This is a genomic window from Saccharopolyspora oryzae (assembly GCF_027853915.1).
In the GTDB taxonomy this organism is placed as follows: Bacteria; Actinomycetota; Actinomycetes; order Mycobacteriales; family Pseudonocardiaceae; genus Saccharopolyspora; species Saccharopolyspora oryzae.
Genome location: NZ_JAQGLA010000047.1, coordinates 1 through 52613, shown reverse-complemented (window position 1 = coordinate 52613; position 52613 = coordinate 1). Strand labels below are relative to the sequence as shown.

General features: G+C 70.0%; 45 protein-coding genes, 1 tRNA gene and 1 riboswitch. Of the genes, 29 read left to right on the top strand and 17 right to left on the bottom strand.

Annotation, left to right across the window (positions count from 1 at the left end):
• Positions 1 to 24: 24 nt before the first annotated feature.
• The 5 genes from thpD to OU415_RS24175 all read right to left on the bottom strand — a co-directional run bounded on the left by thpD (position 25) and on the right by OU415_RS24175 (position 4845).
• On the bottom strand, positions 25 to 927 hold the full coding sequence (gene thpD, locus OU415_RS24195) for an ectoine hydroxylase (protein WP_270951460.1): 903 nt from the start codon (positions 925 to 927) through the stop codon (positions 25 to 27).
• A 414-nt stretch (positions 928 to 1341) separates the two neighbouring features.
• A complete protein-coding gene (locus OU415_RS24190) occupies positions 1342 to 1752 on the bottom strand; it encodes an ectoine synthase (RefSeq protein ID WP_270951458.1) in 411 nt (136 codons plus the stop codon).
• A 145-nt stretch (positions 1753 to 1897) separates the two neighbouring features.
• Positions 1898 to 3145 carry a diaminobutyrate--2-oxoglutarate transaminase gene (gene ectB, locus OU415_RS24185; RefSeq protein WP_270951456.1) on the bottom strand — a complete coding sequence of 416 codons (1248 nt, stop codon included), beginning with the start codon at positions 3143 to 3145 and terminating at the stop codon, positions 1898 to 1900.
• A gap of 66 nt (positions 3146 to 3211) precedes the next feature.
• On the bottom strand, positions 3212 to 3784 hold the full coding sequence (gene ectA, locus OU415_RS24180; protein ID WP_408641902.1) for a diaminobutyrate acetyltransferase: 573 nt from the start codon (positions 3782 to 3784) through the stop codon (positions 3212 to 3214).
• Between the two features lie 338 nt (positions 3785 to 4122).
• Complete coding sequence (locus tag OU415_RS24175; protein WP_270951455.1) at positions 4123 to 4845, bottom strand: S1 family peptidase; 723 nt, start codon at positions 4843 to 4845, stop codon at positions 4123 to 4125.
• A gap of 266 nt (positions 4846 to 5111) precedes the next feature.
• Here OU415_RS24175 and OU415_RS24170 point away from each other — a divergent pair, with 266 nt between their 5' ends.
• Positions 5112 to 6392, top strand: a complete 1281-nt coding sequence (locus OU415_RS24170) for a hypothetical protein (RefSeq protein WP_270951454.1) — start codon at positions 5112 to 5114, stop codon at positions 6390 to 6392.
• 63 nt (positions 6393 to 6455) lie between these two features.
• Here the strand turns inward: OU415_RS24170 and OU415_RS24165 are convergent, their stop codons facing one another.
• The gene (locus tag OU415_RS24165; RefSeq protein ID WP_270951453.1) at positions 6456 to 6938 is read right to left on the bottom strand and encodes a DUF2127 domain-containing protein; all 483 of its coding nucleotides are present in this window, start codon (positions 6936 to 6938) and stop codon (positions 6456 to 6458) included.
• 144 nt (positions 6939 to 7082) lie between these two features.
• Between OU415_RS24165 and OU415_RS24160 the strand changes: the two genes are divergently transcribed.
• A complete protein-coding gene (locus OU415_RS24160; protein ID WP_270951452.1) occupies positions 7083 to 7472 on the top strand; it encodes a hypothetical protein in 390 nt (129 codons plus the stop codon).
• Between the two features lie 165 nt (positions 7473 to 7637).
• Here OU415_RS24160 and OU415_RS24155 read toward each other — a convergent pair whose 3' ends face one another.
• Entirely contained in the window at positions 7638 to 8093 is a 456-nt protein-coding gene (locus OU415_RS24155) for a GNAT family N-acetyltransferase (protein WP_270951451.1), read from the bottom strand.
• A gap of 242 nt (positions 8094 to 8335) precedes the next feature.
• On the opposite strand from OU415_RS24155, the gene OU415_RS24150 reads away from it, so the two are divergent.
• Positions 8336 to 9394: a chitinase gene (locus OU415_RS24150; protein WP_408641901.1), complete on the top strand. Its 1059-nt coding sequence runs from the start codon at positions 8336 to 8338 to the stop codon at positions 9392 to 9394.
• Between the two features lie 134 nt (positions 9395 to 9528).
• On the opposite strand, the gene OU415_RS24145 is transcribed toward OU415_RS24150, so the two are convergent.
• A tRNA-Thr gene (locus OU415_RS24145) sits at positions 9529 to 9604 on the bottom strand.
• Between the two features lie 231 nt (positions 9605 to 9835).
• Here OU415_RS24145 and OU415_RS24140 point away from each other — a divergent pair.
• The 8 genes from OU415_RS24140 to OU415_RS24105 all read left to right on the top strand — a co-directional run bounded on the left by OU415_RS24140 (position 9836) and on the right by OU415_RS24105 (position 19911).
• On the top strand, positions 9836 to 11278 hold the full coding sequence (locus tag OU415_RS24140; RefSeq protein ID WP_270951448.1) for a threonine/serine exporter family protein: 1443 nt from the start codon (positions 9836 to 9838) through the stop codon (positions 11276 to 11278).
• A 135-nt stretch (positions 11279 to 11413) separates the two neighbouring features.
• The gene (locus OU415_RS24135; RefSeq protein WP_270951447.1) at positions 11414 to 12853 is read left to right on the top strand and encodes an alpha,alpha-trehalose-phosphate synthase (UDP-forming); all 1440 of its coding nucleotides are present in this window, start codon (positions 11414 to 11416) and stop codon (positions 12851 to 12853) included.
• Positions 12854 to 12982: 129 nt separating this feature from the next.
• The gene (otsB, locus tag OU415_RS24130; RefSeq protein ID WP_270951444.1) at positions 12983 to 15532 is read left to right on the top strand and encodes a trehalose-phosphatase; all 2550 of its coding nucleotides are present in this window, start codon (positions 12983 to 12985) and stop codon (positions 15530 to 15532) included.
• 170 nt (positions 15533 to 15702) lie between these two features.
• Positions 15703 to 16323 carry a DUF4178 domain-containing protein gene (locus OU415_RS24125; protein ID WP_270951443.1) on the top strand — a complete coding sequence of 207 codons (621 nt, stop codon included), beginning with the start codon at positions 15703 to 15705 and terminating at the stop codon, positions 16321 to 16323.
• 2 nt (positions 16324 to 16325) lie between these two features.
• Positions 16326 to 16763 carry a DUF4247 domain-containing protein gene (locus OU415_RS24120; RefSeq protein ID WP_270951441.1) on the top strand — a complete coding sequence of 146 codons (438 nt, stop codon included), beginning with the start codon at positions 16326 to 16328 and terminating at the stop codon, positions 16761 to 16763.
• The gene (locus OU415_RS24115; RefSeq protein WP_270951440.1) at positions 16760 to 17788 is read left to right on the top strand and encodes a hypothetical protein; all 1029 of its coding nucleotides are present in this window, start codon (positions 16760 to 16762) and stop codon (positions 17786 to 17788) included. The genes OU415_RS24120 and OU415_RS24115 overlap by 4 nt, the downstream gene beginning before the upstream one ends.
• Positions 17789 to 17818: 30 nt before the next feature.
• On the top strand, positions 17819 to 18244 hold the full coding sequence (locus tag OU415_RS24110) for a DUF350 domain-containing protein (RefSeq protein ID WP_270951439.1): 426 nt from the start codon (positions 17819 to 17821) through the stop codon (positions 18242 to 18244).
• Positions 18241 to 19911 (top strand): polyamine aminopropyltransferase, encoded by a 1671-nt coding sequence (locus tag OU415_RS24105; RefSeq protein ID WP_270951438.1) that lies wholly within the window; start codon positions 18241 to 18243, stop codon positions 19909 to 19911. Before OU415_RS24110 ends, OU415_RS24105 begins: the two co-directional genes overlap by 4 nt.
• Before the next feature lie 351 nt (positions 19912 to 20262).
• Here the strand turns inward: OU415_RS24105 and OU415_RS24100 are convergent, their stop codons facing one another.
• Positions 20263 to 21363 (bottom strand): LacI family DNA-binding transcriptional regulator, encoded by a 1101-nt coding sequence (locus OU415_RS24100; protein WP_270951436.1) that lies wholly within the window; start codon positions 21361 to 21363, stop codon positions 20263 to 20265.
• A gap of 186 nt (positions 21364 to 21549) precedes the next feature.
• On the opposite strand from OU415_RS24100, the gene OU415_RS24095 reads away from it, so the two are divergent.
• The 6 genes from OU415_RS24095 (at position 21550) to OU415_RS24070 (ending at position 28814) form a co-directional block, all read left to right on the top strand.
• On the top strand, positions 21550 to 22644 hold the full coding sequence (locus tag OU415_RS24095; protein WP_270951434.1) for an ABC transporter ATP-binding protein: 1095 nt from the start codon (positions 21550 to 21552) through the stop codon (positions 22642 to 22644).
• Positions 22645 to 22854: 210 nt separating this feature from the next.
• Entirely contained in the window at positions 22855 to 23811 is a 957-nt protein-coding gene (locus OU415_RS24090) for a metal ABC transporter solute-binding protein, Zn/Mn family (protein WP_270951432.1), read from the top strand.
• Between the two features lie 3 nt (positions 23812 to 23814).
• The gene (locus OU415_RS24085) at positions 23815 to 24660 is read left to right on the top strand and encodes a metal ABC transporter ATP-binding protein (RefSeq protein WP_270951430.1); all 846 of its coding nucleotides are present in this window, start codon (positions 23815 to 23817) and stop codon (positions 24658 to 24660) included.
• Positions 24661 to 24677: 17 nt separating this feature from the next.
• Positions 24678 to 25535, top strand: a complete 858-nt coding sequence (locus OU415_RS24080; protein WP_408641904.1) for a metal ABC transporter permease — start codon at positions 24678 to 24680, stop codon at positions 25533 to 25535.
• Between the two features lie 653 nt (positions 25536 to 26188).
• On the top strand, positions 26189 to 27865 hold the full coding sequence (locus OU415_RS24075; RefSeq protein WP_270951461.1) for a multicopper oxidase family protein: 1677 nt from the start codon (positions 26189 to 26191) through the stop codon (positions 27863 to 27865).
• 451 nt (positions 27866 to 28316) lie between these two features.
• Positions 28317 to 28814 carry a potassium channel family protein gene (locus OU415_RS24070; protein WP_270951429.1) on the top strand — a complete coding sequence of 166 codons (498 nt, stop codon included), beginning with the start codon at positions 28317 to 28319 and terminating at the stop codon, positions 28812 to 28814.
• 8 nt (positions 28815 to 28822) lie between these two features.
• Here the strand turns inward: OU415_RS24070 and OU415_RS24065 are convergent, their stop codons facing one another.
• Complete coding sequence (locus tag OU415_RS24065) at positions 28823 to 29857, bottom strand: ADP-ribosylglycohydrolase family protein (protein WP_270951428.1); 1035 nt, start codon at positions 29855 to 29857, stop codon at positions 28823 to 28825.
• A 308-nt stretch (positions 29858 to 30165) separates the two neighbouring features.
• Between OU415_RS24065 and OU415_RS24060 the strand changes: the two genes are divergently transcribed.
• Positions 30166 to 32988: an AfsR/SARP family transcriptional regulator gene (locus OU415_RS24060; RefSeq protein WP_270951427.1), complete on the top strand. Its 2823-nt coding sequence runs from the start codon at positions 30166 to 30168 to the stop codon at positions 32986 to 32988.
• 370 nt (positions 32989 to 33358) lie between these two features.
• Here OU415_RS24060 and OU415_RS24055 read toward each other — a convergent pair whose 3' ends face one another.
• On the bottom strand, positions 33359 to 34153 hold the full coding sequence (locus OU415_RS24055; protein ID WP_270951426.1) for an SGNH/GDSL hydrolase family protein: 795 nt from the start codon (positions 34151 to 34153) through the stop codon (positions 33359 to 33361).
• A gap of 553 nt (positions 34154 to 34706) precedes the next feature.
• Here OU415_RS24055 and OU415_RS24050 point away from each other — a divergent pair.
• The 4 genes from OU415_RS24050 (at position 34707) to dapA (ending at position 39232) form a co-directional block, all read left to right on the top strand.
• A complete protein-coding gene (locus OU415_RS24050; RefSeq protein WP_270951424.1) occupies positions 34707 to 36509 on the top strand; it encodes a hypothetical protein in 1803 nt (600 codons plus the stop codon).
• 65 nt (positions 36510 to 36574) lie between these two features.
• On the top strand, positions 36575 to 37309 hold the full coding sequence (locus OU415_RS24045; RefSeq protein ID WP_270951422.1) for an ESX secretion-associated protein EspG: 735 nt from the start codon (positions 36575 to 36577) through the stop codon (positions 37307 to 37309).
• 380 nt (positions 37310 to 37689) lie between these two features.
• A complete protein-coding gene (locus OU415_RS24040; RefSeq protein ID WP_270951421.1) occupies positions 37690 to 38358 on the top strand; it encodes a DUF3159 domain-containing protein in 669 nt (222 codons plus the stop codon).
• Between the two features lie 31 nt (positions 38359 to 38389).
• Entirely contained in the window at positions 38390 to 39232 is an 843-nt protein-coding gene (gene dapA / locus OU415_RS24035; RefSeq protein WP_270951420.1) for a 4-hydroxy-tetrahydrodipicolinate synthase, read from the top strand.
• 3 nt (positions 39233 to 39235) lie between these two features.
• Here dapA and OU415_RS24030 read toward each other — a convergent pair whose 3' ends face one another.
• Positions 39236 to 40189, bottom strand: a complete 954-nt coding sequence (locus tag OU415_RS24030; RefSeq protein WP_270951419.1) for an N-acetylglucosamine kinase — start codon at positions 40187 to 40189, stop codon at positions 39236 to 39238.
• A gap of 196 nt (positions 40190 to 40385) precedes the next feature.
• Here OU415_RS24030 and OU415_RS24025 point away from each other — a divergent pair, with 196 nt between their 5' ends.
• Positions 40386 to 41228 carry an amidohydrolase family protein gene (locus OU415_RS24025; protein ID WP_270951418.1) on the top strand — a complete coding sequence of 281 codons (843 nt, stop codon included), beginning with the start codon at positions 40386 to 40388 and terminating at the stop codon, positions 41226 to 41228.
• 260 nt (positions 41229 to 41488) lie between these two features.
• On the opposite strand, the gene OU415_RS24020 is transcribed toward OU415_RS24025, so the two are convergent.
• The 4 genes from OU415_RS24020 to OU415_RS24005 all read right to left on the bottom strand — a co-directional run bounded on the left by OU415_RS24020 (position 41489) and on the right by OU415_RS24005 (position 45675).
• Positions 41489 to 42538 carry an SIS domain-containing protein gene (locus OU415_RS24020; RefSeq protein ID WP_408641900.1) on the bottom strand — a complete coding sequence of 350 codons (1050 nt, stop codon included), beginning with the start codon at positions 42536 to 42538 and terminating at the stop codon, positions 41489 to 41491.
• Between the two features lie 88 nt (positions 42539 to 42626).
• Positions 42627 to 43448, bottom strand: coding sequence for a carbohydrate ABC transporter permease (locus tag OU415_RS24015; protein ID WP_270951416.1), 822 nt, complete (start codon positions 43446 to 43448; stop codon positions 42627 to 42629).
• Positions 43445 to 44410 carry a carbohydrate ABC transporter permease gene (locus OU415_RS24010; protein ID WP_408641903.1) on the bottom strand — a complete coding sequence of 322 codons (966 nt, stop codon included), beginning with the start codon at positions 44408 to 44410 and terminating at the stop codon, positions 43445 to 43447. Before OU415_RS24010 ends, OU415_RS24015 begins: the two co-directional genes overlap by 4 nt.
• Positions 44407 to 45675 (bottom strand): extracellular solute-binding protein, encoded by a 1269-nt coding sequence (locus OU415_RS24005; protein WP_270951412.1) that lies wholly within the window; start codon positions 45673 to 45675, stop codon positions 44407 to 44409. Before OU415_RS24005 ends, OU415_RS24010 begins: the two co-directional genes overlap by 4 nt.
• 288 nt (positions 45676 to 45963) lie before the next feature.
• On the opposite strand from OU415_RS24005, the gene OU415_RS24000 reads away from it, so the two are divergent.
• From OU415_RS24000 to OU415_RS23990, 3 genes are all read left to right on the top strand, one after another.
• Positions 45964 to 46719 (top strand): GntR family transcriptional regulator, encoded by a 756-nt coding sequence (locus OU415_RS24000; RefSeq protein ID WP_270951410.1) that lies wholly within the window; start codon positions 45964 to 45966, stop codon positions 46717 to 46719.
• 164 nt (positions 46720 to 46883) lie between these two features.
• Positions 46884 to 47900, top strand: a complete 1017-nt coding sequence (locus tag OU415_RS23995; protein WP_270951408.1) for a hypothetical protein — start codon at positions 46884 to 46886, stop codon at positions 47898 to 47900.
• Positions 47901 to 48124: 224 nt separating this feature from the next.
• Complete coding sequence (locus OU415_RS23990) at positions 48125 to 49246, top strand: S1 family peptidase (protein ID WP_270951406.1); 1122 nt, start codon at positions 48125 to 48127, stop codon at positions 49244 to 49246.
• Positions 49247 to 49303: 57 nt separating this feature from the next.
• On the opposite strand, the gene thiE is transcribed toward OU415_RS23990, so the two are convergent.
• A complete protein-coding gene (gene thiE / locus OU415_RS23985; protein ID WP_270951405.1) occupies positions 49304 to 49975 on the bottom strand; it encodes a thiamine phosphate synthase in 672 nt (223 codons plus the stop codon).
• Positions 49976 to 50047: 72 nt separating this feature from the next.
• Positions 50048 to 50152, top strand: a riboswitch (TPP riboswitch).
• Between thiE and thiO the strand changes: the two genes are divergently transcribed.
• From thiO to thiG, 3 genes are all read left to right on the top strand, one after another.
• Positions 50144 to 51271: a glycine oxidase ThiO gene (gene thiO, locus OU415_RS23980; protein WP_270951404.1), complete on the top strand. Its 1128-nt coding sequence runs from the start codon at positions 50144 to 50146 to the stop codon at positions 51269 to 51271. It overlaps the preceding riboswitch by 9 nt.
• Positions 51259 to 51459: a sulfur carrier protein ThiS gene (thiS, locus tag OU415_RS23975; RefSeq protein WP_270951403.1), complete on the top strand. Its 201-nt coding sequence runs from the start codon at positions 51259 to 51261 to the stop codon at positions 51457 to 51459. The genes thiO and thiS overlap by 13 nt, the downstream gene beginning before the upstream one ends.
• A gap of 1 nt (position 51460) precedes the next feature.
• Positions 51461 to 52225 (top strand): thiazole synthase, encoded by a 765-nt coding sequence (thiG, locus tag OU415_RS23970; RefSeq protein ID WP_270951402.1) that lies wholly within the window; start codon positions 51461 to 51463, stop codon positions 52223 to 52225.
• Positions 52226 to 52613 lie beyond the last annotated feature (388 nt).

Here is a 52613-nt window from a genome sequence, read left to right as displayed (position 1 = left end):
GGTAGCCGCACCCACGACCGGGTTTTAGCGGGTCAGCGGAGCGTGGTCGCGGGACGCGATGAAGGACGGGCGCGGTTCCGGTGCCGCGAACGGGTCGGCCGGCGCGTTCTCCACGCTGTTGAACACCAGGAAGATGTTCGAGCGGGGGTACGGCGTGATGTTGTTGCTGGACGCGTGCATGCAGTTCGAGTCGAACCACAGCGCCGAGCCCGCCGGCCCGGTGAACTGCTCGACCCCGTGCTCGTAGGCCAGCTGCGTGATGTCGTCCTCGGCCGGGACCCCGACCCGCTGCTCCTTGAGGGACGACTTGTAGTTGTCCTCCGGTGTTTCGCCCGCGCAGGGGACGAAGGTCCGGTGCGACCCCGGCATGATCATCAGGCCGCCGTTGAACGGGTAGTTGTCCGTCAGGGCGATCGAGATGCTCACCGCGCGCATCGCGGGCAGGCCGTCCTCGGCGTGCCAGGTCTCGAAATCGGAGTGCCAGTAGAAACCGGTGCCGCGGTAACCCGGCATGTAGTTGATCCGGCTCTGGTGCACGTACACGTCCGAGCCGAGGATCTGCCGCGCCCGGTCGAGCACCCGCGGATCGCGGGCCAGCTCGGCGATCAGCTCGCTCATCCGGTGCACTTCGAAGATCGAGCGGACCTCGTCGGACGACCGCTCGACGATGGTGCGCTCGTCGGCCCGCACCCGAGGGTCGCTGGTGAGCCGTTCCAGCTCCTGCCAGTAGGTCTGCACCTCGGCCGGGGACAGCATCCCCTCCACGACGTGGAAGCCCTTGATCTCGTGCGCCCGGAGTTCCTCCGGGCTGGCCGGGCCCGCGTCCACCCCTGGCCACACGGTGGGGTCGACCCGATCGATCGGTGCGGGCGAAGTGCCCACCCGCGTCGGGTAGCGGTCCTGGATGCTGAGATCAGCGACGGTCATGGTTTGCGCCTCCTTCGCGAATTCCCGCCGGAGCGGCTGATGCCGTCGGCACCGCCGCCATTTCTCGGTTCCTCGGTTAGAAGCGGCACACGCGCGGTGCGCCCGCAACCCCCCACGTCGTCCGCGCGGGGGAGACCTTGTTGTTCTTCGATCTTTTGTTTTGATGCGCCGCAGGCGCATAGCCCACCCTCGCAGCTTGCGCCGCCGCGGGTTCTCAGGGTTCGCCTGGCGAGGACGGCCCGGCTGCCGTGTATTGGCATACATCAAGTCGGGCACCCGGAGTCCAAGCGGGCGCTGAGGTTCCGCCACCCGCACCGATACGCAGGGCGAGTTCGATACAGGCCCTTGCGCGCGTGGCGGGTAACCGACACCTCGGTTACCCGCCACGGGCGAAGAAGAAAAGCCGTCAGGCCGTCAGTTGGCCGCAGCGGCCTCGTCGTCCTCGACGATCAGCGGGTACACGCCGTTCTCGTCGTGGATTTCGCGGCCGGTCACCGGCGGGTTGAAGACGCAGACGGTCTTCATCTCGGTGCGCGGCCGGACCTGGTGCTTGTCGGCGTTGTTGAGCACGTAGATCGAACCCGGCTTGAGCTGGTGGACCTCGCCGGTCGCCTTGTTCTCGACCTCGCCCTCACCCTGGGTGATGAACACGGCCTCGATGTGGTTGGCGTACCAGAAGTCGTTGACCGTGCCCGCGTAGAGCGTGGTCTCGTGCACCGAGAAGCCCAGCTTGTCCTTGGCCAGGATGATCCGCTTGCTGCGCCAGTTCTCCGACTTGATGTCGGCGTCGGTGTCCTCGATTTCCGACAGGTGCCGGACGATCACGTTTCCTCCAAGTTGTTTCAGTTCGGTTCGCGCGCCGCGCGGGCGCCTCGCGACTGGCGCACGCAGGTTCTCAGAACTGTCCTCGATGGACAGCCAGGCGCGCGGAGCACCGGTGAGAACCTGCGGGCGCCGTCAGCGGATTCGATCAGGCGAGCACGGAGCGGACCGAGTCGCGGATGATCTGCAGGCCCTTCTCGAGCTCGTCGTCCGAGATGGTCAGCGGCGGCATGAGCTTGAGGACCTCGCTGGACGGACCGGAGGTCTCCACCAGCAGTTTGCGGTCGAACGCGGCCTTGGAGACCTTGCCCGCCACGTTGAGGTCGTCGAAGCCGATGCCGCGCGCCAGGCCGCGGCCCTTGGCGATCGCACCACCGTGCTCGGCGACGATCTCGTCGAGCACCGCACCGATCCGCTCGCCCTTGGCGATCGTCGACTTCTCCAGCGCGTCGTCGGACCAGTACTGCTCCAGCGCCTCGGTGGCGGTGACGAACGCCGGGTTGTTGCCGCGGAAGGTGCCGTTGTGCTCGCCCGGCTCCCACACGTCGTGCTCCGGCTTGATCAGCGTCAGCGCCAGCGGCAGGCCGTAGCCGCCGATGGACTTCGACAGGCAGACGATGTCGGGCTGGATGCCGGCCTCTTCGAAGCTGAAGAACGGGCCGGTGCGGCCGCAGCCCATCTGCACGTCGTCGACGATCATCAGCATGCCGTGCTTCTGGCACAGGTCGTAGAGCCCGCGCAGCCACTCCGGCCGGGACGAGTTGATGCCGCCCTCGCCCTGCAGCGTCTCGACGATCACCGCGGCCGGCTCGTTCAGACCGCTGCCGCTGTCCTCGAGCATCTTCTCGAAGTACAGGAAGTCGGGGACCTGGCCGTCGAAGTAGTCGTCGTAGGGCATCGGCGTGGCGTGCACCAGCGGGATGCCCGCGCCGCCGCGCTTCATCGAGTTGCCGGTGACCGACAGCGAACCCAGCGTCATGCCGTGGAAGGCGTTGGTGAAGCTGATGATCGACTCGCGGCCGGTGATCTTGCGGACCAGCTTCAGCGCCGACTCGACCGAGTTGGTGCCGGTCGGGCCGGGGAACTGGACCTTGTAGTTCAGCCCGCGGCGCTCGAGGACGTTCTTCTGGAAGGACTTCAGGAACTCGCCCTTGGCCACGGTGGACTGGTCCAGGCCGTGGGTGACGCCGTCCCGCTCGATGTACTCGAGGAGTTTGCGTTTCAGCACCGGGTTGTTGTGCCCGTAGTTGAGAGCACCGGCGCCGGCGAAGAAGTCCAGGTAGGCGGTGCCGTCCTGGTCGTAGAGGTAGCTGCCGGACGCGCGGTCGAACACGGTCGGCCACGTTCGGCAGTAGCTGCGTACTTCGGATTCCAGGGTTGCGAAGATGTCGTTCACGATCCTCCGTTCGTGCCGGGCTGCGCACTCCTGGCGCGCCTCGGCAACAGGCAAGATTTCGTGCGTTCAGCGGTCGGTTGCGGCCGTTGTGGCGGGGGCCGCCGCGAACGGCCCGATGCGGTACAGGTCCTCCCCCAGGTGCGCATCCGGGAACAGGTCGGCGGTGAACAACTCGCTGCGCTCGATCTCCGTCGCGCGGTTGCGCGCCAGCGCGGTGAACAGCTTGATCGAGGCTTCGTTGTCCGCGGTGATCGTCGTCTCCAGGTAGCGGATGCCGCGCGGCTGCACTCGGTCCACCAGGTGGCCGAGGAGCCGTCCTGCCACGCCACCACCGCGCTGGGAGGCATCGACGGCGATCTGCCACACCACGAGGGTGTCCGGGGCGTCGGGCCGGATGTACCCGGTCACGAATCCCACGACCGCACCGTCGATGCGCGCCACCGCTGAGGTCTGCGCGAAGTCCCGGCACCACAACAGATATGCGTAGGACGAGTTCACGTCGAGCACCGCCGAATCACGGGTGATCCGGTAGAGCTCAGGGCCGTCCGCGACGACCGGAGCGTCGATCTCCAACCGTCCGGCTGAACCGCTTCCGCCATTTCGTTCGTCGTTGTTATGGCTCGGTTTGTCGCCGGTCATGCTTCGCCAACTTAACAGAACATCCGTAACGCGTCAGGCTCACGACGCGATAACCAGTCGTCTACCAGGCGAGACGCAATTTTACACGTGATGAGCACTACAGAAACGTTGATTTGCGCTCCGGCGTGGTGTTAGTCGCGCGCTGATGAGTATTGTCGATCATTCTTTCCTTGACGGGCTGACCTGCGAAAACGTTGAATTCGCCGACTGTTCCGCGCGTCTCGCGAAGATGATTTTCGATAGCCGAAAAAACTGCTCGGATCGGGTGAAATCCAAACGCGAGCGGTCCGCTCGGGTGCTGGTGCGCACCCGAGCGGACCGCCGAGGGGTGAGTCGGACTACACGCCCGCCACGGACTTGATCCAGTCCCGGTACTCGGTGATGTTGGTGTAGGCCGTGGTGGTCTGCCGGTCGCTGGTGGAGGCCACGCCGACCTGCACGTTCCCGGCGAACATCGGGCCGCCGGAGTCGCCGCCGGCCGGGATCCCGTCGCCGCGGCTCGCGCACACCGCGGTGCCGCCGCGGTAGTCGCTGCAGGCGATGTCGGTCACGTTGACGTCGGCCACCTTGAGGATCTGCGACTGGCACTCGATCTCGGGCTTGTCGGTGCAGGTGGCGCCCCAGCCGTAGGTCTGCACCGTCTGGCCGTTCTGGACGTCGCCGGTCGAGCCCAGCGGCGAGTACTCGGTCTGCACGGCGTGGTCGATGTTGACCAGGGCGAGGTCGGCGGTCTCGTGGATGACCACGCCGCCCGGCTTGGCCTCGGCGTGCTCGCCCTTGGTCTGGTCGACGTCGCCGATGTTGAAGCTCAGCTGGCCGCCGCCGGCGACGCAGTGCTGCGCGGTGAGGACCCACTCCGGCGCGATGATGGTGGCGGTGCAGTTCTCCTGGCCGTCGGCGAACAGCCGGGCGGCCCACGGCGCGCTGTCGACCTCCCGGCCGTCGATGATGTTGGGCTGGACGTCCGAGGGGGTGGACTCGGCGGCCTGGGCCGGGGCGGTGAACGCCGCGGCGGCCAGCACGGCCCCGGCGACGCCTGCGAGGTTTCGGGCGAGCGACACGCTGATCTCCTTCGGTTCGCGAGGAACGCAGCTGGTTTTCGAACCGAAATGCACTCTTCACTCGTTCGAGTGATTGTGTCCATTTGTTGGAGACAACTCGCCAAATTAACGGCGAACCGATCAAAAATGATCATGGTGCGGTTCCGGGAAAGCGCCGAGAATTCCCGGATTTCCCGCTCTCCGTAATCGGAGTCGGTGGCGAGTCATCCAGGCGTGCCGAGATCGCTGCCTGGCGGAGTCCTAAGAGGACACCTACGCTCCCGCGTGTGATCAGAGCCGCACATTCGATCTTGGCGGCGGTCGCCGCGGTGGCCGTGGCAGCGGCACCGGCCGCGACCGCTCAGCAGGCGGTGGCCGAGAGCTCGTTGCTGCAGCTGAACGTCACCGCGGTTCCGGAGGCGGGCGTCGGTGGGTTCAGCGGCGAGCTCGGTTCGGCGGCCACCGGCCCCGGCGACCGACTCGTCTCCTGGGACCAGAGCGACCCCGAGGGCGTGCGCAGCCACGTCAACGGCTGGTACGGCGGCCCCCCGCCGCCCGGTACTTCGACTGCGCGGGCCTCGGACAGCACCGGATCGCGCGAGGCCAGCGCCGCGTGGAGCAGTTTCGGCATCTCCGCGACCAGCGGTGGCCCGAACCTGCTCAGCTTCGGTGCGCTGCACACCTGGGCCCGCTGCACGCAGCCGCCGCTGGCCAACCAGGAGGAGGCGTACGCGGCGACCGACTCGAACACGATCTACCTGTTCGACGACGTGACCCGGCCGCTGCCCGCCGGAACCTCCACGGTGCAGACCACCGGCGCGCGGATGGGGCTGTCCGGCATCGGTGCCGTGACGCTGGCGGTTGACGTGACCCGGATCGAGGAGACCTACGCCCACGGCGCGCACGCGGCCATCCGGGTGCAGGTGCACGCGGTCATGCACGACGCCTCGGGCGCGACAGTCTTCGACGGTGAGCTGATGGACGTGACGGCCGGTGACGTCCGCGTGGAGTGCGAAGCCGAGACCCCGCCGACGTCGACGACGGAGCCGACGACGACTGAGCCATCGGAACCGACGACCACGACGGAACTTCCGACTCCGGAGCCGCCCACGACGGAAACCCCGGAGCCTCCGGACGTGCACACCACGACCACCGAGCCGCCGACCACGTCGGAACCGACGACTTCGACGACGGAGCCGACCACGTCGGAGTCGCCGACCTCGACGACCGAGCCCACTACGACTGAACCGACGACCGGCCCGCCGGAACCGACCGCGACTGGAACGTCGACGTGCCCGGAACCGCCGCCGACGTGCGAGCACCGGCCGTGCCCGGAACCGCCCGAGCCGACCTGCCACAAGCCGCCCGGGGGAGGCGGGGGCTGGTCCCACGAGCCGACTGCGGGTGGTGGTTGGCCCGGTGGTGATCCGTCCGGTGGTAGGCCATCAGGCGGCGTCGAGCACCTGGCCAAGACGGGTGGCGTGCCGACCGGCCCGCTGAGCTTGGCCGGAGGCGCCTTGGCGGCCGCCGGCGCCCTGCTCCTCCTGGTGCTGCGCAAGCGCGCCTGACTCCGAGCTCCGTCGCCCGACATGCTCCGGCGTGTCGGGCGACGGTTGGTTCTGGGGAAACGATCACTGGTCGCGCTGCTGGCGGCGCAGTTCCAGGTACTCCTTGATGACCAGGACGATGATCGCCACGTCCAGCGCGGCGAGCAGCGGGAGCACGATCGAACGGGTCTGCACCGCTCGGAGGATCTCGAAGAGGACGAACAGGCCCAGCGCCGCCGCGGCCACCGGGTACATCGGCAGGACCTTGCGGATCAGGGCGATCACCAGGCCCAGCTTGATCACGCCGTGCAGCACCAGGTAGGCGATCACGAACGTGCGGTTGCCGTTGGCGAAGTGCTGGATCGCCTCCTCGAAGTGCCCGGCCAGCGGCCCCGCGGGCGGTCCGACCAGGTCGCGCGTGACGACCGCGTGCGCCAGGCGGGTGAGCGTCTCCGGCTGCACGAAGATCAGCACGATCCCGCCGATCAGCTGAACCGCGCCATCCAGCCCCTTGATCAGGATGGCGACCAGGAAGAGCTTGTCGGTCAACGTCTTCTGCTCGGGCACAGCCCCATCATGCGCGCCCTGATCCAGATCAGCCGAACGCCAGCAGGTCCAGACCGTTCCGTGTCCATGCCAACCGTCCGCGCTGAGGCAGCGGGGCGATCCAATTGCGATTGCCCACGCGGCCTTTCGGGGTAGTTTCAAAGTATGTGGAGCAGTGCGGCGGAGACTCCGTTCTCGGCGCTCATCAATCACCCGAAGGCCACAGTTGCGCGACTCGCGTCAGCCCGCGAGCTGCGGCTGCGCCGTCGCGACTCCGATGACCTCGTGCTCACCAAGGCCACGAGGGCCGAGCAGGAAGTCGAGGTCGTCTCGGCGGCCACGCGAATCTTCGCCGCCATGGTGCACCGCGACGGTGCCGCTTTGTCGCTGCTGGTCAACGTCGTCCCGGAAGCCTTCCCATGGGTTAGGTTCCTGCCAGCAGAAGATGTGCGGGCCTTCGTTGTCGAGCTGGTGAGAACGCTCCGCGCGGCTGATTCGGTCGGCAACCCAGCTCCAGGTGGTCGGCGTGATCGCCGCGTGGCGGCACACTGCTGAGATTTATGCAGATCCGGAGCTGCATGCCCGCTTGACCGCGGACGCCACCGACCACGGCTTGGCGAACGTGACGCCAGCCGTATGACCACGCACCGTGTGGATCGTGCTGGCGGGCAATGCGCATCCCAAGGCCACCGAGTGAACGGATTCGCCTGAGCCTGGTGATCACAGCGCCTTCGTCAGGAAGGTGCTGTTGGGGTCCGGTTGGTAGTTCGCGAAGGGTTCGCAGGGGGTGAACCCGTGCTTGGCGTAGAGGCGGCGGGCTGGTTCGAAGAAGTCGGAGGAGCCGGTTTCCAGGCTCAGCCGGGAGAATCCGCGCTGCTGCGCCGATGCCGTGATGTGGGCGAGCAGTCGGGACGCCAGGCCGCGGTTCTGGTGGGTCGGCGCGATGCGCATCGACTTCAGCTCCGCGTGGTCGGCGTCCAGTTCCTTGAGCGCTGCGCAGCCGATCACGTCGCCGGTCTCGCGCATTGACCAGATGGTGACCTCGGGTCGGCGCAGCTCGTCGAGGTCGAGCACGTGCGTGCTCTCGGGTGGGGAGATCGCCCGCAGCTGGTCGACGTGGGCGGTGAGGAACTCGGCGATCTCCGGTCCGGACAGGTCGTCGACGACGATCTTCACTGCACCGCTCCTCTCGTCGCCCGCATCGTCCGGGAGCCGGGTTTCGCCGGTGGAACTTCGGCGTGACGGTCCTGTTTCGAGGCCCGGAGAAATAATTGGTAAATACCAATCCGGCGGCGATCTTGTTTTCCCTTCCGTGCCTTGACATAAAGGTTGTTCATTGGAATTCGCCGATTGAATTCGATTCAGGACCAATTTCGGAACTGGTCCGGTCGGAGGGGAGTCCACGCATGCTCGGTCGGATGAAACGACTGGTCGGAGCTGGTGCGGCGGTGGCTTTCACCGCTGTGCTTCCGGTGCTTCCGGCCTCGGCGGAAGTGCCGGATTCCGCGCCGCAAGCGCCCGCCAGCTGTCCGGTGAAGCCGAAACCGGAAGGAAAAGTCCTGCAGGGTTATTGGGAAAACTGGGACGGCGCGGTGAACGGCGTGCACCCGCCGTTCGGCTGGACGCCGATCACTGATCCGGCGATCCGCGAGCACGGCTACAACGTGCTCAACGCGGCGTTCCCGGTCATCCAGTCCGACGGCACCGTGCTGTGGGAGGACGGCATGGACAGCACCGTCAAGGTGGCCACGCCGGAGGAGATGTGCCAGGCGAAAGCGGACGGGATGACCATCCTGATGTCGATCGGCGGCGCGACGGCGGGCATCGACCTGTCCTCCAGCGCGGTCGCCGACCGGTTCGTCGAAACCGTGGTGCCGATCCTCAAGGAGTACAACTTCGACGGCATCGACATCGACATCGAGACCGGCCTGAGTAGCAGCGGGAACATCAACGAGCTGTCGCCGTCGCAGGCCAACCTGATCCGCATCATCGACGGCGTGCTGGCCCAGATGCCCGACGGCTTCGGCCTGACGATGGCCCCGGAAACGGCCTACGTGACCGGCGGCAGCGTGCAGTACGGCTCGATCTGGGGCGCCTACCTGCCGATCGTGAAGAAGTACGCGGACAACGGCCGCCTCTGGTGGCTGAACATGCAGTACTACAACGGAAGCATGTACGGCTGCGCCGGCGACTCCTACGAAGCGGGCACGGTCGAAGGCTTCACGACCCAAACCGACTGCCTGAACAACGGTCTCGTCGTCCAGGGCACGGAAATCAAGGTCCCGTACGACAAGCAGGCCCCAGGCCTCCCGGCCCAACCGGGCGCGGGCGGCGGCTACATGTCCCCGGACCTGGTCGCCCAGGCGTGGAACCACCACGGCGGAAACCTGAAGGGCCTGATGACCTGGTCCCTCAACTGGGACGGCTCGAAGAACTGGACCTTCGGGGACAACGCCAAATCCCTCCAAGGCCGCTGACGGACCACCGCACCGCGAAAACGCCCCGCCCGGAACCTCCCGGGCGGGGCGTCTCGCCGTGCTCGTCGGTCGCGGAAAGTGAGACGGATCGCGCCTGGTCGGGGGACGGGCAGACCCGTTTCCGCTGGTAGTTTTGGAGCCGCTGAGGGGACTCGAACCCCTGACCGTCCGCTTACAAGGCGGGCGCTCTACCAGCTGAGCTACAGCGGCGCGCACTTCGTTCGTGCGGGGACATCGTAAGCATCGGTGGCCGTCGCTTGGGAAGCGGCTGGGGCACTGCGGGCGGAGGATGTTCTCCGCCGCTGGCAGGCGAGCGGCGCGATAGTGATGGACGCCACGGAATCTAGGTGCAACGGTCGGCTCATGACAGGCGATGCCCGAGGGGAAGATCCGGCACGGCGATCCGCCCGCAAAGCCGGGCGGCAGGAGGGAAGAGCAGCATTGGGAATCACGCAGCGCGCCCGGGGTGTGCTGCGGCGGCGCGACCCGGAGGCCACCATCCCGCCGGGGGCTCGCAACGTCGTCTACGGGCCTGCCCTGCCCGACGAATCAACCGTCCACCTCGTGCTGGACCTCGGCCTGCGCATCGGTGAGGTCCAGATGGCCAGCGGCGCCGGCGCCTCCGACGTCACCGCCACGATCATCGCCGTCGTCAACGCCTACGGTCTGCCGCACTGCGAGGTCGACGTGATCTACACGTCGATCACCGTCTCCTGCTACCGCGGTACCGAACACGCGCCGATCACCTCGCTGCGCGTGGTCCGCAACCGCTCGATCGACTACACCCGCCTCTCCGACGTCGAAGCGCTGTTGCGGCGGATCATCGCCAACGAGCTCTCCGCCGCCGACGCCTACGCCGAGCTCGACCGGATCACCACCGCCTCGCACCCGTTCCCCCGATGGGTCGCGACCGTGGCTTGGGCGGGCATGGCGGCCTCGCTGGCCGTGCTGCTCGGCGGCGGTGGCGGCGGCGTCATGCTGCCGATCACCGCAGCCGCCGCGACCGCGCTGGTCGACCGCATCGGGCGGTTGCTGAACAAGCGCGCCCTGCCGTTCTTCTTCCAGCAAGCCGTCGGCGGGGCCGTCGCCACCAGCATCGCGATCACCTTCTACGCGATCGGCTGGCTCGACAACCCGCAGCTGGCGGTGGCCGCGAGCATCATCGTGCTGCTGTCCGGGATGACCGTGGTCGGCTCGATGCAGGACGCCATCACCGGCTACAACGTCACCGCCGCGGGCCGGATGGCCGAACTCGCGCTGATGTCGGCGGGACTGATCGCCGGTGTGGTGCTGTCGCTCTACATCGGCGTGCGCATCGGCGGCGACACCGTCGCCGGGATCAACGCCACCGACGTCGGGCGCGCTCAAGTGCTCGCTCCCGCGCTGTCGCTGTCCCTGCAGGTCCTCGCCGGTGCCTCCACCTCGGCGTGCTTCGCGCTGGCCAGCTACGCGCCGCCGCGGCCGCTGCTGGTGGCCGGGATCGGCGGTGCGGTCGCGGCCGGGATGCACGCGGTGCTGACGTTGGCCGCGGTGCACACCGTGCTGGCCGGGGCGGTGGCGACCACCCTCGTCGGTTTCGTCGGCGGGATCATCGCGCGCCGCCTGCGGATCCCGTCCCTGGTGATCGCGGTTTCCGGCGTCGCACCGCTGCTGCCCGGTCTGGCGACCTACCGCGGCCTGTACGAGCTGTCCGTGCTCGGCAGCACCAGCGGCGCGACGACGCTGATGCTGGCCGTCGCGACCGGTCTCGCGCTCGGTGCGGGCGTGGTGCTCGGCGAATACCTCGCCCAGCCCGTGCGCACCCGGCTCGGTAGGTTGGAACGCCGCTTCTCCGGACCTCGGCTGTCCGGGCCGCTGCGCCCCGCCAAGAGGCGGTTGGATTGACCCCCTCCGGCGCGATCTTCGCCGTTCGGAAGGGTTGTGGCGGGTGCTGCGCCGGTTGACCCGCGCGCAGCACGCCGCAGCGGGCTGGATTGGCTAGCCTCGCGACAGGTCGTTGACACGGCGGGAGGAACACCGGTGGACAAGGGCAGCAAGCCCAACCGAGCGGATTTCGTCGTGGTCGCCAACCGGCTGCCGGTCGATCTGGAGCGCCTCGACGACGGCACCGAGCGCTGGAAGCACAGCCCCGGCGGCCTCGTCACCGCACTGGAGCCGTTCCTGCGCGCCCGGCGCGGCGCGTGGGTCGGCTGGCCCGGGGTGGCCGACATCGACGTCGAACCGTTCGCCGACGACGGTCTGCAGCTGCACCCGGTGCGGCTGTCGGCCGCCGAGTTCGCCGAGTACTACGAGGGGTTCTCGAACGCCACGCTGTGGCCGCTCTACCACGACGTGGTGGTGCCGCCGGTGTTCGACCGCTCCTGGTGGCACGCCTACCAGCGGGTCAACCGGCGCTTCGCCGAAGCCGCCGCGGAGGTCAGCGCCGAGGGCGCGACGGTGTGGGTGCAGGACTACCAGCTGCAGCTGGTGCCCGCGATGCTGCGGGAACTGCGCCCCGACCTGCGCATCGGGTTCTTCCTGCACATCCCGTTCCCACCGGTCGAGCTGTTCATGCAGCTGCCGTGGCGCACCGAAATAGTGCGCGGACTGCTGGGCGCCGACCTGGTCGGCTTCCACCGCCCGGGCGGGGCGCAGAACTTCCTGTGGCTGGCCCGCCGGCTGGCCGGGTTCGAACCCAGCCGCGGCCAGGTCGGCGTGCGCTCGCGGCCGGGCGTGGTGCAGGTCGGCGACCGGACGGTGCGGGTCGGCGCGTTCCCGATCTCCATCGCCTCCGCCGAACTGGACCGGTTGGCGCGCACCAAGGAGATCCAGCAGCGGGTCAAGTCGCTGCGCGCCGAGCTCGGCAACCCGCGCAAGATCCTGCTCGGCGTCGACCGGCTCGACTACACCAAGGGCATCGACGTCCGGCTGCACGCCTTCCACGAGCTGCTGGCCGAGGGGAAGGTCAAGGCCGAGGACGTGACGATGATCCAGATCGCCACGCCCAGCCGGGAACGCGTCGAGCACTACAAGCAGATGCGCGAGGACATCGAGCGCGAGGTCGGCCGGATCAACGGCGAGTTCGGCCGCGTCGGCCACCCCGCGGTGCACTACCTGCACACCTCGGTGGACCGCAAGGACCTGGTCTCCTTCTACTGCGCCGCCGACGTCATGGTGGTGACGCCGGTCCGCGACGGCATGAACCTGGTCTGCAAGGAGTACGTCGCCTGCCGCCACGACCTGGGCGGGGCGCTGGTGCTCAGCGAGTTCGCCGGGGCCGCCGCCGAGCTGACGAGTTCCTTCCTGGTCAACCCGCACAACCTCGACGGTGTGAAGGACGCGCTGCTGGCCGCCCTCGACATCGACGAGGCCGAGGGACGCCGTAGGATGCGCGCACTGCGTAGGCAAGTGCTCACGCACGATGTCGACCGCTGGGCGCGGTCGTTCCTCGAAGCTCTGGGCACGCCCCTCGCGGAATAGCTGCGAGCAACTGGTCCGCAACACGGACAGCCAAGCGTCAGCAATACTGGTTGGAACCGGCCGGTCACCAACGATGACCGGATCCGGATCGATCAACACGGACTTGACCACGCCCCCTTGATGAGGAGTATGGCGTTGACCGCCGAAGCCCTGCCTGCGGAGCTGCGCCGCGAGATCGTGCAGCTCGCGCGGACACCCCGACTTCTGGTCGCCAGCGACTACGACGGCACCTTGGCGCCCATCGTGGCGGACCCCAGCCAGGCCAAACCGCTGCCGGAGTCGGTGCACGCCCTTCGCTCGTTGGCCGCGCTGCCCGCCACCACCACCGCCGTGATCTCCGGGCGCGCGCTGCGCGACCTGGCGACCCTGTCCCGCCTGCCCGCCGAGGTCTACCTGGTCGGCAGCCACGGATCCGAGTTCGACGTCGGGTTCGTGCACGAGCTCCAACCCGAAGCCACCCAGCTGCGCACCGAGCTGCAGATCGGTCTGCAGGACATCGTGCGCGGCAAGGAAGGCGTGACGCTGGAGGCCAAGCCGGCCAGCGTCGCGGTGCACGTCCGCCGCGCCGAGCCCGACGTCGCCAGCGAGGTGCTGGAGACCGTGCGCACCGGCCCCGCCCAGTGGGACGGCGTGGAGGTGACCGAGGGCAAGGAGGTCATCGAGCTCGCGGTGGTGCAGACCGACAAGGGCAATGCCCTGGATACCCTGCGCCACCAGGTCGGTGCGACCGCCGCGATCTTCCTCGGCGACGACGTCACCGACGAGAAGGCCTTCGCCCGCCTGCACGGCCCCGACCTGGGGATCAAGGTCGGGGCCGGGGACACCCTGGGCCGCTACCGGGTCGGCGACGCCGCCGACGTCGCGACGGTGCTGGCGTTCCTGATGGAGGAGCGCCGGACCTGGCTCTACGGCGAGCAGGCCCCGCCGATCGAGCGGCTGACGATGCTGTCCAACGAGCGCACCGTCGCCCTGCTCACCCCGGAAGCGCGGCTGACCTGGATGTGCCACCCCGGTCCGGACTCGGCGGCGGTGTTCGCCGACCTGCTGGGCGGCTCCGGCGCGGGCCACTTCAGCGTCCGCCCGCACGGCGGCAACGGCACCCAGCGCAGCCCGCTGCCGCTGGGCCAGCGCTACGTGCCGAACACGATGACCGTGGAAACGCGCTGGTCGCGGCTGCTGGTCACGGACTACCTGGCGCACGGCACCGACAGCCACCGCACCGACCTGATCCGCGTGATCAGCGGCAGCACCACGGCCGACGTCGAGTTCGCGCCGCGCCCCGAGTTCGGGCAGGTGCCGGTGCGGCTGACCGCTGAAGCCGGTGGCCTGCGGGTGCAGGGCACGGCGGAGCCGATGGTGCTGTACTCGCCGGGCGTGCAGTGGGAGATCACCTCCGACGGCATGCACGAGTCGGCGCACGCGGTGCTGGAGCTGACCGACGGCGACCCGGTCGTGCTGGAGCTGCGCTGCGGTGCGGACGACCTGTCCCCGGCGCAGGCGGAGGTGGAGCGCCGCGACGAGGCCGACCGGTACTGGTCGGAGTGGATGAAGACGCTGTCGCTGCCCGAGGTGGAGCGCGACCTGGTCGCCCGCTCGGCGCTGACCCTGCGCGGCCTGTGCAACACCGACACCGGCGGGATCATGGCCGCCGCCACCACCTCGCTGCCCGAGGAGATCGGCGGCGTGCGCAACTGGGACTACCGGTACTGCTGGCTGCGCGACGGCGCGATGACCGCGCAGGCGCTGGTGACGCTCGGCTCCACCGACGAGGCCGAGGCGTTCCTGGACTGGCTGCACCGCGTGCTCGAGACGCTGCCCGGCCCGGAGCGGCTGCACCCGCTGTACACGCTGCAGGGCACCGGGCTCGGCCCGGAGGCAGTGATCGACAGCCTGCCCGGCTACGCCGGATCCCGGCCGGTCCGCGTCGGCAACCTCGCCGACCAGCAGGTCCAGCTCGACGTGTTCGGCCCGGTGGTGGAGCTGATCGCGCACCTGGCGCAGGCCACCGGCCGGATCCGCGACGTCGACTGGGAACTGGTCACCGCGATGGCGACGGCGGTCTCGCAGCGCTGGTTCGAACCGGACCACGGCATCTGGGAGGAGCGCGACGTGCCGCGGCACCACGTGTACTCCAAGGTCATGTGCTGGGTGACGCTGGACCGCGCGGTCAAGCTGGCCGAGGCCTACGGCCGCGAGGCCGACCCGTCGTGGGGGCCGCTGCGCGACCAGATCGGGCAGGACGTGGTGAAGAACGGCTGGCACCCGGACGTGCAGGCGTTCACCACCGCCTACGAGGGCTCGGACCTGGACGCGGCGTCGCTGCACGTCGGCCTGTCCGGGCTGATCGACCCGGCCGACGAGCGGTTCCAGGCCACCGTCACCGCGATCGAGGCGGAGCTGCGCAGCGGGTCCACCGTGTACCGGTACCGGCGCGACGACGGTCTGCCCGGTGACGAGGGCGGGTTCCACCTCTGCGCGGCGTGGCTGATCGAGGCGTACCTGCTGATCGGCCGCCGCACCGAGGCGGAGGAGCTGTTCCAGCAGATCGTGGACACGGCGGGTCCGACGGGCCTGCTGTCCGAGGAGTACGACCCGATCGCGGAGCGCTCCCTGGGCAACCACCCGCAGGCCTACTCGCACCTGGGCCTGATCCGCTGCGCCCAGCTGCTGTCCGCCTGACGTTTCCGCAGTTCACCACCCGTGAGCACTTTGGGTTGCCATGGCAGCCCAAAGTGCTCACGGGTTTCTCGTCGGGACCCGGATCACGATTTGGGTGAATCGGGTCATCCGGTTGGCGGTGTACGAATACCCTCTGTGCCGGAGCTCGCGCACAGGTGAGGGGTGGACGGGTGAACAACGGGCTGGTCACAGCGTTGATCATTCTCGTGGTCGTGCTGATCGTCGTCGCGGTGATCGCCGTGATCATGGGGATCCGCGCCAAGCGCGCGGCAGCGCAGCCGCCGGAACCGGAACGCCCCACCGATCCCTTCAACACCGGCGACCAGGACTCGCTGCGCGGCGACCCGCGCGCGCTGAAGGCCGGCGACATCGTCGAAGTGCGCGGCCAGTCGTTCACCGTGCGCGGCAGCCTGCGGCTGTCCGAAGGCGGTTGGACCTGGTCGGAGCACCTGCTCGACGACTCCAAGGGCACCCAGGTGTGGCTGGCCGTCGAGGAGGACCCGGACCTGATCCTCTCGCTGTGGACGCCGGTGGCCGACGCCGGCGAGCCGGGCCCGAAGACCGTCTCCTTCGGCGGGCGCACCTACCACTCCGAGGAGTCCGGCAGCGCCGAGTTCCGCAGCGAGGCCACCACCGGGCTCGCCGAGCGCGGAACCGTCCGCTACCACGACTACGAATCGTCCGACGGCGCGCTGCTGGGCTTCGAGGCCTACGGCGACGCCGACTGGGAAGCCAGCACGGGCGAGGCGCTCAGCCGCTACGACGTGCTCATCTACCCCACTGCGAGCTGACCGTGAAGCCGAAGTTCTGGTTCGCGCTGGCCGGCGTCGCGGCGGTGCTCGCGCTGATCATCGGCCTGGTGACGGTGTTCTCCACCGGCACCGGCCCGCGCGGCTACGTCGCGAACACCTACACCCGCGCGGCGAACCTCGACCTGAGCGGTGACTCCGACAACCGCGCCTACACCAGCCCGAAGGCGCCGAGCGTCGTCGCGTTCGAGATCAGCCAGAAGTGGCGCCCGCAGTCGCAGTACACCGACTCCTCCGGCATCTACCTGCGGTATTCCAGCGACGCCGTGGTGATCAAGCCGTACCAGCGGGGATCGGTCATCCACGTGATGGACGCCCGCCACGCGTACAACCGCTACCACTCGCACGTCGGCGGCGTCTGGGGCTGGAGCAGCCCGCGCGGTGAGAGCTTCCGCGGTCGCGGCCCAGGAGCGGGCAAATGAGCGCCCTCGCCAAACCCAAGCGCCACCTGGGCGTCGTCGCGGGCGGGATCGGCTTCTTCGCGCTGGTGGGCATCATCAGCGCGGCGACCAGTTCCGGCGGGTCGCCGCAGACCACCTTCACCTCCGAGGACACCGAGGTCTACTCCAGCTCCGGCAGCTACTCCGGGCCGCCGATCGCGCGGTTCTCGCCCGCCGACGCGGAGCAGCTCTCGAAGGGCTTGGCGGAGGCCGAGAAGCTGCACGGGGTCTGCTTCGGCTGGAAGCTCGTGGACGGATCGACCGAGCAGTTCGACCAGGGCTCCAGCCGGGGCCCGAACGTCCCGGCCGACAGCTGCCCGCGCTGGGCCGAGGTCCAGGTCGTCGTCGCGCTCGGGTCCACAGAGGACGACCCGGACGCCGCGGCCGTCGAGGTGGTCACCTCGGACGACCTGCGGCAGGCGCCGACCACGACGGAATTCGTGAACATGGGCGTGACCGCGGACTCGCTGGCCGAGGAGCCGGTGTCGGTCACCGGGCAGGCGGCGCTGGGACTTCCGCTGCTGCTGGTGGAGAGCGGTGCGCTGCAGGCGCCGCAGGTGCCGGACGAGGAACCGGCGGGTGACGCTTCGACCGCGCCGCTGCCGCCGGGCGACGGCTCGGGTTCGAGCGTGATGGTCTGGGTGGCGCTCGGCGCGCTCGGGTTCGTCGCCGTGCTGGGGCTGGTGCTCGGCCTCATCGGTCGTGCGAAGCAGAAGTCCACATCGGACGGAACCTCGTCGGGTTCGGGGCCGTCGGGGCCGCCGGTGAGTCCTCCGCCGGTCGTCCAGCACGTGGCCGCGCCGCCCGGACCGCCGCCGTGGCCGCAGCAGGGCCCGCCGCAGCAGGGGCCACCGCCGCAGGGCCCACCGCCACAGCAGCATGGTCCGTTCCCCGGGCAGCCGCCCGGCCCGAATCCGCCGCCCGGTCAGGGCTTCCCGCCGCTGCAGGGCGGGCCGCAACCGCCGTGGCCGCCGCGACCTCCGGGCCCGCCCGGTCCCGGCCGCTGACCCCGCTCACGACACGAGAAGGACCCCACCTTGCTCCAGCAATTGCTCCACGGCATGCTCGCCGCCGTCGCCTACGGCGTGATCGGCGTGGCGATGATGGCGCTCGGCTACGTGCTCGTCGACCTGGCCACGCCGGGCAAGCTGCGCGACCTGATCTGGGTGCGGCGCAACCCCAACGCGGCGCTGCTGCTGGTCTCCGGACTGCTCGGCGTCGGGGTCATCCTGACCACGGCGATCGCGGCCAGCTCCGACGACCTGGTCGCCGGGCTCGTCGGCACCCTCGCCTACGGCCTGCTCGGGCTGGTCCTGATGAGCCTGTCGTTCCTGCTGATCGACGCCATCACCCCGGGCAAGCTCGGCGACGAGCTGTCCACCCCGGACCTGCACCCGGCCACCTGGGTGTCGGCGGGCGCGCACCTGGTGATCGCGGTGATCATCGCCGCGGCGATCTGGTGACCGAGACCGCCGTCGAACCGGACGTCGCCCCCAGCAGGCCGCGCGGTCGGCTCGCCCGGACCGCTGTGCTGGTGGCGGTGTTCGTCTGCGCCGCCTGCGGTCTGGTCTACGAGCTCGCGCTGGTCGCGCTGGGCAGCTACCTGATCGGCGACACCGTCGGGCAGGCGTCGATCGTGCTGTCGCTGATGGTCTTCGCGATGGGCGTCGGCGCGCTGGCGGCGAAACCGTTGCAACGCTGGGCGGCTGAGGCGTTTGCAGCCATCGAGCTGCTTCTAGCGCTGCTGGGCGGGCTCAGCGTGCTGCTGCTCTACGCGGCCTTCGCGTGGCTGAGCCTCTACACACCCGCGCTGATCACGACCGCGCTGGTGCTGGGCGTGCTCATCGGGGCGGAGATCCCGCTGCTGATGGTGCTGCTGCAGCGGATTCGGCGCCAGGACGCCGGTTCCGCGGTCGCGGACCTGTTCGCCGCCGACTACGTCGGTGGTCTGGTCGGCGGGCTGGCGTTCCCGTTCCTGCTGCTGCCGCTGTTCGGCCAGGTCCAGGGCGCGCTGGTGGTCGGCATGGTCAACGCCGCGGCCGGTATCGCGCTGGTGCTCACGGTGTTCCGCAGCGAGCTGTCCAAGCGGGCGGTGCTGCTGCTGACCGGGACGTCTGTGCTGGTCGGCGGGGTTCTGGTGGGCGCGTACGTGTTCGCCGACGACTTCGAGGTGACCGCGCGGCAGGCGCTGTACGCGGATCCGGTGGTGCACGCCGAGCGCACGCCGTACCAGGAGGTCGTGCTCACCGAATCGGTGTCGTTCAACGGAACCCACGACACCCGGATGTACCTCAACGGCGATCTGCAGTTCAGCTCGATGGACGAGTACCGGTACCACGAGGCGATGGTGCACCCGGCGATGGCGGGACCTCGGGGTCGCGTCCTGGTGCTGGGCGGCGGGGACGGCTTGGTGCTGCGGGAGGTCCTGCGCTACCCGGACGTCCGCGAGGCCACGCTGGTGGAGCTCGACCCGGCCGTCCTGGAGCTGGCCCGCACCGATCCGCAAGTGTCCACTTTGAACGGACACGCCTTCGACGACCCGCGGGTCCGCACGGTCTCGGAGGACGCCTTCACCTGGCTGCGCGAGAACCGCGACCGCTTCGACGTGGTGCTGGTCGACATGCCCGACGCGGACTCCACGGCCACCGCGAAGCTGTACTCGACGGAGTTCTACGGCCTGGTCCGCCACGCGATGGCCGACGACGCGCGCGTCGTGGTCCAAGCGGGCTCGCCGTTCTTCGCGCCCAACGCCTTCTGGTGCATCGAGTCGTCCATGCGCGCGGCCGACCTCCGCACCGTCCCGTACTCGGTGACGGTCCCGAGCTTCGGCGAATGGGGCTTCCACCTCGCCTCAGCGGCACCGGGGGACGCAAATTCAATGGAAATCGAACCTCGAAGTTCAATGGAATTTGCGGATCCCCAGGCGGTGCGGAGCCCCTTGGCCTCGCCGGGGGCGCCGGAACTCCGCCTGCCGCAGGACGCCCCGCCCCTGCGTTCCCTGGACGAGCCGACCCTGCGCGCGGCGGCGACGTTCCCGCCGGACCGGACCCGGATCCCCGGCATGGAGCCGTCGACCCTGATGCACCCGACGATCCTCCAGCACGCCCAAGGCGAGTGGGAGAACTACTGACCCGGACCGCCCGCAGGTTTCAGCCGCGACTGAACACAGTTTCAATTGAAACTGCAAAACCCGGGCACGGGATCCGCAGTTTCAATCGAGCCTTTTTCATCCTGTCCGGGCTGCGACCGCGAGGCACGTCCGGCACCGCGCGGCAAGAGTCGCATGCGCCGCAGGCGCATAGCCCACCCTCGGCGCTTGCGCCGCCGCGGGTTCTCAGCGTTCGCCTGGCGAGGACGGCCCGACTGCCGTGTATTGGCATACATAAAGTCGGGCACCCGGAGTCCAGGCGGGCGCTGAGGTTCCGCCACTTGCACCGCTACGCAGGACGAGGATGGAAAAGCCTCATTGAAACTGCGGGTGTTACGGGCCGAACCAGCGCTCTTCTGCGGAGCGGGGTGGGGCCGAGGTGCTGCCGGTGATCAGCTGGGTCTCCAGCTGGATGTGGCGGGGACGGCCCGGCTCGCTGGTCTCCAGCAGCAGGCGACCCGCTGCGCGGCCCTTCTCCAGCCACGGCTGGCGCACCGTCGTCAGGCCCGCCCGCTCGGCGTCCGGGATGCCGTCGAAACCGGTGATCGTCAGGTCCTCCGGAACCCGCAGGCCGCGGTTGCGGGCCTCGCTGAGCGCGCCGAGGGCCAGTATGTCCGAGGTGCACACGATCGCGGTGATGTCCGGGTCGATCTCCAGCAGCTGGGCCGCCGCCGACGCGCCGGACGCCGTGGTGTGGTCGAAGCGCTCCACGACCGGGACCGTCGTCCAGTCGACGCCTGCTTCGCTGAAGGCTTCCGCCAGCGCGGTCAGCCGGGCCTTCTGCACGTGGAAGCTGGCGTTGGCCTGCCGCTGCACGGACGCGGGGCCGTCGTTGCGGCCGCGCGCCAGGCGCATGCAGAGCACGCCGATGCGGCGGTGGCCGAGCCCGATCAGGTGGTCGGCGACGCTCTTGATGGCCTTGCGGTCGTCCGGGCCGACCCAGTCGACGTTGTCCAGCCGGGGCTGGTCGCAGACCACCACCGGCACCGGGCGCTCGAGAACGGCCGCCAGGTGCGGGTCGTCCTCGGGAACGGAGTAGACGACGAAGCCGTCCACGCCGGCGCGGTGCACCGCTGCGACGTCCTCGCGCTCGGGGCTTGCCGGGATGAGGGTCAGGCCCTGTCCGGCGTCCTCGCAGGCCAGCGCCAGCCCTTCGAGGAAGCCGACGGCGCCCGGATCGCGGAACGCGTAGGAGAGGTTCTCGGTGAGCAGCAAGCCGACCGCACCCGCCTTCCGGGTGCGCAGGGAACGCGCAACCGGGTCCGGACCGGGGTAGCCGAGGCGGCGAGCCGTCTCGAGCACCCGCTTGCGCAGCTCGGGTGAGAGCTGGTCAGGACGGTTGTACGCATTCGAAACCGTGGTCCTGGAGACCCCGAGTTCTGCAGCGAGCGAGGCGAGCGTCGCAGGCCGCCGGGCATTCGTTGACCGCGCCATGGAGGAACCGTAACGGTTCAGTACCCCTCGGTGAAGTGAGCATGATGCAGATCCCACTCATGTTCGAGCCGCGAACACGGAGCGACGCAGAGTGATCACGCAGAGAGTTGGTTCATTCGAGGGGATGACCTTTCGTGTGGGACCGGTTACGGTTTCGGGACCGGTTCAGTGAAAGGTGCGTCACATATGGCTGAGGTTGCATACGTCAACGCGTCTCGCGTGTACCAGGGGAATCCGCCGGTCAGGGCCGTCGACCAGCTGGAGCTGGACATCGCCGACGGCGAGTTCCTGGTGCTGGTCGGACCGTCCGGTTCGGGCAAGTCGACGGCGTTGCGGATGCTCGCCGGCCTGGAGGACGTCGACGAGGGCGGCATCACCATCGGCGGCAGCGACGTCACGCACACCCCGCCGAAGAACCGGGACATCGCGATGGTGTTCCAGTCCTACGCGCTGTACCCGCACATGACCGTGGCCGAGAACATGGGCTTCGCGCTCAAGCTCCGCAAGACGCCCAAGGACGTCATCAAGGACAAGGTCACCGAAGCGGCGCGGATGCTGGACCTGGAGAAGTACCTGGACCGCAAGCCCAAGGCGCTCTCCGGTGGTCAGCGGCAGCGGGTCGCGATGGGGCGCGCGATCGTCCGCGAGCCCAGCGTGTTCCTGATGGACGAGCCGCTGTCGAACCTCGACGCCAAGCTGCGGGTGGAGACCCGCGCGAACATCGCCGCGCTGCAGAAGCGGCTGGGCACCACCACCATCTACGTCACCCACGACCAGGTCGAGGCGATGACGATGGGGCACCGGGTCGCGGTGCTCAAGGACGGCGTGCTGCAGCAGTGCGCCAGCCCGCGGGAGCTGTACGAGAACCCGGCGAACGCGTTCGTGGCCGGGTTCATCGGATCGCCCGCGATGAACCTCAAGACGGTGCCGCTGACCGGCGAGGGGGCGGTGCTGGACGGCACCACCATTCCGCTTTCGCGCCAGGCGCTGGCCGCCGCGGATGGTCTGGAGAAGGTGACCTTCGGTGTGCGGCCGGAGGCGTTGTCGCTGGTCTCCAGCGAGGACGACGGGCTGGCCATGACCGTCGAGCTCGTTGAGGAGCTGGGTGCGGACGCGCTGATCCACGGCGCCATGGACATCGGCGGCTCGCAGGAGCGTTTCGTGGTCCGGGCCGACGGCCGGACGCCGCCGGCGTTGGGGCAGCAGGTCAAGGTGTCCCTGCGCGACCACAGCGAGGTGCACCTGTTCCACCCGGAGACCGGAGCCCGCCTGGCCGCCTGACACGCCGAGCGCGCACCCCGACGGCTGACGCCCCCGCCTCCTGGTGGGGGCGTCTTCGCGTCTCGGGGCGGCTCTTGAGGTGGGGAATAACCCACTCGGTGGAGTGTTGCAAGTCGACGTGCTTAGACTGTAGTTGACAACGGTTTCCGTTACCGTTCGCAGTAAGTCGTCAGCCTGCTGCGCAAAACTGATCACCTAGGAGTGCGGTCGATGACCTCTCGCAGTCGCTCTGCGTCCACCGCCGTGGCCGGACTGGCCGCTGCCGCCCTCGCACTGACAGCCTGCGGAACCGGGGGACCGACCGCACCCGGACCGGACGACAAGATCAAGGTCGTCGCCTCCACCAGCGTCTGGGGCAGCGTCGCGCAGGCCGTCGGCGGCGACGCCGTCGAGGTCGAGTCGATCGTCAGCGACCCCAACGCCGACCCGCACTCGTACGAGAGCACCCCGCAGGACGCCGCGAAGGTCACCGACGCGCACCTGGTGGTGTTCAACGGCGGCGGCTACGACTCGTTCATCGAGGAGATCCTCCGCAGCAACGGCCAGAAGCCCACCGTGCAAGCCGTCGCGGACGAGGGTGAGCACCCCGAGGGCGAGCACGCCGGTCACGACCACGGACACGCTGGTCACGACCACTCGGTGAACGAGCACGTCTGGTACGACCTGCACGTCGTGCACCAGGTCGCCGACCAGGTCGCCGACGAGCTCGGCAAGCTCCAGCCCGGCAAGGCCGAGCAGTTCCACCAGGCGGCCGGGCAGTTCGAGGCCGAGGTCGAAGCGCTGGAGGGCAAGGTCGGCGAGATCGCCAAGTCCGCCAACGGCAAGCCGGTGATCGTCACCGAGCCGGTCGCGCACTACCTGATCGAGTCCGCCCAGCTGCGCGACGTCACCCCGCAGTCGTTCGTCAACGCCATCGAGGCCGAGTCCGACCCGTCGGCCGCGGCGGTCGCCGAGATCCAGAACGCGATCAACGGCAAGCAGGCGGCGGCGGTCGTCTACAACCCGCAGACTGAATCGCCGGTCACCCGCAACGTGCGCAGCGCCGCCGAGCAGAACCAGATCCCGGTCGTGGAGATGACCGAAACCCTGCCCGAGGGCAAGACCTACGTGCAGTGGATGGACGCCCAGATCACAGCGCTCCAGAGCGCCCTCAACCAGAATCGCTGAGGCATGACCGCCAAACCCGAGACCGCGCAGGCCATCGCGCCGCCCACCGCTCCGGCGGTGCGGCTGCAGGACGCTGCGCTCGCCTACGGCAGCCGGACCCTGTGGTCCGGGCTCGACCTGGAAGTCGCTCCCGGCGAGTTCCTGGCCGTGCTCGGGCCGAACGGTTCCGGCAAGACCAGCCTGCTCAAGGTGCTGCTCGGACTGCAGTCGCTGAGCGCGGGCAGCGTGGAGATCGCCGGCGAACCGGCGCGCCGCGGCAGCAACCGGATCGGCTACATCCCGCAGCAGCGGGCGCTGGAAGCCACCGTGACGGTGCGCGGCAGCGACCTCGTCGGGTTCGGTCTGGACGGGCACCACTGGGGCATCGGGTTCGGCAGCCGCCGCGAGCGCAAGCGCCGGGTCGCCGCCGCGCTGGAGGCCGTCGAGGCGACGCCGTACGCGCGGATGCCGCTGGGGCTGCTCTCCGGCGGTGAGCAGCAGCGGCTGCGGGTGGCACAGGCGCTGGTCAGCGACCCGTCGGTGCTGCTGTGCGACGAGCCGCTGCTGTCGCTGGACATCGCGCACCAGCGCAAGGTGAGCCGGTTGATCGCCGACCAGGCGCGTCGGGCCGGGGCCGCGGTGCTGTTCGTGACGCACGAGATCAACCCGGTGCTGCCGCTGGTCGACCGGGTGCTCTACCTGGTCGACGGCCGGTTCCGGGTCGGCACCCCGGACGAGGTGATGAACTCGGCGACCCTGTCCGAGCTGTACCGCACCGACATCGAGGTCGCCCGCGTCGGCGGTCGGCTGGTGGTCGCCGGTGCCGACGACCACGACCACTGCCACGTGGAAGAGGCTGACGAGGCGTGAACGCGATGACCGAGGCGCTGAGCAAGCTCTTCGACTTCAGCACGATGGTGAACCTGCTCGGCTACCCGTTCGTCCAGCAGGCGCTGCTGGCCGCCGCGGCGCTCGGCCTGGTGTCGGGGTGCCTGGCGCCGCTCGTGGTGGCGCGGAAGATGTCCTTCGCCGTGCACGGCACCGCTGAGCTGGCCTTCACCGGTGCCGCGGCGGCGTTGCTGGTCGGCGTCAGCGTGGGCGTCGGCGCGCTGGCCGGGGCTGTGGTGGCGGCGTTGCTGCTGGGCCTGCTGGGTCAGCGCGGTACCGAGCGGGACTCGGTGATCGGCGCGATCCTGTCGTTCGGCCTGGGCGTGGGCGTGCTGCTGCTGTGGTTGAACCCGGAGCGCACCGCGAACAAGTTCAGCCTGCTCGTCGGCCAGATCGTCGGGGTGGACTCGACCGACGTCCTGCTGCTCACCGCCAGCGCGGTGCTCGTGCTGGTGGTGTTCGGCTTCGTCTACCGGCCGCTGCTGTTCGCCAGCGTTGATCCCGACGTCGCGGCTGCGCGCGGGGTGCCGGCCCGGGTGCTGACGCCGCTGTTCGCGGTGCTCGTCGGCGTGGCGACCGCGCTCGGCGTGCACACCGTCGGTGCGCTGTTGGTGCTGGCGCTGATGGTGACCCCGGGCGCTGCGGCGGCTCGGGTGACCGCGAGCCCGCTCAAGGCGACCGTGCTGGCCGTGGTCTTCGCCGAGGTCGCAGTCCTGGGCGGCATCGTCCTGTCGCTGGCCCCGGGAGCTCCGGTGAGCGCCTTCGTCACGATCATCTCGTTCGTGATCTACCTGGCCTGCCGGGTCATCGGCAAACGCCGCCTCAGCCGCCTGACCCGAACCCCGGCCACCACCTGACCGGGCGAGTGAGCCTTGCCGAGTAACCTTCGGTGGCGTTGAGCAGTTCCCGATTCGGGACGGTTGGGACACGTCGAACCTGTTGCGGTGCAACAGAAAAGCGCAGAACCCCGGCATGAAGTGTTCTTTCCATGGATCAACTTCATGGATTCTGCGCCTGCCGTTCGTCGGCCGGGCGGTGGCCGGCGCGCGAACCGCCGCCAGGCCGCACGCGCAAGCGCCGAGCCAGGACGTCCGGCTGCACCGCCGAAGGCGGCGCCTTGATCCCGTAGGGCGCAATTCGGCAACGTGCACGTCCTTCCTCGTGTGAGATCTCGGCCGATGCTTGACACGTCGATCTCAGTTGATGCATGAACGTGGAACTGATCGGCTCTGCTGATCGATGTCCCATGTGGACGATCAATCGATCGCGTGCTTGTTGTCGCTCCAATGACCTATCCATCCCCCCAAAGCCATCAGGTGATCAAGAAAGCTGCCGGAGTCTTACTTGGTGCGCTCAGAACATGTGGATCACCACGGTGCCGTTCAGGGCGCGTGTCACCGGTCGAGAACTTGAGGGAGTTGGTGTGGGTAACAAGAGGCTGCGCCGCCGTTGGCGACCTGAAAGACGCCCAGCGCGGATACGTGTGCTGGGAGCTTTTACCAGCGTGGCAATGGTGGGTACGGGATTGTTCGTATCTGCCGCCCCACTTGCCCCGAAAGCTGAGGCAGCCGTGCCGTGCGGGCCATCCCCCGTGCCGACGTTTTTCAAAGACGAGGTCCAACAGCCCCCCGCGGCCAAGCCTGACGCGCCCGGTCACTACACCCTCACCGCGCATGTCGGTAGCCACGCGTTCCACAGCGATTGGCCCGCCGTGCGGACCTTGGGGTACAGCACGCCGAATGCGGCAGTGGACTACCTCGGCCCGACGATCACCACGCACAAGGGCAAGCCGATCGATGTGACGGTGGTCAACGATCTACCAGCGGCCGGAACTCCGATATTCCCGTTCGACCAGCCGAACAACAACAACAAGATCACCACCCACCGTCACGCTGGTCTGCAGCCGGCTCCCAGCGACGGTTCACCCGAGCCCATTCAACCGGAGATCCCGCCGGGGGCCTCGCGAACGAACCATTACCCCAACGACCAGGCCGCAGGCCCGCTGTGGTACCACGACCACGATCACGAAAACACCTCGTACCACGTGTACGAGGGCCTCGCGGGCTTCATGCCCAACACCGATGAACGGGAAGAGAACTTCCCGCTTCCCAAGGGCGACTTTGCCAAAAGCTTCGCGATCCAGGACAAGTCCTTCAATCCCGACTACACGTTGTGCTACAACCACGCTAACCCCGAGTTCTTCGGGGATCTGCCGGTGGTCAACGGCGCGGTCGCCCCGAAGCAGCAAGTCGAACCGCGCCGTTACACCTTCACCCTGCTCAACGGCTCCGATTCCCGCTTCTACCGCGTGAGCCTCAAGCAAGCTAGTGGCCCGACGGCCTCTGCACCGCCCAAGATGACCGTGGTGGCCAGCGACTCCGGGTACCTGTTCCACCCGGCCCCTGTCGACGAGCTGCTCATCGGCCCCGGGGAGCGGTACAAGGTGGTCGTCGACTTCACCGGCCACAATGACCAGAACTGGGTGCTGTCCAACAACGCTCCGACGCCTCTCGGCCCTATGGACGATGTCGACCCCACCGGGGGCGGAATTCCTCAAATCATGCGGTTCGACGTTGGGACTTCGACCAGCTCACCGGATAAGTCTCGAATCCCGAAGGTCCTGCCGGAGACGAACAACGTCCTTCCGCCCGAGGCTCTGCTGGCTCGGTCCCGGCTGCGGACAGTGCAGGCCGGCGAGGCCACTCCTGGTGTGCCGCAGCTCGGAGACAAAGACCAGCTGCTGAACTTCCTTGACCCACCGACCGAGACGCCCCAGCTGAACTCGACCGAGACGTGGGCCATGCGAAACCACAGCCCAGACTCACACCCGATCCATCTGCACATGGTCGAACTGCGGCTGATCGGGCGCTGGCATGTCGGCCAGTGGGACGCCAACGGAAAACCCGTACCGTCCAGCATCGGACCGTTCGAACCGCCTCGTCCTTACGAAACCGGTCCAAAGGAAGATTTCGTTTCTCCGCCGGACTACATCACCGCGTGGGCGGGCACGTTCACCGTCCCAGGTGCCTCGGTCTGGCACTGCCACATTCTCTCCCATGAGGACGGTGCAAGCACCGGCGGTGCCGTGGAGATGATGCGACCGTTGGTCATCGGCAACACACCACAAACCCAACTGCCGCGGGTTCTCACCCAGGCCCGACTCGACCAGTTGATCCGACAGCCTTAGTCACCCGCCACCAAACCCCTCACCCGGTGCTTCCGTGCTGGCCCTCCAGCACGGAAGCACCGGGTTCCTCATGTCCACAGCGTCGCAGCGCACGGCGTTGTTCCTGAGCAAGACTCACGTTCGACCAAGTCCACGAGCTGCGCGTACCCCGCCCCGCGGAGCCACACGACCAAACAAGAGTTGATCGCACAACGCAACAAGAACTTGCGCGGAAAGGCTCAGTCCCATCCGCAGTTTCAATTGAAACTGCACACCCGGGCGTGTCGGGACCTCGGCGTGTCGGGACCTTTGGGCTCTGACACGCCGACGTCTGCCGGGGGCTGTGGACAACTCGGGTCACCTGTGGAGAACTTCCGCAAGTTCAATGGAAATCGGATGTCTGATTTCCATTGAACTTGCGGGGGCCGGGATCGGGTGGCGGTGGGGGTCGGGGTGGCCGAACCTGGCGGTCGTGGGTGGTGCTCGGCGGGAGGCGCTGATCAACGCGGTCGCCACGGTGGGGGCCGTGGTGGTGTGCACCGCCGTCTACTACGCGCTGCCGTTCGACGTGTTCGGGATCGGGGGAACCGTCGGCGCGGTCGTGGTCTTCGACCTGGGGTTGCTGGCCATCTCGACGTTGATCATGGTCCAGGTGCACCGGTTCCGGCACGGCGACGGGCGCCGCGGGAGCTCGATCGCGGGCGTCGTGGCCGCGCTCTACCTGGCGGTTCTGTTCTTCGCCGCCGTCTACTTCGCGATCGCCCGCCACCAGCCGGACGTGATCGCCTCGCTGCGCACCAAGACCGACGCCCTGTACTTCTCCCTGTCGATCACCAGCACCGTCGGATTCGGTGACGTGCACGCGATCTCGCAGTTCGCGCGGGCGGTGGCGGCCGTCCAGATGGCGTTCAACATCGGCTTCCTGGGCATGGCGGTGGCCGTCCTCCGAACGAGGGCGACCCGCGCCTGATCCGCCGGTCAGGCGAGGCCGAGGTAGCGGCGTTCGTTGAACTGGGTTCCGGAGCAGGACGCTCCGAGGTCGTGCCCGATCCGCTCGATCACGTCCGCCAGTTCGAGGCGGGCCAGCCACGGGCGGGGGAGGACCGCCGTGCCGTGGCGGGCGCCGAGGATGGCCCCGGTCAGGGCCGCGGTGGAGTCGCTGTGCCCGGAGTGGTTGGCCGCGAGCCGCACCGCGTCCGCGAACTGCTCCGGCTTCGGCAGGGCCAGCGCGCAGTAGACGCCGATGGCCAGCGCTTCCGGGCCGATCCAGCCCTGTCCCAGGCGTTCGATGTGGCCGACGCTGGCGCCGAGCCGGGCCAGCGTCGCGGCCTCGGCCAGCGCGCTCGCGGTTTCGGCGTCCTCGCGCAGCACCCGCCCGGCGGCCTGGTCCACGGCGGCCGGCAGCTTGCGGTCCTGGACCGCGACCAGGTGCACGATCAGCGCCATCGCCCCGGCCGAGGCCCAGCCGCCGACTCCGCCGTGGGTGAGCGCGGCGCACTGGCAGGCCAGCTGGTAGGCCATCTCGGCGCTGGGCGCCAGGCCGAGGGGCGCGCTGCGGTCGACCCCGCCGCAGCCCTTCGAGCTGTTGCGCGGCCGGTCCGGGGTGCCCAGTTCGGGCTCTTGGAGCGAGCGGAGGCTGGTCAGGCCGGGAGCCCGGCTGGCGTACAGCTCGGGCTCGGCCAGCAGACCGGTCGCGCCGGGTTGAGGTTTGTCCTCCTGCTGGGTGATCAACCACCGTCGGTAAGCGGCTGCGGTGGACTCGACCGGGCGCCAGGGGCCGCCGTTGTTGCCGGTCGTCCAGGCGTGCAAGAAGCCCTCGCCGGTGAACAGCGTCATCTGCGTGGCGTCGCCCAGCAGCGCTTGAGGTGGTGGTTCGGACACTCCGTCCTGGCCGAACTCGGCCCGGATGTCGTCCAGCTGCGCGTACTCGACCGGGCTGCCGAGCGCGTCGCCCAGAGCCCCGCCGAGCAGGCAGGCCACCGCGCGATCGACCACTGTGGATGGTGTGCGCACGGGTGGGGCTCTCCTTCCGCAGTGTCCTCGTTCGGGTGATCGACTGGTCCAAACTTTACTTGGCGTGTTCATCGACGGGGAGACGTTCGTGGTCAACGGCGGGTCGTCGCGGATCGCATTCGGGTCATACCGCGCATTCCTCCATTGGGGTGAGGGCTGCTCGGCATTCCGGCCGCCTGCATCGACTCCTCGTTACGGTGTGTCGGCCCCGGGGCGAGGTTCGCCCGGGGTGTGGACTCGATGTGGACCTTGGTCGAGACTGTCTGAAGGCTCAACGAAAACATGAGCGGGAATCGGATTAGGAGATGATGGCGCCGTACGACAGACCGAGCGGAGCACCGGCCACGGGATTCGAGTTCCGCGTGCTCGGTCCGCTCGAGGTGCTCGTCGACGGCGTCGCGCGCCCGATGGGCAGCGTCCAGGTCCGCGCGCTGCTCACCTGCCTGCTGCTCGAGCCGAACCAGATCGTGTCCATGGACCGGCTGATCGACACCATCTGGGAGCACGACCCGCCGGCCACCGCGCGCACCATCATCCAGGGCTACGTCTCCCGACTGCGCAAGCTCTTCGGCGCAGGTGGGCCGGACGGCCCCGAGATCGTCACCCGCCCGCCCGGCTACCTGCTGAGCGTCGACGCCGAGCGGATCGACGCGCACCGCGCCCGCGCCCTGATCAACCGCGCGCACGGCCTCGACCCGGCGGAGCGCTCACGCGTGCTGGGCGAAGCGCTGAGCCTCTGGCGCGGTCCGGTGCTCACCGACATCACCAGCAGCCGCCTGTACCGGATGGTCGCCCCCAACCTGGACGAGCTGCGGCTGCTCGCGCTGGAGGAGCGGGTCGACGCTGACCTGGACCTGGGGCGTCACCACCAGCTGGTGCTGGAGCTGTCCACGCTCGTCGACCGGTACCCGCTGCGCGAGCGCCTGACCGGGCAGCTGATGCTCGCCAGCTACCGCGCCGGGCACCGCGCCGAAGCGCAGTCCAAGTTCCACGAGCTGCGCCGCAGGCTCTCCGACGAGCTCGGCCTCGACCCGGGCCCCGACCTGCGCAACCTCTACGAGCAGGTGCTCCGCGACGATCCGGCGCTGCGCAGCCCGCAGCACCGCTCGGAACCGGCGCTGGGCATCAAGCGCCCCACCCCGGCCGAGCTGCCCCCGGCCCCGGCCGGGTTCGTGGGTCGCCGCCACGAGCTCGGCGAGCTGGACCGGCTGCTGGCCGAGCGCGAACGCGGCTCCAGCCTGCTCGCGGTGCTCACCGGGATCGCCGGCGTCGGCAAGAGCGCGCTCGCGCTGACCTGGGCGCACCGCGTCGAGCAGGAGTTCCCCGACGGCCAGCTCTACGCCTCGCTGCGCGGCTACGACTCCGAGCGCGAACCGCTGAGCCCCGGCGAGGCGCTGACCAGCATGTTGAAGGCGCTCGGCGTGGCCGCCGAGGCGATCCCGGTGGAGCTGGACGACCGCGCCGCGCTGTACCGGTCGCTGCTGGCCAAGCGGCGGGTGCTGGTCTTGCTGGACAACGCGCGCGACTCCGAGCAGGTCCGCCCGCTGCTGCCGGGCAGCGCGGAGTCGATGGTGCTGGTGACCAGCCGGCGGCGGCTGGACGGACTGGTGGTGCGCAGCGGAGCGAGGGTGCTGCCGCTGGAGACGCTGCCCACCGAAGCGGCGATCGAGCTGCTCGACCGCGCGCGCGTGCCGGGCAAGTCGGCGTCCGAACCGGCCGCGGCGGCCGAGCTCGCGGCGCTATGCGGCGGCCTGCCGCTGGCGCTGCGCATCGCCGCGGCGAGGCTGGCCGCGAACCCGGCGCGCGGGGTGTCCGACCTGGTGCACGAGCTAACCGACGAGCGGAACCGCCTGCGCGCGTTGGACATCGACGACGACGCGGACACCAGCGTGCGCCGCGCCTTCGACATCTCCTACCGGAGCCTGCACCCGGTGCACGCCGAGACGTTCCGGCTGCTCGGCCTGGTGCCCGGCCACACCTTCACCGCCGACGCCGTCGCGGCCCTGTGCGACACCGATCCGCCCAGCGCGCAGCGCCGGCTGCGGACGCTCGCGCTGGCGCACCTGGTCGTCGAGCCGGAACCGGACCGCTTCGCCATGCACGACCTGCTGCGGGTGTACGCCCGCGACCTGCTGGTCGAGTGCGACGACACCGGTGCGCTGCGCCGGCTGCTCAACCACTACTTGGCCGTGGCCGACCACGCGCGCCGCTTCCTGCGCCCGACGCGCGACGAGCTGAACTTCGTCAGCGCGCTCCGCCCGCCCGCGATCGCCGACCGGGCCCAGGCGCTGGACTGGTTCGACGCCGAGTGGCCGAACCTGATCGCCGCGGTCCGGGCCGCCAAGGCGCGGGGCATGCACGACCTCGCCTGGCAACTGGCCCGGTTGCAGTTCAACTACCTGATGGTGCGCTGCCCGTGGGAGGACTGGATCCGCGTCTACACCGACGGGCTGGAGTCCGCGCGAGCCGCGGCCGATCCGACCGGCGAGGTGCTGATGTCGGCCGGGCTGGGCGTGGCGCACTCGCGGTCCGGGCAGCTGGACGAGGCGCTGGCCCACTACGACGAGTCCTACCGGGTCGCGGTGGCCAACGACGACGCCTCGCGGCGGGCGATGACGCAGATCAACATGGCCAGCGTGCTGTTCCGGCTCAAGCGCTACGACGAGGCGAAGGTGCACTGCCAGGACGCGCTGCGGGTCTACCGGTCGCTCGGCGACACCTACTTCGAGGCCGGGGCGCTGAACAACCTCGCGATGGTCGAGCAGATCAACGGCGAGCTGGAGGAGGCGCTGGCGCACCTGCGCGAGGCCGAAGCGCTCTACCGCGCCGCCGACGACCTGGACACCTTGGCGATGGTGCTGAACAACTGCGGCGAGGTCTGCATCGAGCTCGGTCGCCTCGACGACGGCGAGCGCTACCACCACGACGCCCTCGACGTCGCGCTGAAGTGCGGTTCGGCGATGCGCCAAGCCGCGGCCTACCTGGGCTTGGGCGACACGGCGCGCTGCCGCGGCGACCTGGCGGTGGCCCGCACCAGGTGGGAGACGGCGCTGGCGATCTTCGAGGCGGAGGGCTCGCCGCGGGTGGCCGAGGCGCGGGAGCGGCTCGACGCGTTGGCCACGCCCGCGTGATCGATTTGCTCGCATCGTCGGGATCCCGCCCCTAAGATGAATATTCCGGGAAACGCGCCGGTGGGGGTTCCCGCGCGACCGGATTCGCATGCGTTTAGCGCGCATTTAGCCGTTGTGCAGCGCCCGCTGGGACTTTGTGTTCAGTGCGGATCAGCCGTGCGAGATCCGCACTGAGGGCGGCTCTGGGGGGAGTCCAAGGGGGGATTGTCGCCCGGTCGCCCCGGTCGTTCTTTCGAGCTCGACCGGGGCGGCCGCTAAGGGGGGCGGAAGCATTCGGGACGCCTTCCGAATGGACGATGGGGGTGAGTGCGGGCTTTCGGCCGAACAGGGTGTGCCTGGCCGGAGGTCCGCACTTCGTCCTATCCGCAGGTCATTTCGCGGCGGTCAGCTTCTCCAGCTGCGGGCGCTTCGGCCCGCGGCCGTCTCCGCTGGACACCCCGCGCAGCCGGCGACCGATCCACGGCGCCAGGTACTCCCGGGCCCACTTGATGTCCTCGGCGCGCTGGGTCCGCCACGACGTCTCCGCAGCGTCCGGCCACGGCTCGCGCCAGTCCTCGCCGGTCTCCACGCCCAGCGCCTCGCAGGCGCGCAGCGCGACTCGGCGGTGGCCGTCGGCCGACAGGTGCAGCCGGTCGCCGCTCCAGGCCCGCGAGTCCCGCAGCACGCGCATCGACCACAGGTCGAGCACGTAGCAGCCGTACCGGTCCGCGATGGAGCGCAGGTGCGAGTTGTAGGTGCCGACCTTCCCGCGGACGTGGCGCAGGACGGGCGTTTCGGTGGTGTCGAAGCCGGTGCCGATCAGCACGTCGATGCCCGCCGCCCGCAGTTCGGCGACCGCGGACTCGAAGAGCTGCGCCACGGTGTCCGGGTCGCTGCCGGGGCGGATGATGTCGTTGCCCCCGGCGGTGAACGAGACCAGGCCGGGCTTCAGCTCGACGGCCTGCGGGACCTGGTCGTCGACGATCTGGCGGATGAGCTTGCCGCGCACGGCCAGGTTCGCGTAGCTCAAGTTGGGGTTGTCCGCGGCGAGGTGCTCGGCGAGCCGGTCCGCCCAGCCCCGGAACGCGCCGTCCGGCCGGGGGTCGTCGAGGCCTTCGGTGAAGCTGTCCCCCAACGCGACGAAGCTGTCCCAGCGGGCCGAGCCGGCGCTGCGCTGCGATGCCATGTCAATTCCTTCCTGGTGTTTCCTCCCGCCCACGCGGTGATCCGAGAACAACAGTGGCGTTCCCATCCCTACCTACGCCACCGTCGGTTCCGGCTTTAGTGATTAACGGCACTGAATAGTCTAGTTTTTCTGGGCGTTTTGCGAGCTTCGGATTCCCGCAACCCGAGGAAGCGCGACGACGGGGTCCCACGACCGGTTGACACCGGTCCCCGGGTGGGTGCTTTCCCTTGTCATGCGGTGCTTTTGGCTGATCGAACCGGCAACTGGGTGGCTGTTCCCGGAAACACCAGTACGGGTGAACGTCAGCTGCTACTGTCCTTCGGCGGTAACAGAAGCAACGAGGGGGCCCGCGATGTCGGCATTTACGCAGGTGACAGCCCGCCGTGCGCTCGGGGAGGCGCACGTGCGACGCCGTTCGCCTGGCTGCCGCGTCGCGGTCGGTTGAAGCGGGGAACGACGGAATGCTCTACCGCGTCGGTTCCAATGCGCCCGCCATCCGGACTGAGCCGGATGTCGCGAGGCTAATCGACCGTCCCAAGTACCTGGGGGAATCGTGACGTCACCGCAGAATCCGGCGTCCGCGCCGGAGCCCGCGGGCTTCGACGCGCAACAGGCCGGTCCTGGCGGACGCCGTTCGGACGCACCGATGCGCGGCTCGCTCGGCGAGCCGCCCGCACCCGGAGGCGCCCGGCCGGCGCCGCGCCCGGTGCGCTTCGACCTGCGCGCCGAGTTCGCGGCCATGACCGGCGAACCGCACCCGTTCGCGTTCTGGCAGCGCGTCGAGCAGCTGCCGGAGCGCTTCGAACAGGAGCAGCGCAGGCAGCTCCAAGCCACCCGCCCGGCGCCGGACCGCCCGAAGCCGCCCGCGGCAGGCAAGTCCCTGTCCGGAGACCTCGGCGGCCCGGCCGAACCGGAGCTGTCCGGCTCCCTGGACGGCGACCTGCCGGCGCCGCCGTCCCGCCCCAGCGCCATGAGCGGATCCCTGACCGGTTCGCTGGCGCCCGACGGTCCGCCGAGCGGCGCCTTCGCCCAGCCCGGACCGGACGGTCCGCGAGCCGAACCCGGTCCGCCGCCGCGCCGCGAGGGCCCGCCACCGCAGGCCCCGATCGACGGCCCGCCGCGCCCGGATGGCCACCGCTACGAGTCCGGACTGATCGACGGTCCGCCGCCGCGCCACGAGGCACCCGATGGTCCGCCGCCGCGTCGTGATGTGCCCGACGGCCCGCCGCCGCAGATGGGCCCGCCGAGCGGTGCCGTCGCCCAGGTCGGACCGGATGGCCCGCCGCCGCGCCCGGACAGCCCTCCGCCGCGGCGCGAAGGCCCCCCGAGCCCGGACGAGCTCGGCCCGCCGATCCGGGTGGGTCCGCCCAGCGCTCCCATCGGCAAGCTCCGCCAGAACGCCCAGCCGCCCAACGAGGCGCCACCGAGGCACGAAGCTCCGCCGCCGCGCCCGGACGGCCCACCGCAGGGCCCGAACGGCGAACCGCCGCTGCAAACCGGTCCGCCGAGCGGTGGTTTCGGCCAGCTGGGCGCTGACGGCCCGTCCCGGCGCGAGGGTCCGCCGTCGGGACCGCTGGACGTCCCGCCGCCGCCCGCGCCCGACGGCCCGCCCCGGCACGAGGCCGGGCCCGACGGTCCGCCGAGCGGCCCGCTCCCGGCTCCGCCGCGGCCCGATGCGGCTCCGCCGCACGCCCCTGCTCCGCAGGCCGACGCTCCGCTCGACGGCCCTCCGGGCCGTCCGCTGCCGCCGGATGCTCCGCCGTCGGCGGGTCCCCGCTTCGCGGGTCCGCCTCCGGCCGAGCCGAACGGCCCTGCTCCGCAGGGTCCGCCGCCGGGTGCTCCCGCCGTTGGCGGTCCGCCCCCGCGTCCGCCGGTCGCTCCGGGCCCGCCGCCTCCGGCGCCGGACGGTGCTCCGCCTGCCGGTCGGCCGCCCGGTCGTCCGCCGCAGCCGGCTCCGCCGCGCGCGGAGCCGCCGCGTCCGCCGGAGCCCGCTCCGGCTCCGCCGCCGAAGGAGGAGGCTCGTCCGGTCGCGGCGCGTGCACCGAAGTTCGCGCAGCGCGCCGACGGCGGGTTCGGGCCGATGGGCTCGTCCGGTGGTTGGACGGGCGGTTCGGCGCGGGCCGGTTACGGCCGGAACACCACGTGGTCGGCCGACGACTTCAAGGAAGAGCGCCGCAACGACAACGACCTGCAGGTCGGCGCCGGTTACAAGCCGGGCGAGAGCGGGAGCACCGTCGTGCCGCAGTTCCTGATCGAGGCCGACGAGCTCTTCGACGACGACGAGGGCGACGGCGGCAGCCGTCTGGTGGCGCCGCCGGTGCTGGGCGAAGCGCCGTCGAGCTACCGGGACTTCTAGCGCGGGCACGGCCGGTGCGCCGACCCGCACCGGCCGCTGCACCCAGACTCCGAAATGAGCGTTCGATGGTCGAGACGATCAACTTGTCGATCCCCGCGGTCGACCTGCTCGGTGAGCAGTTGAACCTCACCGTGCGGCAGTACCCGTTCGAGCTGCCCCGGATCGGGGAGCTGGGCGAGGACCGCAACCGGCTGGTGCAGCAGGTCTGGCAGGAGCTGGAGTCCACCGGGCTGGCGCGCAACGGGCGTCCGGAGCCGGAGGTCGAGGACGCGCTCTACCTGCTGTGCAGCTCCGAGGTGTCGATCGCGGCGGCCGGTCTGCTGGACGTGCGCGCCGGGCATCGGCTGGCGGCGCGGGTGGTGGCCACCGGCGAGGTCGGCGTCGTCGGGGTGCTCGACGGCCGCGGGCTGCGGATGAGCTTCCTGGCGCCGGATGCGCTGCCGCGGGCGTGCGCGGACCTGCTGCCCGACGCTCCGCTGGGCACGGAGAACCCGGTGCGCGCGGTGGCCGATCGCAGCAGCGGGCATCCGGCCGACGCCGACATCGACGGCCTGGCCGAGCTGCGCGCGATCACCTCGCGCCAGAAGTTCCGCCTCGGCCACTTCGTGGTCAGCGGCGACCGGCGCAACGGCCCCCGCCAGCCGAACCTGATCTGGTTCGACAACGATCAGGGCCGCTACGCGCTCCAGGGCGAGCGGGCCGAAGGCCGGGACGTGATCACCTGCGGCCCGGCGGACAAGCGGACCATCGCGGGCCAACTGGCCACCCTCCTCGACCGCACCCGCCAGAACCGCATCTGACGACGCGCCGGGCCATGTCGGTCCCCGACACGCCGACACCTGTGGACAGGCCCGGGTCCTTGTGGAGAACTTCCGCAATTTCAATGGAAATCAGAGGTCCGATTTCCATTGAATTTGCGGACCCCCAGCCCCCAGCCCGCCGCACGACGTCCGCGGCCTTCCGAAGCCGTCGGCCGGGAGGTCCGGCTGGGTGCTCCGGGACCGCAGTTTCAATTGAAACTGTGGTCTGCGCGGGTGCAGTTTCAGTTGAAACTGTGGTCTGCGGGGGTGCAGTTTCAATTGAAACTGTGGTCCCGCGGAGCCCCTCGGGCCGTGCTGGAGGGGAGGTGCGTGCCACGGGCGGGTGCGAGGAAGGTGAGCCTTAGGGCAGGCTGGGGGTCGTGACCCAGGACCGCCAGGCCGAGATCGTCGAGACACCGGACGACCGCGACTCGTTCATGCGCTTGCTCGGGGGTCGGGGCAGCGCGATCGACGCGATGCTGCCGCCCGTCGCCTTCGGCCTCGGCTGGTACCTCAGCGGCGAGTCGATCGCCGTCGGCGGACTCGTGGCGGTGGCGGTCGGAGCGGTGGTCGCGGGGTGGCGGCTGTCCCAGCGGGCACGTCCGCTGGCGGTGCTGATCAGCCTGCTGGCCGTCGCGCTCGGTGCGCTCATCGCGCTCTACACCGGGGACGCGGTGGACTTCTTCCTGCCGCGGCTGGTGACCAACGCGCTCAGCGCGCTCGCCTGGATGACCAGCATCGCGATCCGCTGGCCGCTGCTGGGCGTGGTGGTCGGGACGGCGCTCGGCCAAGCGCGGCGGTGGCGCCAGGACCCGGATCTGCTGCGCGCCTACAGCCGGGCGAGCTGGGTGTGGGTGGGCCAGTACGTGGTGCGGCTGGTGGTGTTCATCCCGCTCTGGCTGGTCGACTGGATCGGCCCGCTGACGATCGCGCAGGTGGTGCTGACCTGGCCGCTGGTGGCGGTCTGCGTGGCGGGCAGCTGGTGGGTCGTGCGCCGGTCGTTGCCCGCAGACCACCCGGGCCTGCGGCATCCGCGCACCCCGGAGTGACAGCCGGATTCGTCGAGCGCAGAATGCGCTCATGTCTCTCGGCAGCGTGATCACCGCGATCGTCACCCCGTTCGACGAGCAGCAGCGCGTCGACGAAGAAGCCTTCCTGTCCCTGTTCCGGCACCTCGTCGACCACGGCTCGGACGGCATCGTGGTCTGCGGGACGACCGGTGAGGCGCCGACCCTCACCGCCGAGGAGCACCTGCGGCTGATCGAGCTCGCCTGCGCCGAGCGCCCGGCCGGGACGACGGTGATCGCCTCGACCGGCTCGAACGACACCGCGCACGCCTGCTCGATGAGCGCGAAGGCCGTCGAGCTCGGCGCGGACGCCGTGCTGTCGGTGACCCCGTACTACAACCGCCCGAACCGGCGCGGGCTCATCGCCCACTTCACCGAGATCGCGCGGGCCACCGCGAAGCCGGTGGTGCTCTACAACGTGCCGTCGCGGATCGGGCTGTCCCTGGACAACGACCTGCTCGCCGAGCTCGCCCAGGTCGAGCACCTCGACTACGTCAAGCAGGCGGACAACGCCGCGCTCGCCCAGATCGACGGCCTCGGGCTGTACGCGGGCAACGACGACGGCTTCGCGCAGGCGCTCGACCTCGGCGGCTGCGGCGGCATCCTGGTGGCCAGCCACCTGGTCGGCGACCAGATGCGCCGGATGGTCGACGAGCCGGAGAACCGCGCGGAGATCGACGCCGAGCTCAAGCCCCTGTTCGCGGCCATGGGAGTGACCACGAACCCGATCCCGGTCAAGGCGGCGCTGAACCTGCTCGGCCACCGGGTCGGCGGTGTCCGCCTGCCGCTCGTCGAGGCCGACGACACGGAACTCGAGGTCATCCGCAAGGCCATCGCCGACCTCAACCTCCTCTGACGGTCAGGCCGGGAGGAGGCGGGCGTGGAGGGCTGGGGGGTCCGGGGTGAGGTCGTGGGCCGCTAGCCAGGCCGCGCCGGCCGCTCCGGGGCCTGCGGTGTGCGGTTCGGGGAAGCCCCGGGACGTCAGTTCGGCGCGGAGGGCTTCGCCGACCGGGTTCGCCGGGGCGACCAGGCCGCCGGCCAGGACGATCGGGGTGCGATCGTCGGGAGTGCGGGTTTCCGCAGCGGTGTCGGCGAGCACGCGCGCTGCGCGGTCGATGATCGCCGCGGCCGTGGGGTCGGAGGCCTTGGTGACCAGCGGTGCGAGCTCGGCGAGCCGGATCGGGGGCGCTGAGTTGACCGCGCTGATCAGCTGTTTGCGCTGCGCATCGGGGTTGTCGGGGAGCAGCGTCTCGCGGACTGCTGCGGTGAGGCCGTGCAGTGTTTCGCCCCGGTCCAGGGCGGCGAGGGTGGCACGGACGGCTTCGCGGCCGAGCCAGTAGGCCGAGCCCTCGTCGCCGAGGAGCCAGCCGTAGCCGCCGACTGTTCTGGTGAGCCGGTGCTGCTCGATGCGGGCGGCGATCGCTCCGGTGCCCGCGATCAGCACCGTGCCGGTCGGCTCCGGCGTTCCCGCCGCGAACGCCACCTCGGAGTCGCTGATCGCGCGCAACCCGCAGTCCAGGCCGAGCCGCGCCCACTCCCGCTCGAACAGTTCGCGGAACTGCGGATCGGCCATCTTGCTGACCCCCGCCATGCCGATCACGCCGGCCCGTACCCGCGCCGGGTCGACGTCGCGCAGAGCGGTCAGCGTGGCGCTGGCGATCTGCCGGACCGCCTCGTCGGCCGGGTGCGAGTTCGGGTTGCCGCCGGCTGCTTCGCCGCAGCCCAGAACGCGGCCGGACAGATCGCTGACCAGCGCGCGGCTGCTGGTGCCGCCGACGTCCAGGCCGAGGACGAATTCCGCATCGCGGTGCATGCGCCTTTTCTACGCGCTTCGAGTGATCGGTACGACAAGGAGGCCGAACATGACCGAAATCGCCAACGGCTGGATTCCGCGTTCGCGAACGGCTATACATCGAGCATTTGCATGATCAGTCGGGGAGAAGCACCATGGTCGACCTTGCCCGAACGCGGCCCGCCGCGGCACCGTCCGAAGTGGACGAGGGGGGCCGATGACCGTCGACGCCCACCACCACCTGTGGGACCTCGACGTCCGCGATCAGCCGTGGATCGTCGGGCCCGAGATGGATCCGCTGCGCCGCGATTTCCGGCCCACCGACCTGCAAGCCGCGCTGAAGGGCACCTCGGTGGACGCCACGGTGCTCGTGCAGACGGTCTCCGATCCGGACGAGACCCCCGAGATGCTGGTGCTGGCCGACTCGGTCGACCGCATCGCGGCGGTCGTCGGCTGGGTCGACCTGACCGCCCGGGACGTGCGCGAACGCATCGGAAGGCTGCAGATCCACCCGTCCGGCCGCTGGCTGAAGGGCATCCGCCACCAGGTCGAGGGCGAGTCCGACCCCGACTGGCTGGTCCGGCCCGACGTGCTCAAGGGGCTGGCCGCGGTCGAGGACGCGGGACTGGTCTACGAGCTGCTCGTCCGCTCGGACCAGCTGCCCGCCGCGGTCAAGGCGGTCGCCCAGTTCCCGCAGCTGACCTTCGTGCTCGACCACTGCGCGAAACCGCCGGTGGCCAGCGGTGAGCTGCAGCCGTGGGCGGACCGGATCCGAGCCCTCGCGGCGCACCCGAACGTGGTGTGCAAGCTGTCCGGTCTGGTGACCGAGGACGACTGGGCCCGGCAACCTGATCCGGTGAGGTTGGCGCCGTACGCCGAGGTCGTGCTGGAGGCGTTCGGGCCCCGCCGCCTGATGTTCGGCTCCGACTGGCCGGTGTGCCTGCTGGCCGCCGAGTACGGGCAGGTCATCGACGTGGCCAAGCAGCTGACGGCGGACCTGGACGACCGGCAGCGTTCGGCGGTGTTCGACCGGAATGCCCGAGAGGTGTACGACATCTGAGGACTTTCGCCTCTGTCGACACCCGCATCTCGACGTTTGCGGCCTGCTCCGATCGGCGTAACCTGACGATGCCCGCCTTACCCCGCCCCCTCGGTGAGGCGGGCTCTTCGTTGTCTGACGCACTCGTTTTGCGTGGCGGTGCGGATCCAGCGCCCCCCACTCCTGCTTCAGCGGTGGGGGATGGTTCCGCAGGTCATGGCCCGTGAGCACTTTGGGTGGCTATGGCAACCCAAAGTGCTCACGGGCCTCTGCCTGCTGGATCAGCGGGTCTTGGTGACCTTGTTCAGGCCTCGGGGGTTGTCCGGGTTGAAGCCGCGGGCCAGGGCCAGGCCCAGGGCCAGCTGCTGGACCGGGAGGATCTCCAGGACCGGGGCCAGCTCTTCGGCGCAGGCCGGGACCGGGATCCGGTGGGCGGCCGGGACGTCCGCGGCCGCCGAGCCGATCGCGCAGACGTCCGCACCGCGCTGGGCCACCGCTTCCAGCGGTTCGCGCATCGCCGTGCCGCCGAGGCCCTGGCTGGTCAGCGCGAGGACCGCGGTGTCCTCGTCGACCGCCGCGACCGGGCCGTGGAGGAGGTCCGCGCCGCTGTAGGAGCGGGCCGACAGGTAGCTGGTCTCGGCCAGCTTCAGCGCCGCTTCGTGGGCCGTCGCGAGGGAGTAGCCGCGGGCCGTGGTGACCATCCGCTCCAGGAAGCGGTAGCGGCCGACCGCTTCGTCCACCGCCTGCCGGCCGGTCGACAGGGTCGTCTCGGCCAGCTCCGGCAGCCCCGCCGCCTGCTCGCCGGTGCCGCCGCGGATCGCGTCGACCAGCAGGTAGAGCGCCAGCATCGTGGCGCCGTAGGTCTTGGTCGCCGCGACCGCCGTCTCGCGGCCCGCCCGGACGTCCACCGACAGCTCGGCGGCCGAGTTCAGCGGGGAGTCGGAGGTGTTGGTGACCGCGACGGTCAGGGCGCCCTGCTTGCGGGCGGACTCGGTGACCTCCAGCAGGTCCGGCGAGCCGCCGCTCTGGCTCACCGACACCAGCAGCACGTCGGTCAGGTCCGGCTGCGCGCCGTACAGCGTGGTGGTGGACGGCGAGGTCAGGCCGGCGGGCAGTTCCAGCAGGGTCTCGATGAGGTACTTCGCGTACAGGGCGGCGTGGTCGCTGGAGCCGCGCGCGGCGAGCAGCGCGAACCGCGGGCGGCGCTCCGCGACGGTCGCCGCGACCTGGGCGATCGCGTCCCGAGCGGCCAGCAGGTCGGCGAAGATCGCGGGCTGCTGGCGGATCTCGTCGGCCATGTGATGGCCATGGGTGGCGGTCATCGGGCCCATCCCTTCGAGTCGAGGTCTAGACCAATCGTAGCCGGGACTGGTCCCGCGGCCAATCCTCGCCCGGAACTGCGACGACCGCCTCACCGAGCTAGCCCTTCACAGCTCCGGAAGTGACGCCGGAGACCATCTTTCGCTGCACCGCCAGGAAGAACACGAGCACCGGCAAGGTGAACAAGGTGGCCGAGGCCATCGTCGCGCCCCAGTCGGTGCCGAACGCCGTGGTGAACGTCTTCAGGAACACCGGCAGCGTCTGCAGGCTCTCGGAACGCATCAGCACCAGCGCGTACAGGAACTCGTTCCACGCGGTGATGAACGCGAACACCGAGGTCGCCACCAGACCCGGGCCGAGCAGCGGCAGCGTGACCCGGCGGAACGCCTCGGCCCGGCTGCAGCCGTCGACCATGGCGGCTTCCTCCAGGTCGACCGGGATCCCGTCGATGAACCCGCGCAGCGACCAGATGGTGAACGGCAGCGTGGTGATCCAGTAGACCAGGATCAGCGCGGGCAGCTTGTTCAACAGCCCGAGGTCCCGCATGAACAGGAACATCGGCACCATCAACGCCTCGAACGGCACCATCTGCGCGACCAGCACGAGCATCAGGAAGCCCTTGCGCCCGCGGAACCGGAACCGGCTCATCGCCAGCGCCGCCAGCGTGCCCGCGACCAGCGAGCAGGCCACCGCGGTGAGCGTGACCAGCAGGCTGTTCCCCAGGTAGCGCAGGAAGTCCGAGCTGAACAGCGCGGTCGCGTAGTTCTCGAAGGTGACCGAGGTGGGCACCAGGTCGTAGGACGTGGACAGCACGTCGCCGCGAGGTTTGATCGAGCTGGTCACCATCCAGTACGTCGGGAACGCGAAGACGAGCGCGATGGCCAGGGCCAGCGCGGACAGTCCGTATCGGCGGATCGTCACAGCTCACCCTCCTGGGATCGCAGCAGCAGGCGCAGGTACTGGGCGCAGACGACGACGAGCACGAGCACCATCAGCACGCTGACCGCGGCGGCCACGCCGAAGTGCTTGCCCGCGATGCCCTCGAGGTACTGCAGCACCGGCAGCGTGGTGCTCTCCCCGTTCGGGCCGCCCTCGCGGATCGCCCACACCTGCGAGAACACCTTGAAGTCCCACAGGATCGACAGGAACGTCACGATCATCAGCACCGGTTTGAGGTGCGGCCAGGTGATCGCGGCGAAGGTCTGGTGGGCGTTCGCGCCGTCGATCCCGGCCGATTCGTACAGGTCCTTGGGCACGCCGATCAGCGCGGCATAGAGCGTCATCGCCACGAACGGCACGGCCTGCCAGACGATCAGGATGCCGACCACGGTGAGGGTGCTGGTGCCGCTGGAGAACCAGGCGGCGCGCTCGAAGGAGTCGAAGCCCAGCAGCACCAGGGTCTTGTTCAGGATCCCGAACTGCTGGTCGAAGATCCACTGGAACACCGTCGTCGCGGCCAGCTGCGGCATCGCCCACGCCAGCAGCAGGCTGATCTGCAGCAGCACCCGCGGCACCGCCGGGATGTTCTGCATCAGCAGCGCCAGCAGCAGCGCGATCACGACCGTGGCGGCCACCATGCAGGCGGTGAACACCACGGTCCGCAGCGCGATGACCCAGAAGTCCGAGCCGCTGAGGACCTCCGCGTAGTTGTCGAAACCGGCCCAGACGACCCGGCCGCTGGTGAGCTCGCCGAGGTCGAGCTTCCGGAAGCTGGTGATGATCACGTTCACCGCGGGCCAGCCGAGCAGCACGACCAGTGCCAGCACGGCGGGGGCCAGCAGCAGGTACGGCATCGACACCGAGGTGCGGCGCCGGGCGCCGGGCACCGCGGGCGGTTCCGCGGTGCCCGACGCCGGGCGGGTTTGCGTGGCGGTCATGGTCAGTTCTTCGCCGCCAGCAGCTCGGTGATCTTCTCGTTGGCCGCGATGGTCGCGTCCACGACGCTCTTCTGGCCGGTCAGCACCGAGGTCATCATGTCCTTCAGCGGGTTCTGGCCGGATTCCACGGTGGCCCACTGCGGAACGGCCGGCGGCACCTTGCCGGACTTGGACGCGATCGCCATCGCCGCGCTGACCGGGTTGCCCTCCAGCGCGCTGGTGTCCTGCGAGGCGCCCGGCACCACGCCGCTCTCGGCGATCTTGGTCTGGTACTTCTGGCTGGTCAGCAGCTTCAGGTAGTCCTTGGCCGCGTCGGCGTCGGCGCTGCCCGCCGGGATCGCCAGGTTGGAGCCGCCGAGGAACACCGGCGCGGTCTTGCCCGGGTACTTCGACGGGATCGGGAAGGCGCTGGTGAGCCCGGTGATCTGCGGGTTGGTCTCGGCCGCGGTCTGCACCTCCCAGGGCAGCGCGATCATCATCGCGACCTTGCCCTTGGCGTAGATCTCGGCCTGCTGCGGCTTGGCCTCGTCGATGTCGGCCGCGGCCTGGGTGCGCGACTCCTCGAAGAGCTGCTGGTAGTACTCGACGCCTTCGCGGGCCTGCGGGGTGTCGAGCGCGCCCTTGTAGTCGGCGCCGTCGCGGACGGCGAGCTCACCGCCGGAGTCCCAGACGAACGACAGCAGCGCGTACCAGGACTGGCCGGGCAGGTAGAGCGACTGGAACTCGGGGTCCGAGCCGTGGGTCTGCTCGAGCTTGGCGATGGCGCCCAGCAGCTCGTCGCGGGTGGTGGGCGGCTGGGTGATGCCGGCCTGGTCGAAGAGCTGCTTGTTGTAGACCACCACGCGGTTGGCCGCGTAGAACGGCACGCCGTACTGCTTGCCCTCCCACGCGCCGGATTCGCCCAGCGCCGGAACCCACTGCGACTTGTTCAGCGCGTCGGCGTCGGCGGTGAGGTCCAGCAGCGTGCCCTCGGCGGAGAACTGCGGGTTCTGGCTGTTCCCGAGCTCGATCACGTCCGGCGGATCTTCGCTGGCCAGCGCGGTGGTCAGCCGGTCCTGGATGCCGTTCCACTGCTGGATCTGGTAGTCCACCTTCATGCCCGGGTGGCTCTGCTCGAACTCCTTGTTGAGCTCGTCGATCAGCGCGTCGGACGCGGACCCGTCCATCAGCCACACGGTCAGGGTGTTGTCGCTGACCCCGGGACCCCCACCGCATCCGGCCAGCGCCAACGACGTCGCGGCGGCGGCCGCGAGCGCTCTCCAGGTCTTCAATTTTCGCCCCTTCCTCCGCGGCGTCGCGGAGTTGCAAAGCTTTTGGTGTAGACCAATGCAGGTGAGGATTGTGGTGTTGCACACCCGATGTCAAGAGTCCGCGGGGTTACTGTTCATCCACGCATAAGGCTGGCTTGAGCTTCGGGAGCAGATCGCCGTCCGGCCCGGATGACCCGGCGGCGCTCGCGGGGGCGCGCGCTTCGGGCATGCTGGTGGTCTGGACGACTTCGGCGAGGCGGCGACTTCGACGCTTCTGGGGCGGCAAGGTTCGTGGCGGTAGGAGGAACGATGCTCGAAACGTCCGTGTCCGGCGGGGCGGACTCGTCGGGGCGCGCGCAACGAGAACCGAAGTACTGGGGGCTCAAGCAGCACCTGCTGGACATGCTCCGCTCGCTGCCGCCCGGATCGCCCATCCCCACCGAACGATCGCTGGCCGCCGAGTTCGACGTCTCGCGCACCACGGTCCGCCAGGCGCTGGCCGAGCTGACGGTGGAGGGCCGGCTGCTGCGGGTGCAGGGCAAGGGCACCTTCGCGGCCAAGCCGAAGGTCGCCCAGCGGCTGCAGCTGAGCAGCTACACCGAGGACATGCGGGCGCAGGGGCGCCAGCCCACCTCGCGGCTGCTGGAGGTCGTCGAGGAACCGGCAGATCCGGAGCTGGCGACGCTGCTGGAGACCAAGCCCAGCGCCACCGTGCTGCGGCTGCGCCGGTTGCGGCTGGCCGACGGTGAGCCGATGGCCATCGAGACCACCCACCTGCCGCTGACCCGGTTCCGCGGGCTGACCCGCCGGCTGGAGTCCGGCGGATCGCTGTACCAGGTGCTGCGCGAGAACTTCGACGTCGAGCTGGGGCACGCCGAGGAGACGATAGAGACCGCGCTGGCCAGCCCCGAGGAGGCCGAGCTGCTGGGCTCCGAGGTGGGGCTCCCGATGCTGCTGCTGTCCCGGCACTCCTTCGACACCGAGGGGCACCCGGTGGAGTGGGTGCGCTCGATCTACCGCGGCGACCGGTACAAGTTCGTCGCCCGCCTGAACCCGCCGAACTGAGCGCCGCCACCGCAACGCCGTCGAGGAGGGCATCCCGCCGCGCGGGGTGCCCTCCTGGCGTTACACCGAGTGGGAGTACTCACGAAACGCGCTGATCAGGAGAAAAGCCGCGCCGTCGGCCGTTTTCCGTTCTGGAGAGAGTGCGTTCTGAGTGCGTGGGAGCCATGGTCAGGCACAAAGAGGATCAGCTGGACGAGCCGGACGAGAAGGACTCGGACGAGGAGCAGAAGGCCAAGAAGATCGACATCAAGCCGGCGCAGGTCGCGGGGGCGGCCACCGCGTCGGTGACGGCGGCGTTCCTGGGTTCCCGGCTCGGGGTCGCCGGCACCGTGATCGGCGCTGGCATGACCAGCGTGATCATCACCGTCGGCGGCGCGCTGTACCAGCGCTCGTTCGAGAACGCCAAGGACAAGGCGCTGGTCGCGGCGGTGAAGGCCAAGCGGGCCACCCGCGTCCACGCCCGGCAGTTGCCTGCTGAGCTGCGCAAGATGGCGGAGGCCCGCAAGTCGTCCGAGGAGACCCGCAAGGCGACGGAGCAGGCGCGCAAGGCGTTGGGGGAGACCACGCGCGTCCTCTCGCTGGAGGCGACGCGCAAGGTCGACCCGGCCAAGCCCGCGAGCGAGGAGGCGACGCGCCGGATCCACGTCGCGCCGGGCATGCAGTGGCCCGGCGGCGAGCAGGTCGTCGACTCCGAGGGCACCAAGCGGATCGACCTGTCGACCGCGGTGGTGGAGGCCCCGGAGGAGTCCCCGGTCCCGGTCGACCGGCGCAAGGTCCGGAAGCGCTGGGTGATGGCGGCGGCCAGCTGCGTGGTGGCGTTCGTGCTGGCCATGCTGGTCGTCACCGGCTTCGAGGGGATCACCGGCCGTCCGCTTTCCGGCGAGGAGAGCGGTACGACGCTCGGCCACGTGCTGGACCGCCAGCCCCGGGAGGAGGTGGCGCCGCCGCCGACCAAGGTCGAGAAGCCGGTGGAGACCACCACCCGCGAGCCGGCGCCGAGCACCGAGGTCCCGTCGACGCCGCCGCCCACCCAGCCGCCGTCGACGGAGCAGACCCCGACCCAGCAGCCGACCCAGCCGACGACGACGGAGCAGGTCCCGACCGAGCAGCAGACCCAGACGGAGCAGCCGACCGAAACGGCGCCTCCGACGGGTCTGTTCCAGGACCCCCGGATGAACTGAGCTCCGCCCCTCGTGAGCACTTCGGGGTGCCCCAGCTCCCCGAAGTGCTCACGACTCGAGGCTGAACTCTGAAAACCGTTCGTATGAACGACGATTGGGCTACCTCGATCAGGCCGAGTTTCGTGCCTAATGGGACAAAAGGTGGATGTGGGACTGGTGTAGTCCTCTGATACTGGATCGCGCGACGGGGGTTGCGAGATCCAGCTCACAGGAGGAGACATCAGATGAAGCGCAGACTCGCGGCCCGGGTGGCCGGGACCGTGGTGCTGGCAGCTGGGACGGTGGCCGCGCTCACCATGCCGGCCACCGCGACCGGATCCGCCCCGCCGGAAACCCCGGCGGTCACCCAGCTCGACGCGATGCAGCGCGACCTGGGGATGACCCGGGACCAAGCGCTGCAGCGGCTCGACCAGCAGGCCACCGCGACCCGCGCGGAGCAGGTGCTCAGCCGCACGCTGGCCGGTTCGTACGGCGGCGCCTACTTCGACGCCGCGCAGGGCAAGCTCGTCGTCCTGACCACCGACGAAGCTCGCTTCAACCAGGTGCTCGCGATGGGCGCCGTGCCGAAGAAGGCCGACTTCACCGTCGAGCAGCTCAACGGCGTGGTGGCCGGGCTCAACCAGCACAGCAACTTCGCTCCGAAGTCGGTCTCGGGCTGGTACGCGCAGGCCAGGGAGAACTCCGTCATCGTCACCACCCGGCCCGGATCCGCGTCCCAGGCGGCCAAGTTCGTGCAGGCCACGGGCGTTCTCTCGCAGGCCGTGCGGGTCGTCGAGTCGATGGAGAACCCGCGCACCTACGCCGTGGTCGGCGGCAACGCCTACTACATCGGCAGCGGTGCCCGCTGCTCGGTCGGCTTCTCCGTGCAGGGCGGGTTCGTCACCGCGGGCCACTGCGGCCAGACCGGTGCGACCACGTCCCAGCCCGACGGGCGGTTCGAGGGCTCGACCTTCCCTGGCAACGACTACGCCTGGGTGAGCGTCACCTCCGACACCCCGCAACCGCAGGTGAACCGCTACGACGGCACCACCGTCGACGTCGCCGGATCCACCGAGGTGGCCGAGGGCGCGGCGATCTGCCGCTCGGGCTCGACCACGGGCTGGCACTGCGGATCGGTCGAGGCCAAGAACCAGACGGTCCAGTACCCGCAGGGCACCGTGACCGGCCTGACCCGCACCAACGTCTGCGCCGAGCCCGGTGACTCGGGCGGCTCGTTCATCTCCGACGACCAGGCCCAGGGCGTCACCTCGGGCGGTTCGGGCGACTGCAGCTCCGGCGGCACGACCTACTTCCAGCCGGTCAACCCGATCCTGTCCACCTACGGCCTGACCCTGCTCACCCGCTGATCGACCCCGAACGCGAAGCGACCCCCGGCATCCGGCCGGGGGTCGCTTTCGTACTGGTCAGGGGAGGCGGTCGCGGAGTTCCCGGGCTGCGGCGCGGGGATCTTCGGCCTCGGTGATGGCTCGCACCACCACGACGCGCTCGGCGCCTGCCTTCAGCGCTTCGTCCAGGTTGTCCGGGCCGATGCCGCCGATGGCGAACCACGGCCGGCCGTGCCCGCGGTGCTCCGCCGCGTGCTTGACCAGCTCGAGCCCGGCCGCCGCGCGACCCGGCTTGGTCGGCGTCGTCCACACCGGGCCGGTGCAGAAGTAGTCCACGCCCGGCTCGGCCGCTGCGGCGTCGGCCTGCACCACGTCGTGCGTGGAGCGGCCGATCGCGATGTGCTCGCCGAGCATGCGCCGCGCGATGTCCACCGGCAGGTCGTCCTGCCCCAGGTGCAGGATGTCGGCTTCCGCGGCCAGCGCGACGTCCGCGCGGTCGTTGACCGCCAGCAGGGCGCCGTGCCGCACGCACGCCTCGGCCAGCACCTCCAGGGCGGCCAGCTCGTGGCGCGCCTCCAGCGGTGCGCCCCCGGGTTGCTTGTCGCGCAGCTGCACGATGTCCACGCCGCCGGCCAGCGCGGCGTCCACGAACTCCGCGAGATCACCGCGTTCGGTGCGGGCGTCGGTGCACAGGTAGAGCCGCGCCTCGTTGAGGCGGGCGCGGATGCCGAAGCCGTCCATTCCAGGCATGCCCCACAGGGTAGCTCTGGTGCGCGCGCGAATGCGGGCTCGGAGTCGGCGTTCCCGGCAGGTACGGTGTAAGGCGGTGAGCACGGGAGCCCGGTAGCGGGCTGAGAGGGGGCGTTGGCCCCGACCGTCGAACCTGATCCGGGTCATGCCGGCGCAGGGAGCGTGGAGTTGTCTGAAGAACGAACCGAGCACGTCGTCGTCATCGGCGGCGGAGTGATCGGGTTGTCCGTCGCCTGGCGCGCAGCGGCCGCCGGGCATCGAGTGCAGTTGATCGATCCGGCACCGGCCTCCGGTGCGTCCTTCGTGGCGGGCGGAATGCTGGCGCCGATCGCCGAGGCCTGGCCCGGCGAGGAGGAGCTGCTCGAGCTGGGCAGCGCGTCGCTGGAGCGCTGGCCCGACTTCGCCGAGGAGCTCAGCCGCGCGTCCGGGCTGCCGTCCGGGCTGCGCCGCGAGGGCACCCTCGTCGTCGGCGTGGACAGCGCGGACCGCGCGGAGCTGGACGAACTGGCCGAATACCTGTCCCGGCAGGGCCGCACCGTGACCCGGCTTTCGGGCCGGGAGGCGCGGCGGCTCGAACCGTCCTTGGGGCCCGCGGTGCGCGGTGGCCTCGAAGTTCCGGGAGATCTCGCGGTCGACAACCGCCTGGCGCTGGCCGCGTTGCGCGCTGCGGCGACGGCTGCGGGGGTCGAATTCGTCGCAGCGGCGGCGAAAAGCGTCCGCGAGGGCGCGGTGGAGCTCGAAGATTCCACTGTGGACTGCGATGTCGCGGTGATCGCCGCAGGTGCGCACTCCGGTTCCCTGCACCCGGCGCTGCGCGACCGGATCCGCCCGGTGAAGGGCGAGATCCTGCGACTGCGCGCGCGGAGCACGGCGCTGCCGCCGCCGAGCCGCACCGTGCGCGGTCCCGTGCACGGCCGCCCGGTCTACCTGGTGCCGCGCGACGACGGGGGACTGGTGCTCGGCGCCACCCAGTACGAGGTCGGGTTCGACACCGAAGTCACCCTCGGCGGAGTGCGCGACCTGATCGCCGACGCCGAGCAGGTGATGCCGGGCATCGCCGAGTACCAGCTGGTCGAGGCCAGGGCCGGGCTGCGGCCCAGCACCGACGACAACCTGCCGGTGCTCGGCTGGCTGGAGCCGGGCGTGCTGGCCGCCACCGCCCACCACCGCGGCGGGTTCCTGCTCGCCCCGGTCACCGTGGACGCGGTGCTCGCGCTGCTGCGCGGCGACGAACCCGACGCGCTGATCAAGACCACCGATCCGAGCCGATGGGGAGGACAGCAGTGGACGTCGTGATCAACGGGAAACCGCGGCAGGTCGCCGAGGGCGCACTGCTCGCCGCGGTGCTCGCCGAGTTCGGAGTGCCGGACCGGGGCGTCGCGGTGGCCGTCGACGGTGCGGTCGTGCCGCGCGCGAGCTGGGCGGAGACCGAGCTGAACCCCGGGGCCACGATCGAGGTCCTCACCGCAGTGCAAGGAGGGTGACATGGACGACCCGTTGGTGATCGCCGGACGCGAGTTCGGTTCGCGGCTGATCACCGGGACCGGTGGGGCGACGAACCTCGCGGTCCTGGAACGCGCGCTGATCGCATCCGGCACCGAGCTGACCACCGTGGCGATGCGCCGCGCGGACGCCGGTGGCGGCACCGGAGTGCTCGACCTGCTGCGCAAGCTCGGCATCGAAGCGCTGCCGAACACGGCGGGCTGCCGGACGGCGGCCGAAGCGGTGCTGACCGCGCAGCTGGCGCGCGAGGCGCTGGAGACGAACTGGGTCAAGCTGGAGGTCGTCGCCGACGACGACACCCTGCTGCCCGACCCGGTGGAGCTGCTGGACGCCGCGGAGCAGCTGGTCGACCAGGGCTTCGTGGTCCTGGCCTACACCAACGACGACCCGGTGCTGGCGCTGAAGCTGGAGGAGACCGGCTGCGCGGCGGTGATGCCGCTGGGCTCGCCGATCGGAACCGGCCTGGGCATCCGCAACCCGCACAACATCGAGATGATCGTCTCCCGGGCCTCGGTCCCGATCGTCCTCGACGCGGGCATCGGCACGGCCTCGGACGCGGCCCTGGCGATGGAACTCGGCTGCTCGGCGGTCCTGCTGGCCACGGCGGTCACCCGAGCCCAAGACCCGGAACGAATGGCGGCGGCCATGCGCTCGGCGGTCGAAGCCGGCCGCCTCGCGTCCCTGGCAGGCCGAATCCCCAAGCGCTTCTGGGCAGAAGCCTCCAGCCCAGGCCGCCCCATGAGCTGACCCACCAGTAGCCCGGCCCGGTTGGTCCGCAGTTTCAATTGAAACTGCGGACCAACCGGCGTGTCGGGACCTCGGCGTGTCGGTGCCCCTACCCCGCAGTTTCAATTGAAACTGCAGTCCCCACCCACGGCGGATCACAGTTTCAATTGAAACTGCACACCCGGGCGTGTCGGGACCTCGGCGTGTCGGGACCTGTGGACTCCGACACGCCAACACCTGTGGACAAGTCGTCCTGGCTGTGGAGAACTTCCGCAAATTCAATGAGGTGATCTCAGTGGATTCGGCCGTGTTCGTGGTGGGTGAGGACGAGGGCGGCTTGGACGATGTCGCCGATTTTGCGGGGGCTGGCGGTGATGTGGTGCAGGGTTCGCCAGCGTCCGACCAGGAG

Coding starts and splice junctions, on each gene's coding strand:
- OU415_RS24045 (WP_270951422.1), top strand. CDS start 36,575: ATGGTCGAGACGATCAACTTGTCGATCCCCGCGGTCGACCTGCTCGGT.
- OU415_RS24115 (WP_270951440.1), top strand. CDS start 16,760: ATGAGCGCCCTCGCCAAACCCAAGCGCCACCTGGGCGTCGTCGCGGGC.
- OU415_RS23990 (WP_270951406.1), top strand. CDS start 48,125: ATGAAGCGCAGACTCGCGGCCCGGGTGGCCGGGACCGTGGTGCTGGCA.
- thiE (WP_270951405.1), bottom strand. CDS start 49,975: ATGCCTGGAATGGACGGCTTCGGCATCCGCGCCCGCCTCAACGAGGCG.
- OU415_RS24090 (WP_270951432.1), top strand. CDS start 22,855: ATGACCTCTCGCAGTCGCTCTGCGTCCACCGCCGTGGCCGGACTGGCC.
- otsB (WP_270951444.1), top strand. CDS start 12,983: ATGGCGTTGACCGCCGAAGCCCTGCCTGCGGAGCTGCGCCGCGAGATC.
- OU415_RS24020 (WP_408641900.1), bottom strand. CDS start 42,538: ATGGGCCCGATGACCGCCACCCATGGCCATCACATGGCCGACGAGATC.
- OU415_RS24060 (WP_270951427.1), top strand. CDS start 30,166: ATGGCGCCGTACGACAGACCGAGCGGAGCACCGGCCACGGGATTCGAG.
- ectA (WP_408641902.1), bottom strand. CDS start 3,784: ATGACCGGCGACAAACCGAGCCATAACAACGACGAACGAAATGGCGGA.
- thiG (WP_270951402.1), top strand. CDS start 51,461: ATGGACGACCCGTTGGTGATCGCCGGACGCGAGTTCGGTTCGCGGCTG.
- OU415_RS24100 (WP_270951436.1), bottom strand. CDS start 21,363: ATGGCGCGGTCAACGAATGCCCGGCGGCCTGCGACGCTCGCCTCGCTC.
- OU415_RS24160 (WP_270951452.1), top strand. CDS start 7,083: ATGTGGAGCAGTGCGGCGGAGACTCCGTTCTCGGCGCTCATCAATCAC.
- OU415_RS24030 (WP_270951419.1), bottom strand. CDS start 40,189: ATGCACCGCGATGCGGAATTCGTCCTCGGCCTGGACGTCGGCGGCACC.
- OU415_RS24075 (WP_270951461.1), top strand. CDS start 26,189: ATGGTGGGTACGGGATTGTTCGTATCTGCCGCCCCACTTGCCCCGAAA.
- OU415_RS24150 (WP_408641901.1), top strand. CDS start 8,336: ATGAAACGACTGGTCGGAGCTGGTGCGGCGGTGGCTTTCACCGCTGTG.
- OU415_RS24085 (WP_270951430.1), top strand. CDS start 23,815: ATGACCGCCAAACCCGAGACCGCGCAGGCCATCGCGCCGCCCACCGCT.
- thpD (WP_270951460.1), bottom strand. CDS start 927: ATGACCGTCGCTGATCTCAGCATCCAGGACCGCTACCCGACGCGGGTG.
- OU415_RS23995 (WP_270951408.1), top strand. CDS start 46,884: ATGGTCAGGCACAAAGAGGATCAGCTGGACGAGCCGGACGAGAAGGAC.
- OU415_RS24095 (WP_270951434.1), top strand. CDS start 21,550: ATGGCTGAGGTTGCATACGTCAACGCGTCTCGCGTGTACCAGGGGAAT.
- OU415_RS24055 (WP_270951426.1), bottom strand. CDS start 34,153: ATGGCATCGCAGCGCAGCGCCGGCTCGGCCCGCTGGGACAGCTTCGTC.
- dapA (WP_270951420.1), top strand. CDS start 38,390: ATGTCTCTCGGCAGCGTGATCACCGCGATCGTCACCCCGTTCGACGAG.
- OU415_RS24000 (WP_270951410.1), top strand. CDS start 45,964: ATGCTCGAAACGTCCGTGTCCGGCGGGGCGGACTCGTCGGGGCGCGCG.
- OU415_RS24025 (WP_270951418.1), top strand. CDS start 40,386: ATGACCGTCGACGCCCACCACCACCTGTGGGACCTCGACGTCCGCGAT.